At 70.3% G+C, this 44,488-nt stretch carries 36 protein-coding genes and 2 tRNA genes; 5 read left to right on the top strand and 33 right to left on the bottom strand.

What is annotated here, in order from left to right:
* Positions 1–141 precede the first annotated feature (141 nt).
* Positions 142–1,128 (bottom strand): DNA polymerase III subunit delta, encoded by a 987-nt coding sequence (gene holA / locus EES42_RS09900; protein WP_124717765.1) that lies wholly within the window; start codon positions 1,126–1,128, stop codon positions 142–144.
* 104 nt (positions 1,129–1,232) lie between these two features.
* Here holA and EES42_RS09895 point away from each other — a divergent pair, with 104 nt between their 5' ends.
* Entirely contained in the window at positions 1,233–1,478 is a 246-nt protein-coding gene (locus EES42_RS09895) for a hypothetical protein (protein ID WP_199883160.1), read from the top strand.
* 15 nt (positions 1,479–1,493) lie between these two features.
* On the opposite strand, the gene EES42_RS09890 is transcribed toward EES42_RS09895, so the two are convergent.
* The 9 genes from EES42_RS09890 to EES42_RS09840 all read right to left on the bottom strand — a co-directional run bounded on the left by EES42_RS09890 (position 1,494) and on the right by EES42_RS09840 (position 14,024).
* Positions 1,494–2,378, bottom strand: coding sequence for a YceI family protein (locus tag EES42_RS09890; protein WP_124717764.1), 885 nt, complete (start codon positions 2,376–2,378; stop codon positions 1,494–1,496).
* Between the two features lie 298 nt (positions 2,379–2,676).
* A complete protein-coding gene (locus EES42_RS09885; RefSeq protein WP_124717763.1) occupies positions 2,677–5,322 on the bottom strand; it encodes a ComEC/Rec2 family competence protein in 2,646 nt (881 codons plus the stop codon).
* Complete coding sequence (locus EES42_RS47570; RefSeq protein ID WP_346775389.1) at positions 5,319–5,744, bottom strand: ComEA family DNA-binding protein; 426 nt, start codon at positions 5,742–5,744, stop codon at positions 5,319–5,321. Before EES42_RS47570 ends, EES42_RS09885 begins: the two co-directional genes overlap by 4 nt.
* A gap of 1,006 nt (positions 5,745–6,750) precedes the next feature.
* A complete protein-coding gene (locus EES42_RS09875; RefSeq protein ID WP_124717761.1) occupies positions 6,751–7,596 on the bottom strand; it encodes a DegV family protein in 846 nt (281 codons plus the stop codon).
* A gap of 123 nt (positions 7,597–7,719) precedes the next feature.
* Positions 7,720–8,505: a hypothetical protein gene (locus EES42_RS09870; RefSeq protein ID WP_124717760.1), complete on the bottom strand. Its 786-nt coding sequence runs from the start codon at positions 8,503–8,505 to the stop codon at positions 7,720–7,722.
* Between the two features lie 163 nt (positions 8,506–8,668).
* Positions 8,669–11,542 carry a leucine--tRNA ligase gene (gene leuS, locus EES42_RS09865; RefSeq protein ID WP_124717759.1) on the bottom strand — a complete coding sequence of 958 codons (2,874 nt, stop codon included), beginning with the start codon at positions 11,540–11,542 and terminating at the stop codon, positions 8,669–8,671.
* Between the two features lie 373 nt (positions 11,543–11,915).
* Positions 11,916–11,988, bottom strand: a tRNA-Ala gene (locus tag EES42_RS09855).
* Positions 11,989–12,126: 138 nt separating this feature from the next.
* The gene (locus tag EES42_RS09850; protein WP_093897076.1) at positions 12,127–12,360 is read right to left on the bottom strand and encodes a hypothetical protein; all 234 of its coding nucleotides are present in this window, start codon (positions 12,358–12,360) and stop codon (positions 12,127–12,129) included.
* A 212-nt stretch (positions 12,361–12,572) separates the two neighbouring features.
* On the bottom strand, positions 12,573–14,024 hold the full coding sequence (locus EES42_RS09840; protein WP_124717757.1) for an MFS transporter: 1,452 nt from the start codon (positions 14,022–14,024) through the stop codon (positions 12,573–12,575).
* A 201-nt stretch (positions 14,025–14,225) separates the two neighbouring features.
* Between EES42_RS09840 and EES42_RS09835 the strand changes: the two genes are divergently transcribed.
* Positions 14,226–15,026 (top strand): helix-turn-helix transcriptional regulator, encoded by an 801-nt coding sequence (locus tag EES42_RS09835; protein WP_124718475.1) that lies wholly within the window; start codon positions 14,226–14,228, stop codon positions 15,024–15,026.
* 81 nt (positions 15,027–15,107) lie between these two features.
* Here EES42_RS09835 and EES42_RS09830 read toward each other — a convergent pair.
* The 7 genes from EES42_RS09830 to EES42_RS44655 form a co-directional block, all read right to left on the bottom strand.
* Positions 15,108–15,180, bottom strand: a tRNA-Ala gene (locus tag EES42_RS09830).
* Positions 15,181–15,285: 105 nt separating this feature from the next.
* The gene (locus tag EES42_RS09825) at positions 15,286–15,939 is read right to left on the bottom strand and encodes a histidine phosphatase family protein (RefSeq protein WP_124717756.1); all 654 of its coding nucleotides are present in this window, start codon (positions 15,937–15,939) and stop codon (positions 15,286–15,288) included.
* Positions 15,936–16,367 carry a ribosome silencing factor gene (gene rsfS / locus EES42_RS09820; protein ID WP_124717755.1) on the bottom strand — a complete coding sequence of 144 codons (432 nt, stop codon included), beginning with the start codon at positions 16,365–16,367 and terminating at the stop codon, positions 15,936–15,938. The genes EES42_RS09825 and rsfS overlap by 4 nt, the downstream gene beginning before the upstream one ends.
* A gap of 114 nt (positions 16,368–16,481) precedes the next feature.
* The gene (locus EES42_RS09815) at positions 16,482–18,257 is read right to left on the bottom strand and encodes an LCP family protein (protein ID WP_124717754.1); all 1,776 of its coding nucleotides are present in this window, start codon (positions 18,255–18,257) and stop codon (positions 16,482–16,484) included.
* A 19-nt stretch (positions 18,258–18,276) separates the two neighbouring features.
* Positions 18,277–18,894, bottom strand: a complete 618-nt coding sequence (gene nadD, locus EES42_RS09810) for a nicotinate-nucleotide adenylyltransferase (protein ID WP_124717753.1) — start codon at positions 18,892–18,894, stop codon at positions 18,277–18,279.
* A 38-nt stretch (positions 18,895–18,932) separates the two neighbouring features.
* Complete coding sequence (locus EES42_RS44660; protein WP_164495212.1) at positions 18,933–19,097, bottom strand: hypothetical protein; 165 nt, start codon at positions 19,095–19,097, stop codon at positions 18,933–18,935.
* Between the two features lie 84 nt (positions 19,098–19,181).
* A complete protein-coding gene (locus EES42_RS44655) occupies positions 19,182–19,334 on the bottom strand; it encodes a hypothetical protein (RefSeq protein WP_164495211.1) in 153 nt (50 codons plus the stop codon).
* A 110-nt stretch (positions 19,335–19,444) separates the two neighbouring features.
* Here EES42_RS44655 and EES42_RS09805 point away from each other — a divergent pair, with 110 nt between their 5' ends.
* A complete protein-coding gene (locus EES42_RS09805) occupies positions 19,445–20,587 on the top strand; it encodes a M48 family metallopeptidase (protein ID WP_124717752.1) in 1,143 nt (380 codons plus the stop codon).
* On the opposite strand, the gene EES42_RS09800 is transcribed toward EES42_RS09805, so the two are convergent.
* The 5 genes from EES42_RS09800 to proB form a co-directional block, all read right to left on the bottom strand.
* The gene (locus EES42_RS09800) at positions 20,499–21,641 is read right to left on the bottom strand and encodes an SCO2583 family membrane protein (protein WP_124717751.1); all 1,143 of its coding nucleotides are present in this window, start codon (positions 21,639–21,641) and stop codon (positions 20,499–20,501) included. The two genes, EES42_RS09805 and EES42_RS09800, sit on opposite strands and share 89 nt — an antisense overlap.
* A gap of 345 nt (positions 21,642–21,986) precedes the next feature.
* On the bottom strand, positions 21,987–22,589 hold the full coding sequence (locus tag EES42_RS09795; protein WP_124717750.1) for an SCO2584 family spore wall biosynthesis protein: 603 nt from the start codon (positions 22,587–22,589) through the stop codon (positions 21,987–21,989).
* 67 nt (positions 22,590–22,656) lie between these two features.
* Positions 22,657–23,940 carry a glutamate-5-semialdehyde dehydrogenase gene (locus EES42_RS09790; RefSeq protein ID WP_124717749.1) on the bottom strand — a complete coding sequence of 428 codons (1,284 nt, stop codon included), beginning with the start codon at positions 23,938–23,940 and terminating at the stop codon, positions 22,657–22,659.
* Between the two features lie 185 nt (positions 23,941–24,125).
* Positions 24,126–24,626 (bottom strand): hypothetical protein, encoded by a 501-nt coding sequence (locus EES42_RS09785; RefSeq protein ID WP_124717748.1) that lies wholly within the window; start codon positions 24,624–24,626, stop codon positions 24,126–24,128.
* Between the two features lie 143 nt (positions 24,627–24,769).
* Positions 24,770–25,855: a glutamate 5-kinase gene (proB, locus tag EES42_RS09780; protein ID WP_241196373.1), complete on the bottom strand. Its 1,086-nt coding sequence runs from the start codon at positions 25,853–25,855 to the stop codon at positions 24,770–24,772.
* A 308-nt stretch (positions 25,856–26,163) separates the two neighbouring features.
* Between proB and EES42_RS09775 the strand changes: the two genes are divergently transcribed.
* Both EES42_RS09775 and rfbC read left to right on the top strand, forming a co-directional pair.
* Positions 26,164–28,200: a glycosyltransferase family 2 protein gene (locus EES42_RS09775; protein WP_124717746.1), complete on the top strand. Its 2,037-nt coding sequence runs from the start codon at positions 26,164–26,166 to the stop codon at positions 28,198–28,200.
* Between the two features lie 84 nt (positions 28,201–28,284).
* Entirely contained in the window at positions 28,285–28,884 is a 600-nt protein-coding gene (gene rfbC, locus EES42_RS09770) for a dTDP-4-dehydrorhamnose 3,5-epimerase (protein WP_124717745.1), read from the top strand.
* A gap of 73 nt (positions 28,885–28,957) precedes the next feature.
* Here the strand turns inward: rfbC and EES42_RS09765 are convergent, their stop codons facing one another.
* The 11 genes from EES42_RS09765 to EES42_RS09715 form a co-directional block, all read right to left on the bottom strand.
* Positions 28,958–29,752 carry an O-methyltransferase gene (locus tag EES42_RS09765; protein ID WP_124717744.1) on the bottom strand — a complete coding sequence of 265 codons (795 nt, stop codon included), beginning with the start codon at positions 29,750–29,752 and terminating at the stop codon, positions 28,958–28,960.
* A 157-nt stretch (positions 29,753–29,909) separates the two neighbouring features.
* On the bottom strand, positions 29,910–30,794 hold the full coding sequence (rfbD, locus tag EES42_RS09760; RefSeq protein ID WP_124717743.1) for a dTDP-4-dehydrorhamnose reductase: 885 nt from the start codon (positions 30,792–30,794) through the stop codon (positions 29,910–29,912).
* Positions 30,791–31,777, bottom strand: a complete 987-nt coding sequence (rfbB, locus tag EES42_RS09755) for a dTDP-glucose 4,6-dehydratase (protein ID WP_124717742.1) — start codon at positions 31,775–31,777, stop codon at positions 30,791–30,793. The genes rfbD and rfbB overlap by 4 nt, the downstream gene beginning before the upstream one ends.
* The gene (locus EES42_RS09750; protein WP_124717741.1) at positions 31,774–32,844 is read right to left on the bottom strand and encodes a glucose-1-phosphate thymidylyltransferase; all 1,071 of its coding nucleotides are present in this window, start codon (positions 32,842–32,844) and stop codon (positions 31,774–31,776) included. Before EES42_RS09750 ends, rfbB begins: the two co-directional genes overlap by 4 nt.
* 137 nt (positions 32,845–32,981) lie before the next feature.
* Positions 32,982–34,193: a glycosyltransferase family 2 protein gene (locus tag EES42_RS09745; protein WP_266500300.1), complete on the bottom strand. Its 1,212-nt coding sequence runs from the start codon at positions 34,191–34,193 to the stop codon at positions 32,982–32,984.
* A 157-nt stretch (positions 34,194–34,350) separates the two neighbouring features.
* Positions 34,351–36,381 carry a hypothetical protein gene (locus tag EES42_RS09740; protein ID WP_241196340.1) on the bottom strand — a complete coding sequence of 677 codons (2,031 nt, stop codon included), beginning with the start codon at positions 36,379–36,381 and terminating at the stop codon, positions 34,351–34,353.
* Positions 36,382–36,529: 148 nt separating this feature from the next.
* Positions 36,530–38,029: a bifunctional cytidylyltransferase/SDR family oxidoreductase gene (locus EES42_RS09735; protein WP_124717738.1), complete on the bottom strand. Its 1,500-nt coding sequence runs from the start codon at positions 38,027–38,029 to the stop codon at positions 36,530–36,532.
* 333 nt (positions 38,030–38,362) lie between these two features.
* On the bottom strand, positions 38,363–39,799 hold the full coding sequence (obgE, locus tag EES42_RS09730) for a GTPase ObgE (protein WP_124717737.1): 1,437 nt from the start codon (positions 39,797–39,799) through the stop codon (positions 38,363–38,365).
* Between the two features lie 162 nt (positions 39,800–39,961).
* On the bottom strand, positions 39,962–40,219 hold the full coding sequence (gene rpmA / locus EES42_RS09725) for a 50S ribosomal protein L27 (RefSeq protein WP_018103204.1): 258 nt from the start codon (positions 40,217–40,219) through the stop codon (positions 39,962–39,964).
* A 14-nt stretch (positions 40,220–40,233) separates the two neighbouring features.
* Positions 40,234–40,554 carry a 50S ribosomal protein L21 gene (gene rplU, locus EES42_RS09720; RefSeq protein WP_030921216.1) on the bottom strand — a complete coding sequence of 107 codons (321 nt, stop codon included), beginning with the start codon at positions 40,552–40,554 and terminating at the stop codon, positions 40,234–40,236.
* Positions 40,555–41,003: 449 nt separating this feature from the next.
* A partial coding sequence (locus EES42_RS09715; RefSeq protein ID WP_164495210.1) for an Rne/Rng family ribonuclease occupies positions 41,004–44,488 on the bottom strand: 3,485 nt, incomplete at its 5' end.

Genomic DNA, 44,488 nt, shown 5'->3' with positions numbered 1-44,488 from the left:
TTCGGGGGGATCCCGGCGTACGTGGTCGGGCGCGGGAACGAGGCTGCACGGCGCGGGAACGGGGTTCGGCGACGGGGCCCGGGGACTGGGCGCGAGGTTCGGAGGCAGGGCGAGCACCGGTCGCCCCGCCCCGTCCCGCGTTTACCGTCCCGACCGCGCTGCCCGTGCCACCGCGACCACGGCCTTCTCCAGGGCGTACTCCGGGTCGTCGCCACCGCCCTTGACCCCCGCGTCCGCCTCCGCGACCGCCCGCAGCGCGACGGCCACCCCGTCCGGCGTCCAGCCACGCATCTGCTGCCGCACCCGGTCGATCTTCCACGGCGGCATGCCCAGCTCACGGGCAAGATCGGCGGGCCGTCCGCCACGGGCCGAGGACAGCTTGCCGATCGCCCGTACGCCCTGCGCCAGCGCACTCGTGATCAGCACCGGCGCCACCCCGGTCGACAGCGACCAGCGCAGCGCCTCCAGCGCCTCCGCCGCCCGGCCCTCCACCGCACGGTCGGCGACCGTGAAGCTCGACGCCTCGGCCCGGCCCGTGTAGTAACGGGCGACCACCGCCTCGTCGATGGTGCCCTCGACATCCGCGACGAGCTGCGAGACCGCGCTCGCCAGCTCCCGCAGATCGCTGCCGATGGAGTCGACCAGCGCCTGGCACGCCTCGGGCGTCGCCGAACGCCCCAGCGCCCGGAATTCGGACCGTACGAATGAGAGCCGCTCGGCCGGCTTGGTGGTCTTCGGGCAGGCGACCTCCCGCGCACCCGCCTTGCGCGCCGCGTCCAGCAGTCCCTTGCCCTTGGCGCCGCCCGCGTGCAGGAGGACGAGGGTGATCTCCTCGACCGGGTCGCCGAGATACGCCTTGACGTCCTTGACCGTGTCGGCGGAGAGGTCCTGCGCATTGCGCACGATCACCACCTTGCGCTCGGCGAAGAGCGACGGGCTCGTCAGCTCGGCGAGGGTGCCGGGCTGGAGCTGGTCGGAGGTAAGGTCGCGGACGTCCGTGTCGGGGTCGGAGGCCCGGGCCGCCGCCACCACCTGCTGCACGGCGCGGTCGAGGAGCAGGTCCTCCTGGCCCACGGCGAGCGTGAGGGGGGCGAGCGGGTCGTCGGTGGAATTCCTTCTGGTGGCCATCGCCGTCCAGCATCCCATGCACCGCTGACAGCCCCCGATCACATCCCCGGCCGCCCTGTTTACCGGGCCGGGGCCCGGGCGCCGCCGTGCGGGAGAATGGGCCGGTGAGTGATGTGAGACATGTGCTGGTGCTGCCCGACCGTGATGCCGCGGAGGAGGTGGCCGGGGAGCTCGCCGACCGGTTCGGGGTCGCCGAGGAGCCCCAGCTCGTACGCGACGCGCTGGCCGGCGAGGACGACGCCGAGGATGCCCAGTGGCTGGTGGTCGTGGAGGACCCGTCCGGGCGGCTGGACTCCTCGGCACTGGATGCCTTCGCCGCGGAGTACGAGGGGTGGCTCGAAGCGCCCTGAAGGGGCGCCCGCGGCTCAGGTCTTGGGGACGATCTGGATGTCCATGTCGATGGAGATGCTGGAGCCCACGGCCGCGATGCCGCGGGCGAGCATGGTCTGCCAGGTGAGGGTGAAGTCCTCACGGTGCAATTCCGTGGTGGCCCGGCAGGCGGCACGGGTCTCGCCCTCAAGGCCGTTGCCCAGGCCGAGGTACTGGGTGTCCAGGGTGACCGTGCGGCTGACGCCGTGCAGGGTGAGCGCACCGGTCACGCCCCAGCGGGTGCCGCCCCGGTGGACGAAGCGCTCGCTGTAGAACTCCATCGTCGGATAGCGCCCGACGTCGAGGAAGTCGCTGGAGCGCAGATGGTCGTCCCGCATCTGGACATTCGTGTCGATCGACGCGGCGTCGATGATCACGTGCATGGCCGAGTCCTCCATGCGGTCGGCGATCCGCACGGCCCCCGCGAAGTTGTTGAACCGGCCGTGGATGCGCGCCAGACCGATGTGCCGGGCCGTGAAGCCGATCTGCGAGTGCATCGGCTCGACCTCCCACTCCCCCGGCGCGGGAAGCTGCGGAGGCGCGGACAACTGCAGGGTCACGTCGCCCAGGCTCGCGTGACCGCCCTCGACGACCGTGGCCGACGCGTGGAACGGAGTGAAGCCCTCGGCCGTGACGGCAAGCCGGTACTCACCGGCCGGGACAGTGGCGAGGACGTTACCGAACGGGTCGGTCTCACCACCGAAGACTTTGCGGCCCGCACTGTCCATGACCACGAACTCGGCCAGCGGCACGACCTCGTTGACCGGGTCGAGCACCCGGCAACTGAGCAATCCGGCAGTGCGCGGCACCTCCAGCCCGGCCAGGGCATTGCCCTGCGCCGAACCCGCCGCTCGCCTGCCGTTCAGCCAACGACCGAACATGTTCCACCTTCCCCCGGGGACGATTCACCTTGGGGCCCGGCGGCTGGACGTCTCTGTCGGAGCAGCGGCCCACCGACGAGCATGCATTCGATCACCATTGTGCCGTTCGAGGCAAACAGCGCAGCTCGGAGGGGCTTGAAGTGTCTTGGGTGGAGGTGTTACCGAAGGTCCGAATTGGTATCACCATCACCGCCGGGGCGGTGGCCATGGGGCTGGCGGGGGCGGTGCGGTCGTGGAACTGGCGGAGGCCGTGCGGTCGTGGAGCTGGCGGAGGCCGTGCGGTCGTCGGGCTGGGTAGTCACGACCGGCGCACTGCCCGCAGCCCCGGCCCGGCACCCGTCACGGCGATCGCACCATCGGTGTCCGTACGCAGCACCACGGCCCCGCCCGCTCTGAGCGCATCGACGGTACGCGGCGCCGGATGGCCGTACGGGTTGTCCCTCCCCACACTCACCAGGGCGAACCTCGGGTGCGCGCTGCGCAGCAGCGCCGGGTCCTGATGGGCCGAGCCGTGATGCGCGACCTTGAGCACATCCACCCTCGGCAGCGCGGGATATCTGCGCAGCACCCCCTGCTGGGCCTGCGGTTCGAGGTCCCCCAGGAGCAACAGGGTCAGCCCGCCGGCCCGGACGTGCAGGGTGACACTGGCATCGTTCGGCTCCAGCGGTACGGGACCGGCACCCGGGCCCGCCGGTATTCCGCCGGGCCCGGTGGCGCTCGCCGGCCAGAGGACCCGCCAGTCGAGCGCCCCGATCCGGCGGCGCTCCCCCGGGACGGCCCGGACCAGGGAGACGTGCGATTCGGCCGCCGTTCTCCGTACGAACGCGACCTGGTCCGGAGGTTCGTCCAGGCTCGTCGTCTCGATCGCACCCACCGCCCTGCCCCTCAACACCCCGGGCAGGCCCCGCACATGGTCGGCGTGAAAGTGCGTGAGGACCAGGAACGGCACCTCGGTGATGCCCAGGTCACGAAGGCACCGGTCGACGAGTGAAGGATCGGGACCGGCATCGACGACCACCCCCGCACCGTCCCCCGCCGCCAGCACCAGGGCGTCCCCCTGCCCCACGTCGCACATCGCGAACGCCCAGCCCGGCGGCGGCCATCCGGTCAGCACCCGGGTGAGCGGCACCGGACGCAGCACCGCGAGAACCAACAGCAGCGAGGCGGCCGAGCAGACCCAGGGATGGCGCACGATCCGGCGGGCGAAGAGCATTACCAGAGCGGTCAGCGCGGTGAGCAGCACCGCGCCCTTCCAGCCGTCGGGCCAGTCGATCTCCGCCCCGGGCAGGTCCGCCCCGGTGCGGGCCACCGAGGCGATCCAACCGGCGGGCCACCCCGCGATCCGGGCGAGCAACTCCGCCACCGGCATGGCCACCGGCGCCAGGGCGAGCGCGGCGAACCCGAGGACCGTGGCCGGCGGCACTGCCGCCTCGGCCAGCAGATTGCACGGGATCGCCACCAGGCTGACCCGCGAGGCGAGCAGTACGACCACCGGCGCGCACACCGCCTGCGCGGCGGCCGCCGCGGCCAGCGCCTCGGCGAGCCTGGCCGGAACCCTGCGCCGTTGCAGCGCATCGCTCCATTTCGGGGCGATGGTCAGCAGGGCGCCGGTGGCCAGCACGGAGAGGATGAAACCGTAACTGCGCGCCATCCATGGGTCGTAAAGGACCAACAACATGACTGCGGCCGCCAGCGCCGGGATCAGCGATCTCCGCCGCCCCGTACCAATGGCCAGCAGGGTGATCAGCCCGCACGCCGCCGCCCGCAGAACGCTCGGTTCGGGTCGGCAGACGATGACGAAGGCCAGCGTGAGCCCGCCGCCGAGCAGCGCCGTGAGCCGCAGCGAGATACCCAACCGGGGCGCCAGCCCGCGACGTTCGGCACGGAGCGCCATCCCTGGCGGTCCGATGAGGAGGACGAGCAGGATCGCCAGGTTGGATCCGGAGACGGCCATCAAGTGGGTGAGATCGGCGGCCTTGAACGCCTCGTGCAGCTCGGGGGTGATCCGTGAGGTGTCGCCGACCACCAGGCCCGGCAGCAGGGCCCTCGCATCGGGATCGAGCCGCTCGGTCGCCTGCCGCAGCCCGCCGCGCAGCGCGCCTGCCGTGCGCTGGAGGACGGAGGGAGGCCCGATGATTCGAGGCGGCCCCTTGCCCTGGGGGCGCAGAACGGCGGCACTGCGCTCCCCGTCGTGCAGTGGCGGTGACAGCCGGCCGCCGACGCGCAGGTGTGTGGAGGGGAGCAACTGCTGCCACGGTCCGGTCGATCCGCCGGGCGAGACGATCAGCAGCACTGGTGTACTCAGCCCGGTGACCGCACCGTCGGGCCCGGTCAGCCGGGTGATCTCGGCATCCATGAGGAGGGCGACGGGTGTGCTGTGGTCGCCCCGCACCCGAGGCGTGGTCCGCCGGGCATCGGATGTCACCGTGACCTCCGCCTCGACCGTCGAGAACCGCTCGGCCAGCTCGTGGACCGGCCCCTGCCGTACATCGGCACTGTGCAATCCGGCCGCCGCGGCCCCGGCCGCCGCGCAGAGCAACGCCGCAGCGGTGGCGGTAGCCGTGGCCCGCGACCACCACCGCCCGTCTGCCGCCGCCCTGTCCGCGGTGTCGGCGTCCGCACCGGCACCGATGCCGCCATCGGCATCGGCATCGGCATCGGCATCGGCATCGGAGGAAGGTCTGCCTGCCGAGGCACCGGCCGCCCCTCTGCGCCGTACACGGGTTGCGGCCGCCCCCGACATGGCCAGGAGCACCATGGCCGCACCCACGCAGAGGATCACACCCACCGTGGTCCACCGCCCTGGCGCGCTCAGCGCCAGTGCCGCTCCGGCCCAGGCCGCCATGGCAGGCGGGACCAGGCGGAGATCGGCCGGACCCTCCTGCCGCGGTTCGGAGGCGCCGAGCCGGCTGCCGGACGCCGCATGGACGTCCAGGTGGCTCATGGCCCCACCAATGGTTGGAGGTCGGCGAACCTGCGGTCACCGATCCCGTTCACCTCACGCAGTTCATCGATGGACCGGAAACCGCCGTGCTGTGTGCGGTAGTCGACGATGTGCTGGGCCAGAACCGGGCCGACACCCGGCAGCGTGTCCAACTGTTCGACGGTCGCGGTGTTGAGGCTGACCGGGCCGGTCGCAGCGCTCCCGCCGCCGCTGCCCATCGCGACACCTGCCGCCCCACCGGCAGTCGAAGGTCCTGGCGGGGTGCCCACCACGATCTGCTCTCCGTCCATGAGCACCCGTGCCCGGTTGAGCCCGGTGAGGTCCGCTCCGTCCCGGACTCCGCCCGCCGCACGTAACGCATCGGCGACCCTTGCTCCGGAAGGCAGTTGACGGATACCAGGCCTTCGCACCTTGCCGCTCACATCAACGACAATGTGTCCGCCCGTCCCTGTCCCGGGTGGCGGTCCCGGCGACGGCTCCGGTTCCCCGGCACCGACCGGCGCCGGGGGCGACGTCCGGGCGTGCGCAGCCTCCTCGACCGGCTCGGGCGCACGCACGGAGTGCGGGCGCGCGGACCAGAGGTGCACTGCGGCAAAGACTCCGGCCGCGACCAGCACAACGGCCAACGCTGCAAGGGTCTTCGGCTCCAGACCGCATCTGAGCTGCAGCCATACCGGGAGCCGCTCCCGCAACGCGGGAACCACCCTCTCCCGCCAGCGCCCCGCCCCTCCGGAAACCGGAACGGTGACCGAGGCCGAAGACGAACCCCGCGCAGAGATGGAAGCACCAGCCGCGCCCCCAACTGGACTTGGACTTGGGTCCGTGACCGGAGACGAGGCCGGCGCCGAGATCGGAGTCGGGACAACCCCCAGCGCAGGCCGCGCGACCCGCCCTCCGTACGCACCCGTCATCAGCGCGTCCGCCCGACGGCGCGACGCCGCGGCCACCGTGTCCGCACCCTGGCGCGACGTCCGTCGCCGACCGGGCCCGAGGCCCGGCCCCAAGCCTGGTCCGGCGCCGACACCTGGTCCGGTACCGGGGCCGCTGCGGACACGGCCGTCCGAGGCCGGGGCCCGACCGGGGCCACTGCCGCTTCCGCTGGTTGCACGATGTGATCGGGGTGCCATGCCTCACGACGGTAGGCACATCCGCCCGAAGCCGCTCAGCAGGTCCAATTCCGGTGGACAACCGACCAGTTGTGGATAACTCGACCACTCATCGGAGTGACACCCACGGCACCCACGGCACTCACGGCACGCACGGCACGCAGGACACGCAGGACACGCAGAGCACGCAGAGCACCCACGGCATGCATGGCACACACGACGCTCAGGACACCCGGAACACGCAAGACGTCACGAGGCCCGACCGACCGCCCAACCTGCCAGCCGACCGACCACCTGCCCGACCGCCCCGCAGGCCGGCCGCTCAGCGCGGCGAGACCACTGCCCCCAGCAGGCCGGGACCGGTGTGCGCACCGATCACCGCACCCACCTCGCTCACATGCAGATCGACCAGCCCCGGTACCCGCTCACGCAGTCGCTCCGCGAGCCGCTCCGCCCGTTCGGGGGCGGCGAGGTGGTGCACGGCGATGTCCACGCGGCCGCTGCCCGCCCGTTCCGCGACGATCTCCTCCAGGCGCGCGATCGCCTTCGAAGCCGTCCGCACCTTCTCCAGCAGTTCGATGCGGCCGCCGTCGAGCTGGAGCAGCGGCTTCACCGCGAGAGCCGATCCCAGCAGAGCCTGCGCGGCACCGATGCGGCCGCCGCGCCGCAGGTAGTCCAGCGTGTCGACGTAGAAGTACGCCGAGGTGCCCGCGGCCCGCTTCTCCGCGGCCGCGACCGCCTCGTCCAGGCTTCCGCCCGCCTCCGCCGTCTCCGCGGATGCCAGGGCGCAGAATCCGAGGGCCATGGCGACCATCCCGGTGTCCACCACACGGACCGGAACCGGCGCCTCCTTCGCCGCGAGCACGGCGGCGTCGTACGTGCCCGAGATCTCGGCCGAGAGGTGCAGCGAGACGATGCCGGTGGCCCCCGCCTCGGCCGCCGCCCGGTAAGCGGCGGCGAACACCTCGGGACTCGGCCGGGACGTGGTCACGGGACGACGCTTCTGGAGCGCCACCGCAAGGGAACGGGCCGAGATCTCGGTACCGTCCTCCAGAGCCTGATCTCCGAGAACGACGGTCAGCGGCACCGCGGTGATGCCGTGCCGCTCCATCGTCTCGGGCGGCAGGTAGGCCGTGGAATCGGTGACGATCGCGACATGGCGGGACATGAGCGGGAGGTTACCTGGCGAGTCCGCGTCCTGGCAGTCCGACCCCGACCGAATGATCTCTCCTGCATCTCTTCGGATGTATCTCTTCGGACCGCATCCGGTCACCGCCGGTCGTCGAATGTGTCAGTTCGTCGTCTCGGGCCGGGGCGCCTTCTGCCACGGGTATCCGGCCTGGCGTCGCGGGTCGGAAGCCGTGATCGCCCGGGCCGCACCCTCATCCGACCCACTCCCCTGCCCCGGTCCCGGCCGCTGCTCCTGCTCCTGCCCCGGGTCCTGGCTTCGGGGGCCCCGGCTCTGGCTCTGACTCCGGCCGCTCGTGTCGCTCTGCGGCCCGCCGCCCTGCCCCTGGACCGGTGCGTCCGGCTCCACCGTCCAGTGCCGGAGCGCCCCCGCCTCCACGTCGATCTGTGCGTTCAGCGCGTCCAGCGAGTCGTCGGAGAACTGCCGTGCCCGGTCACGCGCGGCCCACCGCAGCGAATCCGCGGAGTGTGTGATCCGCTCCGTACGCTGCTTCAGGCTCGGCAGCAGCGAGGCGACGGTCGTCCGGTCGGGCTCGCGCTCCAGTTTCTTCAGCTCGTCGTCCAGCTCACGTCCGTGCACGCTCAGCCGCTGGAAGAGGCCCAGCGACTCCGCGAGCGAGGCGTCCTCGGCAGCTCCGGCCTGCAACGCCTCCTGCGTGGCCCGCATGGATGTCCGCAGTGCCAGCCGCAGCTGCGCCAGCTCTCCGCCCACGCCCGTCTGCCCGTAGCTCTTCGCCCGCAGCGTGGTCTCCTCGACCGTGCGGCGCGCCTGGCTGATCGTTCGGTCCACACCGCGCTTCGCCGCGCCCACGGCTTTGACGCCCGCGTACACCCCCAGGGCCACGAACGCGAAGAAGAGCAACCCCAGAATCAGGATCACGGATTCCATGAGCGCCCCTCGGATGTCGTTTCGGCTGCCGGGTGCCGGCCCCTCCACCGTAAACGGAAAGGGCAGGTTGAGGGTTCCATCGGAACCCTCAACCTGCCCGTAGGGGAACACCCCCACACCGCCGCGTGTGCGCGCTCAGCGCCTCACGAGGAACGCCACGCCATCACGCCGGGACGATGTTGACCAGCTTCGGCGCCCGCACGATCACCTTGCGGATGCCCGCACCGTCCAGCGCCGCCAGCACGGCCGGGTCGGCCAGGGCCAGTGCCTCCAGCTCCTCGTCCGTGATCGACGGGGAGATCTCCAGGCGTGCCTTGACCTTGCCCTTGACCTGCACGACGCAGGTCACGGTCTCGTCCACGACGTACGCCGGGTCGGCGACCGGGAAGTCCTGGTGCACGACCGACTCGGTGTGGCCCAGCCGGCGCCACAGCTCCTCGGCGATGTGCGGTGCCAGCGGCGCCACCAGCAGCACCAGCGACTCGGCGACGGACCGGGACAGCGGCCCGCCCGCCTTGGTCAGGTGGTTGTTCAGCTCGGTGACCTTGGCGATCGCCGTGTTGAAGCGCATCCCGGCCATGTCCTGGCCGACCCCGTCGATCGCCTTGTGCAGGGCACGCAGCGTCTCCTCGCCCGGCTCCGTGTCGACGACGGTGACCTCACCGGTCTCCTCGTCGACGACATTGCGCCACAGCCGCTGCAGCAGCCGGTACTGGCCGACGACGGCGCGTGTGTCCCACGGCCGCGACACGTCCAGCGGGCCCATCGCCATCTCGTACAGACGCAGCGTGTCCGCCCCGTACTCGGTGCAGATCTCGTCCGGCGTGACGGCGTTCTTCAGGGACTTGCCCATCTTGCCCAGGACGCGGCTGACCTTCTCGCCCTGGTAGTAGAACTGTCCGTCGCGCTCCTCGACCTCGGCCGCCGGGACCGCGATGCCGCGGCTGTCCCGGTAGACGAACGCCTGGATCATGCCCTGGTTGTACAGCTTGTGGAACGGCTCGACGGACGAGATGTGCCCCAGGTCGTGCAGGACCTTGGACCAGAAGCGTGCGTACAGCAGGTGCAGTACGGCGTGCTCGGCGCCGCCGACGTACAGGTCGACGCCACCGGTCGGCTGCCCCTCGCGCGGGCCCATCCAGTACTGCTCGATCGCCGGGTCGACCAGCTTCTGGTCGTTGTTCGGGTCCAGGTAGCGCAGCTCGTACCAGCAGGAGCCCGCCCAGTTGGGCATGGTGTTGGTCTCGCGGCGGTACTTCTTGGGACCGTTGCCGTCGCCCAGGTCCAGGGTGACGTTGACCCAGTCGGCGTTCCGGGACAGCGGGGTCTCGGGCTGGGTGTCGGCGTCCTCGGGGTCGAAGGTGCGCGGCGAGTAGTCGTCGACCTCCGGCAGCTCCAGGGGCAGCATCGACTCGGGCAGCGGGTGGGCGATGCCGTCCTCGTCGTAGACGATCGGGAAGGGCTCGCCCCAGTAGCGCTGGCGGCTGAACAGCCAGTCACGCAGCCGGAAGTTGACGGTGCCCTCGCCGACGCCGTGAGCCTTCAGCCACTCGGTGATCCGCGCCTTGGCGTCGACGACGCCCAGGCCGTCCAGCGAGATCTCGTCGTTGGCGGAGTTGACCAGCTTCGCGTCGTACGAGCCGAAGGCGTCCTCCCACGTCGAGGGGTCCGTGCCGCGGTCGTCCGACGGCTCGACGACACAGCGCATCGGCAGCTCGAAGGCGCGCGCGAAGGCGAAGTCGCGGGCGTCGTGCGCCGGTACGGCCATGATCGCGCCGGTGCCATAGCCCATCAGTACGTAGTCGGCGATGAAGACGGGTACCTTCTCGCCGCTGACCGGGTTGGTCGCGTACGCGCCGGTGAAGACACCGGTCTTGTCCTTGGCCTCGGCCTGCCGCTCCACGTCGGACTTGGCGGCGGCCAGCTTGCGGTAGGCGGCGACGGCCTCGGCCGGGGACGCGTACCCGCCGGTCCACACCGTGTGGGTGCCCTCGGGCCAGGCGGCCGGAATGATCCGTTCGACCAGCTCGTGCTCGGGTGCCAGCACCATGTAGGTGGCACCGAACAGGGTGTCCTGGCGGGTGGTGAAGACGGTGATGCTGTCGGAGCCGTCGACCGGGAAGTCGACGCGCGCGCCTTCGGAGCGCCCGATCCAGTTGCGCTGCTGCAGCTTGATCGCCTCGGGCCAGTCCAGCCCGTCCAGGTCGTTCAGCAGCCGGTCGGCGTAGGCCGTGATGCGCATGTTCCACTGGCGCAGCTTGGCCTTGAAGACGGGGAAGTTGCCGCGCTCGGAACGGCCGTCGGCCGTCACCTCTTCGTTGGCCAGCACGGTGCCCAGGCCGGGCGACCAGTTGACGGGGGCGTCGGAGGCGTACGCCAGGCGGTACTCGCCCAGGATGTCCGCGCGCTCGGCGGCGCTCAGCGCGCTCCAGTCACGCCCGTCCGGGGTGGGGCGCGCACCGCTCTCGAACTGCTCGACCAGCTCGGCGATCGGTCGGGCCCGGTCGGCCTCGGTGTCGTACCAGGAGTTGAAGATCTGCAGGAAGATCCACTGGGTCCACTTGTAGTACTCCGACTCGATCGTGGCGAACGAGCGGCGCTTGTCGTGGCCCAGGCCCAGCCGGCGCAGCTGAGCGGTCATGTTCTCGATGTTGGCCTCGGTGGAGACCCGCGGGTGCGTGCCGGTCTGCACCGCGTACTGCTCCGCGGGCAGACCGAAGGCGTCGAAGCCCAGGGTGTGCAGCACGTTGTGCCCGGTCATCCGCTGGTGGCGGGCGAAGACATCGGTGGCGATGTAGCCCAGCGGGTGACCGACGTGCAGGCCCGCACCCGAGGGGTACGGGAACATGTCCATGATGAACTTCTTCGGCCTGGCGGCCAGCTCCGGATCGCCGGCCAGGTCGCCGGTCGGATTCGGCGCCTCGTACGTGCCCTCGGCGTCCCAGAAGTCCTGCCAGCGTGCCTCGATGTCGGCGGCCATCGCCGCCGTGTAGCGGTGCGGCGCAGCCGTCTCGGCTGCGGAAGTCGTCTCGCTCATGATCCTCAAAGCTCCATCGATCGTCATCTGCCGGGCGCCCGTGTCTACGGACACGCGTCTGCGGAAACGAAAAATCCCCTCGCACAGGAGGGGACGCCGCGCCGATTCCGACCAGGCATTCTCACCGGTCGGGACTGATCAGCGCGGCTCGCTAAGCAGAAGGCGTACGGCACGCATGGCGTCAGGGTACCGCACGGCCCCGGAGCCGGGCCGGGCGCGACCGCACCATGGACAGGGCGGCGTGAGCGGCCGTACGACGGAACTCCGGCTCTCCGGCATCGGCATACGACGGACAGTCGGGCAGGACGGGCAGGTAGACGGACGAGAGAAGCGGGCCACCCTGTGTGGGTGACCCGCTTCTCGTTCTTCACTGTGGAGCTAAGGAGAATTGAACTCCTGACCTCCTGCATGCCATGCAGGCGCTCTACCAACTGAGCTATAGCCCCGTGCCGCGTTCTGCCCGGTTTCCCTGGCGACATCGAGAACATTACCGGTGACCCCGCCAGTCCACCAAATCGATTCCGGGCCGTATCGATTTGACCCGTTCTGCGCCACCTGGGCCGAGGCCGGCGGAGCCGGAGGGGTCAGGCCGTGGCGAAGGAGTAGAAGCGTTTGAGCGTGCAGTGCTCCTCCAACAGCCGACCGTAGATCGGCTCCCCCTCCAGCTCCCGATAGGTCTCGATCGGGTCGCCTTTTATGACCAGCGCCCGCGCGCACTCCTCGCACCAGTACTGGTACTCAGGATTGATCGGGTCCATGTCCCTGACGATGGGCGTACCGCTGCCGCACCAGTCACATTTCCGCCTGTGTGCACCCATGGGTCAGCTCCGGCTTTGGCCGCGGGCGGAGCACATGAAGAAGGTCCCGCCGTTCTCGGGGGCTGCGCGGAAGCCGGGGACAAGGAGCAGGTCCGGGACCTCGTGGCGGCTCGCAGGCATCGCGCTCCCTCCCGTTCGGTCCGTCGCCCCCTCCGGCGCTCCGATTCTGCCATGAGCCCGCAAGAGGGGCAGCCCGCCGGAGAACCAGCCATTCACCGACGTCGTACGAGCCCCGCCGCCGCACCTGCCACAGCGGCCACGGAGAGCGCGAGGGCACACACCCACAACGCCTGCCCCGACCCCTGGACCCCTTGCGCATCAAGGCGGTTGAGATAGAGCGTGCCGAACGCGGCGACCCCGGTCAGCTGTCCGAGCTGGGTGACCGTCACCAGTACGCCACTCGCGTCGGCCGCGTCCTTGGGACGCACGTCCGCCAGCGCCCTGGTAAGGGTGGGGCTGAAGCCCAGTGCCAGGCCGACACCCATCACCGCGAAGGCCGCGTACAGCACGGGCCCGCCGTCGCCGCCGCCACGCATCAGGAGTCCGACGGCCACGGAGGCGACCGCCACGAGTACGAACCCGCCGGGCACCAGGGCCCCTTGGAGTCCGGCGGGCCACCGCCGCCAGGTCAGTCCGGCCACGCCGAACACCAGCGCCGTCGGCGCGAACATCAGCCCCGCCCGCAGCGGCGAACAGCCCAGACCTCCCTGGACGTGCAGCGTCATGGCAAAAAGGAAGCCGCCGTTGATCGCCATCACCAGGAGAATACGCAGCGCCGCCCGGGCCATACCGGGAACGCGCAGGACCCTGGGGGCGATCAGGGGCGCACCACCGCGCGCGGCCAGCCGCGACTCGTATGCCGCGAAAACGGCGAAGAGCCCCACGGAGGCGGCCATGCAGAACCCGGACCAGACCGGCCAGTCCAGCTCCTGCCCGAGCACCAGGGGAACGGTGAGCAGTGTGACGGCGGCGGCGAGCAGTACCAGCCCCGGCAGATCGAGGCCGCGGGCCCGGGCCTGGACCCTGCCGGGCGCGGTGCGCGGCTCGCGCGGCAGCACACGGCTGCCGAGCACCAGCAGAACGAGCCCGATGGGCACGTTGACCAGGAAGACCGGCCGCCAGCCCGCACCGAAAAGATCGGCGCTGACCAGTACCCCGCCGAGCACCTGCCCGGCGGCCGCCCCGGTGGCGAGCACCGCGCTGTAGGCGCCGAGCGCCCGGATCCGTGCCTCGCCGGTGAAGTGGCGCTGGATGAGGCTGAGCACCTGCGGAATCATCACCGCCGCGGCCGCGCCCTGCACCAGCCGGAAGGCGATCAGCTGCCCGGTTCCCGCGGCGAGTCCGCAGGCCAGCGAGGCCGCGGTGAAGACGCCGAGCCCGGTCAGATGGGCCCGGCCGTGTCCGAGCAGGTCGCCGAGCCTGGCGCCGGTGATGAGCAGCACCGCGTACGTGATGGTGTAGCCGGCCACGACGAGCTGCAACCCGGCGCCGGAGGCGTGGAGTTCGCTGCGGATCGTCGGGGCGGCGACGTTGATGATGAAGATGTCGAGCAGCGCCATGAACTGGGCCGCGAGCACCAGGGCGAGCACTCTCCCGGAGCTGTTGTCAGTGGTGGAGTCTTTACTGGTTGCGGAACGTGGAGTTGCTTCGGATGCCGTCGTCATGACATCGAGCCTGGCCCCGGCCGAATACGGGTAACGAGAGCCCGCTGATGCTGGTACCGACAGCACCTGGCAACTCCCTTGCCGGTCACCGAACATGGGGGTGTGGCAACGGTGACGACACATCAAGCGGCGGACCGGACGGGCGAACGGACGACGTCCAGGACGAGCCGGCACCGGCGGCGCCCGGAGCTCGCGGCGTTTCTGCGCAATCGCCGGGCGCGGGTGACACCCGCCGATGTGGGCATGGCCCCCGGGCTGCGCCGCCGCACCCCCGGCCTGCGTCGCGAGGAGGTCGCGCAGCTCTCCGGCGTCGGCGTCACCTGGTACACCTGGCTGGAACAGGGCCGCCCCATCAACGCGTCACCGCAGGTGCTGGACGCCGTGGCGCGCACGCTCCGGCTGGACGCGTCGGAGCGCGAACACCTCTACCACCTGGCGGAGGTGGCCTGCGTGCCCGGCAGGCAGTCCGACGTCTTCGAGGTGGGGGCGGAGATCCAGGGGATCATCGACGCGCTCGATCCGCATCCCGCCGTGGTCTACAACACGAGATACGACATTCTGGCCACCAACCCCGCCTATCGCGATCTGTTCGCCGTCCCGGAGATCGTGGGAACGGGGATACGCAACGTGCTGTGGACGCTGTTCACGGCGTCCGAGGACGCCTGTCCCGTCGTCCACCGGTCGCAGGAGCTGCCGATCATGGTGGCCACGCTGCGGGGCGCGTACGGGCGCCACGCGGGCGAGCCCGCCTGGGAGTCGTTCGTCGAACGGCTCTCGGCCGCCAGTCCGTACTTCGCCGAGCTGTGGCGCAGTGGGAACGTCGCCCCGCCCGGACCGCGGGTGAAGACCTTCCGGCACTGGGCATTGCCCGGGGAGATCCGGATGACCTCGGTGTCGTTGTCCGTCAATGGGCTGCCGGAGTGCCGGATCGTGGCGTACACCCCGGCCGACGAGGAGAGCGGGGAACGGGTCGCCGCGTTGCGGCGGAACCGGGAGAGATGAGGAGCCGCAGGGAAGCCGCAGGGAAGCCGCAGGGGCAGAATGCAAAGATCCCGCCCCCTGTCGGGGACGGGATCCTGATTGTGGAGCTAAGGAGAATTGAACTCCTGACCTCCTGCATGCCATGCAGGCGCTCTACCAACTGAGCTATAGCCCCGCTGTTCGTGTGTTTCTCTGCGTTTCCGCGCCGCGAACAAGAAGAACTTTAGCCTGTGACCTGCCGGAAAGTGAAATCCGGCCGCCGGGGGCTGCGGGGCAGTCCTCAGGTGTCGTCGCCGAGCACCGGCTCGGGCAGCGTGCCGGCGTTGTGCTCCAGCAGGCGCCACCCGCGCGCGCCCTCGCCCAGCACCGACCAGCAGCAGTTGGAGAGCCCGCCGAGCCCTTCCCAGTGGTGCGCCTCCAGGCCCAGCAGCCGGCCGATGGTGGTGCGGATGGTGCCGCCGTGGCTGACCACGACCAGCGTGCCGTTCTCGGGCAGCTTGTCGGCGTGTCCGAGGACGACCGGGGCGGCCCGGTCGGCGACCTCGGTCTCCAGCTCACCGCCGCCGCGGCGCACGGGCTCGCCGCGCTTCCAGGCGGCGTACTGCTCGCCGTACTGCCCGACGATCTCCTCATGGGTGAGGCCCTGCCAGGCACCCGCGTAGGTCTCGCGCAGCCCCGCGTCGTGCGCGACTTCGAGACCGGTGATCGCGGCGAGCTCGGCGGCGGTGGCCGCCGCCCGCTGCAGATCGGAGGCGACGATCGCGTCCGGCTTCAGCGAGGCCAGCAGCCGGGCGGCCCGCTGGGCCTGCCCGACTCCGGCGTCGGTGAGCGCGATGTCCGTGGAGCCCTGGAACCTGCGCTCCAGATTCCATGCCGTCTGGCCGTGGCGCCAGAGGACGATCCTGCGGCCCCTGCCGCTTCCGCCGCGGTTCAGCTCTGCTCACCTTCCGTGCTGCCGGTGAGCCGGGCGTGCTCCTCGGCCTTCCCGCGGGTCTTGACGGCGTCCTCGGGAAGCGCGATCTCCGGGCAGTCCTTCCAGAGGCGCTCCAGCGCGTAGAAGACCCGCTCCTCGCTGTGCTGGACGTGGATGACGATGTCGACGTAGTCGAGCAGGATCCAGCGGGCGTCGCGGTCGCCCTCGCGGCGTACCGGCTTGGCCCCGAGCTCCTTCTGGAGCCGCTCCTCGATCTCGTCGACGATCGACTTGACCTGGCGGTCGTTGGGGGCCGAGGCCAGCAGGAAGGCGTCCGTGATCGACAGCACGTCGCTGACGTCGTACGCAATGATGTCGTGCGCGAGCCGGTCGGCGGCCGCCTGAGCGGCGGCGTTGATGAGCTCGATGGAGCGGTCCGTGGCGGTCACAAGCAGGCTTTCGTCGGCGGTCAGGTCAACCTCTAGGGTCTCACGGACCGCCGACAGCCCACGCAGCGATTGTTCGCGGATCGGATCGACATCATCCGAGCGGCCGGATGCCGACTATTTGATCTTGTAGTCCTGGCCGAGCACGACGGACACATCCGCGTTCGCGGCGGGCTTGCCCTGCTTCACCACGTCCACCGGCAGGCCCAGGGTCTTGGCGACCTGCGTCGCCTTCCCCTTGTCCGTCGCTGCCTTGTAGACGACCTCGGACGTCGCCGCCGTCCCGGCCGTTCCGCCGCCGACGAAGGTGTAGCCGCCGTTGATCAGCCTGATCCGCGCGGACTCGGTGCCGTCCGTGTTCCCGGTGCCGTTCTTGACACCGACCCGGACCGCCGCGTCCGCGGCCGGAGCCTTGACCGTGCCGCCCAGGATGTCCTTGACGACGCTCTCGGTGGCCGCGTCGGTGAGTGATCCGTCGTCCTGGACGGGCAGCATCGCCGTCTTGTAGTCGCCGACCTTGGCGTGCTCGGCGAGTTTCGCCAGGGAGGCCGCCAGGTCCTTCTCGGGGAGCGACGGGTCGAGGATCTGCCCCAGCGTCTGCACGGTGACCGTGGCGGCCTTCGGGTCGTCCGAGAGCTTCCGCAGAACGCCCCGCATGACCTCCCCGAACCGCATGAGCTGCTTCGTCTCGGCCTCGCCCGGCCCCCGGTAGGTGGCGTACGCGACGGCCATCTGCCCGCTCAGGGTCTGCGCCTCGCCCTTCTTCACCAGGGGGGCGGCACCCTTCTTCGCGTCCGGCACCTCCGTGTCGGTGTCGACCTCGATGTTGCCGACCAGGTCGACCAGGGTCTCCAGGTACGGGGTGTCGAGCCGCCACGTACCGCTGATCCGGGTGCCGAGCAGGGTGTCGATGGACTCGCGGGTGCCGGTGGTGCCGTCGTCGTCGACGGACTTGCCGAGGGTGGTCGTGGCTCCGCCGTCGTCGGCTACCGCCAGAGAGTTGGGGAGCAGGACCGTGGTGCCCTGCTTGGTCGTCACATTGTCGACGAGCAGCGCCGTGGAGGTGCCGCCCTTCTTGGTGTTGTGCAGATGGACCACGATGACGTCCCGCTGCTGCGGGCCCGCCGATGCCGTGTTGTCCTTCTCCGAGCCGGACAGGCCCGGAATCTTTCCGGCGGACCAGAGGTAGCCGACACCGCCGACCACGATCAGGGCCACCACGACTATCAGCGCGACCATGCGGTTGCGGCCGCGACGCCGTGCCTCCTCGCGCCGCTCGCTGCGGCTCTCGGTGAACTTCAGCCAGTCGATGACGTCTTCGGAGTCCTCGTCGGGCTCCTCGATGAAGGAGAACTGCTCGGTCCGGTAGTCCCGGTCGGCGCGGCGCTGCCCTGGGACGGCGGCGTCCGGATCGTCGCCGGTGCCGGGCTCGGGGGCGGACTCCGGCGAGGTCGGGGCGGCAGGCGCCGGCGGGGCGGGCTGCGGGGCCGTCTGCTGCGGGATGTTCCACTGCTGGGTGGTGTCGGCCGCGGCAGGCTGCTGGCCGGTGTCGTAGCCGTAGCCGTCATAGCCGCCGTACGCCTGCTGCTGCGGCTGCTGGGGCTGGTGCGGGTGCTGCTGTTGGGGTGGCTGCTGCGACTGGGGAGCGTACGGGTCGTACGACTGCGGCTGCGCATGCTGCTGCGACTGCTGCTGCGGCTGGGCGTACGGGTCGTATCCGTACCCCTGGTCGGCCTGTTGCGGCTGTTGCGACTGCTGCTGGGACGCGTACGGGTCGTACGGCTGCTGCGGAACCTGCTGCGGCTGCTGGTACACCGGCTGGCCGTACTCGTCGTAGCCGATGATCTGCGGCTGCTGGTAGTACGGGTCGTACGCGTTCTGTCGGTCGTTCACCGGTGCCCCTCTGCGTCGCTCATTCGCCGCGGTACAGCTGGCGCTTGTCGATGTAGCGGACCACACCGTCCGGCACCAGGTACCAGACCGGATCCCCCTGCGCGACCCTCTCACGGCAGTCCGTGGACGAGATAGCGAGCGCGGGAACCTCCACGAGGGAGACCCCGCCCTCCGGCAGTCCGGCGTCCGTGAGCACATGCCCCGGCCGCGTCACGCCGATGAAGTGGGAGAGCGAGAACAGCTCGTCCGCGTCCCGCCAGGTGAGGATCTGGGAGAGCGCGTCGGCACCGGTGATGAAGAAGAGGTCCGCGTCGCCGTGGATCGCGCGCAGGTCCCGCAGCGTATCGATGGTGTACGTGGGACCGCTGCGGTCGATGTCGCTCCGGCTGACCGAGAACTGCGGGTTGGACGCCGTCGCGATGACCGTCATCAGATAACGGTCCTCGGCCGGGGAGACGTGCTTGTGGCTCTTCTGCCACGGCTGCCCGGTCGGTACGAAGATCACCTCGTCGAGGTGGAACTGGGCGGCCACTTCGCTGGCCGCCACCAGGTGTCCATGATGAATCGGGTCAAACGTCCCGCCCATCACGCCGAGTCGGCGCTTTCCGCGGCCGGTAGGCACTTCCTGCTCTCCCATGCGTGCAGAGCCTACTGGCACAGCTGTTCGCCTTCGCTTCAGCGGTCGCGGTTGAAGCGGGTGGTGATCCACAGCAGGAGCAGCAGCGCGATGAACGCACCGCCACCGGTCACGTACGGGCTGAGGCTTTCGTGGTTGCCACCGTGCTCGCCGCCCTCGGAGGCGAGAGTGACCAGCTGGTGTGCGGTGCTCGTGAGGCTCATCTTCGGCAGGACCTATCGATCGGGAGTCGGAAGGAAGACGTCGCGCACATCGTATGCGTGCCCCCCGGGCACGCTCACGCCGACTCAGTCGTTGTCGTCGTCGTTGCGGTATCCGCGGAGCAGGAACCAGCCGAGCAGCACGGCTCCGACGAGCGAGGCGAGCAGCACGATACGGAGCGTGTTGCCGGGCCCCTGGTCCCCGGATGCGGCGGCGAGCAGAGCAACGGTTTGCGGCATGTCGGGCGTCTCCTCAGTTATCCACAGCCCCCCGCACACCGTAGCCCCAGCACCTACGCTGGGATTTGTCAGGGGGCGAGCGACATCTCGTACGAACAGGGGGCCCATTCATGACCGAACACAGCCACGAGAGCCACGAGAACGTGCCGAGCAGGCAGCGCAGGCGCTTCGCAGGAATCTCGTCCCGGGCCTACGAACACCCGGCGGACCGCTCGGCCCTGGTGGCCCTGCGCAAGCTGAGCGGTTTCGACACCGTGTTCAAGACGCTGAGCGGCCTGCTGCCCGAGCGCAGTCTGCGACTGCTCTTCCTCTCCGACTCCGTCCGGGTGAGCGACGCGCAGTTCGCCCATCTCAACGACATGCTTCGCGATGCCTGTTACATCCTGGACCTGGAGAAGGTCCCGCCGATGTACGTCACCCAGGACCCGCAGCCCAATGCCATGTGTATCGGCCTCGACGAGCCGATCATCGTGGTGACGACGGGGCTGGTGGAGCTGCTCGACGAGGAGGAGATGCGGGCCGTCGTCGGCCACGAGGTGGGGCACGCGCTCTCCGGCCACGCGGTGTACCGCACGATTCTTCTCTTCCTCACCAATATCGCGCTGAAGGTCGCCTGGATCCCGCTCGGCAATGTCGCGATCATGGCGATCGTGACGGCACTGCGCGAGTGGTTCCGAAAGTCCGAGCTGTCGGCCGACCGGGCCGGACTGCTCGTCGGCCAGGATCTGCGGGCCTCGATGCGCGGTCTGATGAAGATCGCGGGCGGCAACCATCTGCACGAGATGAACGTGGACGCCTTCCTCGCCCAGGCCGACGAGTACGAGAAGGGCGGCGATCTGCGGGACTCGGTGCTCAAGATCCTCAACCTGCTGCCCCGCTCGCACCCGTTCACCACGGTGCGCGCGGCCGAGTTGAAGAAGTGGTCCGAGACCCGTGACTACCAGCGGATCATGGACGGTCACTACCCGCGGCGCGACGAGGACAAGGACACCTCGGTGACCGACTCCTTCCGGGAGTCCGCGGCCCACTACGCGGACACGGTGCGCACCAGCAAGGATCCGCTGATGAAGCTGGTGGGCGACATAGCGGGCGGCGCCGGGGACCTGGGCGGCAAGCTTCGCGACAAGTTCACCGGCCAGGGCGGCTCGGCGGGCAAGGGCGGCGCTACGAACGGCTCGGCGGACTCTGCGGGGCCGGAGGAGCCCCGGAATCCTGATGGGCCGGGGACCGGGTCGGGGCCTGCGGGGAGCTGACCGTCAGGGTTCCGCACAGCGCCGCCGTGGGCCGGCCCGTCGCGTACGGGTCGGTGCCCGCGGGGCCGCGGGCGACGGCGTGCTGCCCGGCGAGCAGCGGGCGCAGCGCACCAGTGGTGTCGGCCGGGCACGACTGCGGTCCGGCCTGGACGTAGCTGCTGCGCAGCTCCAGCCGGTGCAGCCGCAGGTCCTCCCGATCGAAGCGGAAGTGCAGCTCGCGCCGTACGGTGAAGAGCGAGGCGCCGTCCTTCGGTTGGGACCCTGGGACGGCCGGGCGGAGCGTGTAGGTGAAGGTGTGGTCCGACACCACCTCCAGTGTGTCGGAGCCCTCCTCGGTGTAGCTCAGAGTTCCACGGACCCGGATGTCCGGGGAGGCCAGGGCCACCTTCGCCGGGTCGAACCGCACCAGCCATCCGGTGGCGGCGTGCTGCCCGTCGTCCTGCGGCCTGTTCATGCTGCGCTCGAACTGGGCCGTCTGATCCGGGTCGAGCAGCATCTCCACCGGGCGGGCCGCGGTGCCGTTGAGCACGTCGGAGTCGAGCGAGGAGGCCACCAGATAGTCCTTGACGGTGGTCAGGGCCGTCGCCACCTGGCTGTCGGAGAAGTTGTCGGTCCGCCTGACCGCCGGCAGATTGATGCCTTCGGCACCTGTTCCGAAGTGGGCGGCGGGGCTCTTGGCGAGGAGGGCGGCAGCGGTGCCGCCCGGTACGGCGCCCTGTGGTGCCAGGGGCACGACGGTCGATCTCAGCGGTTCGGCCCGTCTGCCGACGGGTGCCTCGTAGGGGTGGCGGAGGCCCATGTACACGGCCATTCCGAAGGCCAGGGCGATCAGGAGGACCAGGGCGATGGCGGCCCGGGGGCCGGTGCGCAGGCGTCGGGCCGGCAGGCTGCGTACGGCGGGGGCGTGGTCCTCCATGCGCTCCTGGGCGGAGAATTCCTGCAGCCGGGCAGCACGCACGAAGGACTCGTCGAAGACGAGCGACCTGTACTCGTCCTCACCGCCGCCCGTGGGACTCTCGGGCGGACCTTCTGGTGGTTCTCCGCGGCCTGCCATGACTTCTCCCGACTCCACGTCACCGACCGGGGCCGGAACGCTTCGCTCTGCTTCGGCCGAATGGCTTCGGACAGGGCCTGCCCGTCATGAGTTCGTATGACGTCGCACGACTGCGCATGTACGGACGAGTGAGAAGCCCCCTCGGCGAGAGGGGTCACACCTTCAGGGTAGGTCGATTGCGACCGCGATAAACGCCCAGCCGCGAGCGAACCACGGGAGAGACAGGAGAATCGGCCGGGAGCTCCACCGGGGCCCTGCGGGCACACCGTGTCGGCGCGTGCCGCACCCCGCGCGTGCCTCGGCCGGTGCACTCCCCGGCCGGTGGCTCCCCGGCCGGCGCGTGCCTCAGTCCGTGCGGGGGATCGCGGACACGGTGGGACGCAGATAGCCCGTGGGGGCCGGTGGGGTGGCGTCGGGGGCAGAGCCCGGAGCGCTGTCCACGCCGGTCGTGGCGGGCGGCGGGGCTGGGTCCTGGCGGCTGCCGGAGGTGTTGCGGTAGACGGCGCTGAAGGCCAGCGCGACCATACCGATGCCCATCAGCACGGCGAGCAGCCAGGCCACCGGCCGGTGCCAGCGCGCCGCGCCCCGGTAGGGCCGCAGAGCGCCGCCGTGGCGCCCGTAGGGGCCGCCGCTGCCGTACGCGTCGTCATCGGGGTCCAGTGGGTCGTCGTAGGCGCCCTCGCGGCTGTACTCGCCGGGGCCGTACCCGTCGTCGTAGAGCTCGTCATCCATCGGGCCGCCGCCCGCCCTCGCCCGGGAGGCCTCGGCCTCGGCGCGCGCCTGGGCGGCCGCCAGCAGCCGCTCCACGGCGGTCGGCTCATGAATCTCGGCGGCCCGTACGAAGTCCTCGTCGAACACCACGGAGGCGAAGTCCTCGTCCGCGCCCCCGCGGTCGTCGTCGGGCTCCCAGCCGTCCGGGAACGGCCTGCCCCCCACGTCGTCCGGCACCGCTCCAGACTAGCCCCGCCGGGACGTTCTGGGCAGGGAGCCCGCAACATTCACCGGCCCTGGAAAGTCACCGGACATGGCCGTCGCCCGTGACGATGTACTTCGTCGAGGTGAGCTCCGGCAGGCCCATCGGGCCCCTGGCGTGCAGCTTCTGCGTGGAGATGCCGATCTCGGCGCCGAAACCGAACTGACTGCCGTCGGTGAAGCGGGTGGACGCGTTGACGGCCACCGTCGTGGAGTCCACCAGCTGGGTGAAGCGGCGGGCCGCGGCCTGCGAGGTGGTCACGATCGCCTCGGTGTGGCCGGAGGACCACAGCCGGATGTGTGCGACGGCCGCGTCCAGCGACTCCACGACGGCCGCGGCGATGTCGTAGGAGAGGTACTCCGTCTCCCAGTCCTCCGCCGTCGCCTCGACCACGGTGGCCTTGGACCCCGCGGCGTATTCGAGGACCCGCTCGTCGCCGTGGACGGTCACGCCCGCGTCGGCCAGTGCGTCCAGGGCGCGCGGCAGGAACCGCGCGGCGACGTCCTTGTGGACCAGGAGCGTCTCGGCGGCGTTGCAGACGCTCGGGCGCTGCGCCTTGGAGTTGATCAGGATGTCCACGGCCATGTCGAGGTCGGTCTGCGCGTCCACGTACACATGGCAGTTGCCGGTGCCGGTCTCGATGACCGGCACGGTGGATTCCTCGACCACCGTGCGGATCAGCGAGGCGCCGCCGCGCGGGATGAGGACGTCGACCAGGCCGCGGGCCCGCATCAGTTCCCGTACCGAGTCACGGTTCTCGCCCGGGACCAGTTGCACCGCGTCGGCCGGGAGCCCGGAGCCGCCGACGGCGTCGCGCAGCACCCGTACCAGCGCGACGTTGGAGGAGTACGCGGAGGACGAGCCGCGCAGCAGCACGGCGTTGCCGGACTTCAGGCAGAGGGCCGCGGCGTCGACCGTCACATTGGGCCGGGCCTCGTAGATGATCCCGACCACGCCGAGCGGCACCCGGACCTGTCGCAGGTCGATGCCGTTGGGCAGGGTCGAGCCGCGGACGACCTCGCCCACCGGGTCGGGCAGCGCCGCCACGTCCCGCACATCGGCGGCGATCGCGCGGATCCGTTCCGGGGTGAGGGTGAGCCGGTCGATGATCGACTCGCTGGTACCGGCCTCCCGGGCGCGGGCGACGTCCTCGGCGTTGGCCGTGACAATCTCGGCCGTCCGCACTTCGAGCGCGTCCGCGATGGCCAGCAGCGCGTCGTCCTTCGCGGCGCGCGGCAGCGGCGCGATGTCGGCGGCGGCGGAACGTGCCCGGTAGGCGGCCTGGGCGACCGGGGACATGTTGTCGTACGGCGAGAGCGTGGTCATGCCCGCAGGGTAGTGCGCACACTACGGGCATCCGGCACGTATCCCGTGATGCGAGACAGCTCCCCAATGACAGCTTCCCGCCGACAGCTCCCCGCCGCCGGCTCCCCGGTCGCGGCTCCCCGACGCCGGCCCACCGGTGGCGGCACCCCGGCACCCCGGGGCCGCCGCCACGGAGGCCACCGGGCTCAGTACGGGTGCACCCCCACCGGGGCGGCCGGAGGCGGCCCGTACCCCTCGGCGATGCGCTGGTGGTACGTCTCCCGGTCGATGACCTCCAGACCGACGATCTCCCAGGGCGGAAGCTTGGCCGTGGAACGGTGCTCGCCCCACAGCCGCAGCGCGACGGCCGCCGCGTCGTGCAGATCGCGGGCCTCTTCCCAGTAGCGGATCTCCGCGTGGTCGTCGGCGTACCTGCTGGTCAGCAGGAAGGGATGGTCGTGCGCGAGCTGTTCGAGTCCGCGTCTGATCTCCGCCAGCGGGGTGGCGGTTCCCGAGACGCTGAGCGTGATGTGCCACAGCCTCGACGGGGTGCGTTCCTCCTTCACCACCGTCTGCTCGGACCCGGCGGTCCGGTCGTCCCCTCGCTCCTTGATCCGGCTCCCGTCGAAGCCTGTACCGGCCCCGACGCTGGTCAGGGCCCGGCCACCCGTTCCTCGGGGCGGCGCCCCCGGGCGCGCTCGTCTCACCGGCGGCCTCCTGTGAATGCGTTCGCTGTGCTGTACCCCGCTGTTTCCCCGTTACAAAGTTGACCAGCCCGCGGCCGGGGATGGGGCGGTTTTCGTGAAGGTCTCTGCCCCGAGGCTGGACTTTCAGTCGTTTCAGGGGTTTGTCAGCCGTGCAGTACGACCAGATCGTCCCTGTGTACGACCTCGCGCTCGTACGCCGGGCCGAGTTCCCGTGCCAGGTCGCGGGTGGAGCGGCCGAGCAGTTGCGGGATCTCCTTGGCGTCGAAATTGACGAGTCCGCGGGCCACCGGCCGGCCTTCGAGATCGCGCAGCTCCACCGGGTCACCGGCGGTGAAATCCCCTTCGACCGAGGCGATTCCGGCGGGCAGCAGCGAGCTGTGGCGTTCGACGACCGCCTGCACGGCCCCGTCGTCCAGGGTCAGCGAACCCTGCGGGGTGGAAGCGTGGGCGAGCCAGAGCAGCCGGTCCGCCGAGCGGCGTCCGGTGCGGTGGAAGTACGTGCCGGTGTCACGGCCGGCCAGGGCGTCGGCGGCCCGGCTCGCCGAGGTGAGGACGACGGGGACTCCGGCCGCGGTGGCGATCCTGGCCGCCTCGACCTTGGTGACCATGCCGCCGGTGCCGACGCCCGCCTTCCCGGCACTGCCGATGGTGACGCCCGCGAGGTCCTCGGGACCGGTCACTTCGGCGACCCGCGAGGTGCCCGGGGTGCTGGGGTCGCCGTCGTAGAGGCCGTCCACGTCGGAGAGCAGGACCAGCAGATCCGCGCGGACGAGGTGGGCGACCAGGGCTGCGAGCCGGTCGTTGTCGCCGAACCGGATCTCGTCGGTGGCGACGGTGTCGTTCTCGTTGACGACCGGGAGCGCGCCCATGTCCAGGAGCTGGTCGAGGGTGCGGCAGGCGTTGCGGTAGTGGGCGCGGCGGCTGGTGTCGTCGCTGGTCAGCAGCACCTGGCCGACGCGTACGCCGTACCGTGCGAAGGAGGCGGTGTAGCGGGCGACGAGCAGTCCCTGGCCGACGCTGGCGGCGGCCTGCTGCCTCGCCAGGTCCTTGGGCCGGCGCAGCAGTCCGAGCGGGGCGAGCCCGGCCGCGATGGCGCCGCTGGAGACGAGCACGATCTCGCGCTCCCCTCCGCTGCGCACCTTGGCCAGTACGTCGACGAGTGCGTCGACGCGGTCCGCGTCGAGGCCGCCGGCCGCGGTGGTGAGGGAGGAGGAACCGACCTTGACCACGATCCTGCGGGCCTCTGTGACGCCCTGCCTTGCCCCTGACACGTGCATCCCCAATGATTCGGCCTCGCCCAGCCCCCGCAATCTACGCGAGCGGCGAATACGGCGCCCGTGTGTTCCGCCCTCTGGACCCTTCCGTCCGCGCACTGTCGGCAGGATCGCGTAGGGCCCGCGCAGGCAACCGTTGAGGCATCTGAGTCATCTAACAGCCGATAGGGTGAACGGCGGGTGGCTTCCTATGCCATTTTCAGCAGCAGGCCTCGCATCCGCCGCCGGCCAGAGGGACTTCTCACAGACATGGGACAGCAGCAATGCCAGTCAAAGTAAGTGTCGTCATTCCTGTATACAACCCGGGCAAGTACATCGACCCCTGCATCGACTCGCTGCTGCGACAGACCCTCCCGGCAGGGGAATTCGAAGTCCTCTTCGTCAACGATGGCTCGACGGACGACACTCGTGAGCGGCTTGAGAAGCTGGCCGGGGAACACCCGCATTTCCGTGTGATCACCATCCCGAACTCCGGATGGCCCGGAAAGCCCCGCAACATCGGTGTGGACGAGGCGAAGGGCGAGTACGTCCAGTTCGTCGACCAGGACGACTACCTCGCCTCCGGCGCCCTGCAGCGGCTGTACGACATGGGCCACCGCAACGGCTCGGACATCGTCATCGGCAAGGTGGCGAGCAACTTCCGCGGCGTCCCGCACGGCGTGTTCAAGAAGAACCGCGAGAAGTGCACCCTGCACGACGCACCCCTGTACGACAGCCTCACGCCGCACAAGATGTTCCGTACGGAGTTCCTCCGCGAGAACGGCATCGCCTACCCCGAGGGCAAGCGCCGGCTCGAGGACCAGCTCTACATGATGCAGGCGTACTTCCCCGCCAAGGTCGTCTCGATCCTCGGCAACTACACCTGCTACTACTACTCCCGCCGGGACGACGGCCAGAACGCCGGATCGGCGAAGATCATCCCGTCCGGCTACTACGGCAACCTCCGTGAGGTCCTCGACGTCGTCGTGGACAACACCGAGCCCGGCGAGTTCCGGGACATGCTGCTGCGCCGCTTCTACCGCGTCGAGATGCTCGGCCGGCTCAGCGAGCCCGCCGTCCTCAAGTACGACCCCGAGTACCTGGACGAGATGTGCGACGCCGTCCAGGGCCTGGCCACCGACTTCATGGACGACGGGGTGCACGACGGGCTCGGCCCGGTGCTCCGGCTGCGCTCCACGCTGCTGCGCAACAACGACCGCCAGGGCCTGGTGCGGATCTCCCGGTTCGCCGCGTCGGTCAAGGCGGCGGCCCGCCTTGAGGGCTTCGCCTGGCGGCCGGACGGCCGGATCGACCTCACCATCAGCGGCCGCCTGGTCCACGGCGAGGACCAGAAGCCGCTGACGCTGCTGCGCCGCGACGGGCGTTACTTCCTGCACCCCGACATCACCGAGGGCCTGCTGCCGGACGGCGAACTCCTGGACGTCACCGACGACATGGCCGGATTCTCCGCCGAGCTGTCGCTGCGCAACCGTGAGACCGCCGTCGAGTGGTCCTGCCCCGCGAGCTTCACCGCCCGGGTCGAGGAGCTCGGCGACGACGTCTGCGAGGTCGTCCTGCACGGCAGCGGCCAGATCGGCTCGGAGGCGGTCAAGGGCCGCGGCCGGGTGTCGCGCGGCTTCTGGGACGTGTGGGTGCCGCTGCGCGGCCTCGGCCTGGTCCGCAAGGCCCGGCTCGGCGCCGACCGCGCCCCGGAGGTCGACGCGGCCTGCCTGCCCGCCTCGCTGGGTTCGCCGGCCCGCGCCGTCATCCCGTACTTCACCGACCCGCACGGCAACATCACCCTCGATGTGGCCCGGCGCGCCAAGAAGCTGGCCGAATACCTCGAAGGGCGTCCGCTCCAGCGGTCCCCCGGCGGCTCCGAGCTCCGGCTGGACCTCTTCACCACCGACGGCACCGGCACGTCCCCGACCACCCTGGTCCTGAGCCCGGCGGACGGGGCTGGCGGCTCCTCGCACCAGCTCCGCACCACCCTGCGGCCCACCGACGGCCGGGCCCACCTCACGGTGCCCGACCGCGCGCCGGGCGTCCCGGCCGGTACGTGGAAGCTCGCGGTCCGGCTGGACGGCGACAAGAACCCCCCGTTCCACCTCTGCGACGTCACCGTCGCCAAGAACGGCCGGATCACCCTGCCCGCGAGCCTCCCGCCGATCGACGCCGGGATCATGCTCGGCATCACCAGCAGGCGCCGGAAGGCGAAGCTGCGCCGCGCGCTGCGCGCCGTCGGCGGTCCCATCGTGCGCAGGCTCCCGGCCAAGAGCCGCAAGCGGGCGCGCCGCCTGGCCGCCCGGTTCACCGGCTGACCCGCGCCCGTACCCCCGTACGTTTCCCACCAGAACACCGGCCGAACGCATCGGCCACGAGCAACAGAACAAGGACGTGATCGCATGCGGCAGCTCTCCATCGAAGGGGCCTGGGTGCATGAGCCCAAGGTCTTCCCGGACAGCCGCGGCAGCTTCCACGAGTGGTTCAAGGCCTCGGAGCTGAGCGAGGCCGTGGGCCACACGCTGCGTCTGGCGCAGGCCAACTTCTCCGTCTCCAGCCGGGGGACGCTGCGCGGGGTGCACTTCGCCGACGTGCCGCCGAGCCAGGCGAAGTACGTCAAGTGCGTGCGCGGCGCGGTGCTCGACGTCATCGTGGACATCCGGGTCGGCTCCCCCACGTACAAGCGGTGGGAGGCCGTCCGGCTCGACGACGTCGACCACCACGCCGTCTACCTCGCCGAGGGTCTCGGCCACGCCTTCATGGCGCTGACGGACGACGCCTCGGTCAGCTACCTGTGCTCCGAGGGCTACGCGCCCGGCCGCGAGCACGGCATCAACCCGCTCGACCCGGAGCTGGGCATCGAGTGGCCCGAGGGCATCCCCCCGCTGCTGTCCGACAAGGACGCCGCGGCGCCCTCGCTGGCCGAGGCCGAGGAGCAGGGCCTGCTGCCCTCGTACGAGGCGTGCCAGGCGTACTACGCGCAGCTGCGCGCCCGCGGCTGAGCCGCCCGCGCCGATACGCCGAAGCCCCCGTGGTCCGTACGGATCACGGGGGCTTCGCGTCGTCCGGGTGGGGTCAGCCCGTCACTGCCTTGATGCGCGAGCGCAGCGGCGCGAAGGCCGAGCGGGAGCGGTGCAGGTTGCGGGCGCGGGCCAGGGCCGGCCAGAAGTCGGCGCGCAGCAGCGTCTCGGGCCGGACCGCGTTCTTGCGGACGAGTACCTCTTCGGGCACGTCCTGCGGGTCGGGTACGACGAACTCCTCGATGATCTTGTCGTACTCGTTCTTCAGGACGTTGTTCTCCGGGTCGGCGCCGAACACGGCGACCACTCCGGTCGGTTCGGTGTCCACCTCGACGACCACCAGGTCGGGGCGGTAGCGGCGGAGCACCTGCACCACCTTGTACACGTCACCGGTCCAGTACTTGGTGTGCCGGTCGCGGGCCGCCTCGTCGACGTCGCGCGGCAGCATGTCGTCGAGAACGATCACGCTCGACCAGCGGGAGTGCTTCTCGACGTTCATGAAGTCGCGCAGGGCGTACTCGAAGAGGTGCATGCCGTCGATGAAGGACAGCTCCAGCTTCGGGTCCCCGCCCAGGACGTTGAGCGGATCGCGGCGGGCCAGCGCCCGGAACGGGTTCCGGCCGTTGCGCAGGTGCAGCAGCGGATCCTTGCGGGCGAAGAAGTCGTCACTCGTCGCCCTGACCAGGTGGACGTCACAGCTGATGTCCGTCACGACCCGGAAGGCGGGGTCGACGGCGACCGAAGGTACCCGTGAGAGGGCCAGGCTTCTGCCGTCGTTGACCCCGATCTCCAGATAGTTCCGGGGGCGGTATACGCGGTGCAGATGACGCAGGAAGTCGTGGCGGTTCACGTGGAGCAGCCCTTCGCAGGAAACCAACTGGTCTGGTTCCCGGCGAAGTTACCTCATGACCGCACCGTGATGTAAGCGTTCTCCCCTATGTAAACCTTCGGCGTAAACATCTTTGAAATTCGACGAGATTTGACCGCTTGTGCGATCAATCAAATGATCATGGCCGCTCTGCTGCGAGAAGCGCGGGAAACGCTTCCTCCAGCCGCGCCCGCCAGTCCCGGACCGGTTCGATCCCGGCCGCGGCCCAGCGGTCGTGGCCCAGCACGCTGAACGCGGGCCGGGGGGCCGGCCGCACGAAGGCCTCGCTGGTCGTGGGACGGACCCGCTCGGGGTCGGTGCCGAGCAGCCGGAAGATCTCCCGGGTGAAGCCGAACCAGGTCGTCTCGCCGCCGCTGGTGCCGTGGTAGACGCCCGCCGGAGCGGTGCCCGCGAGGGCGGCCTGCCCGAGCCGGACCAGCCGGTCGGCCAGATCGACGGTCCAGGTGGGCTGACCACGCTGGTCGTCCACCACGTCGAGGGTGTCCTTGACGCCCTCCAGCTTGATCATCGTACGGACGAAGTTGCCGCCGCCCGCGCCGTACAGCCAGGCCGTGCGGACCACGTAACCGGTCTCCGGCAGAGTGCTCAGCACGGCCTGCTCGCCGGCCAGCTTGGTGCGTCCGTAGGCGCTGCGCGGCCCGGTCGGGTCGTCCTCGGCGTACGGCTTGACGCCGTCACCGGCGAAGACGTAGTCGGTGGAGACCTGGAGGAGCACGGCGCCGTGCTCCCGGCAGGCCTCGGCGAGAACAGCGGGGCCGGTGCCGTTGACCCGCAGCGCGGCGTCCTCCTGGGACTCCGCGTCGTCGACCGCGGTCCAGGCGGCGCAGTTCACCACGACGGCCGGGCGGTGCTTCCCGAAGGCCGCGCGTACCGACTCCGGGTCGGCGACGTCCAGTGCCGCCCGGTCCGCGGCGACCGCGGTGACGTCCTCACCGGCGAGCCGGGCCAGGACGTCCTGGCCCAGCATCCCGGCGGCTCCGGTGACCAGCCAGACGGCGCTCACAGGGCGGCCCGGTCCTTCAGCGGCTCCCACCAGGCGCGGTTGTCGCGGTACCACTGCACGGTCTCGGCGAGGCCGGTGCGGAAGTCCTTGCGGGGCTCGTAGCCGAGCTCCTCGCGGATCTTGGTGCAGTCGACCGAGTAGCGGCGGTCGTGGCCCTTGCGGTCCTCGACGTAGGTGACGCTGGTGTCCCAGTCGGCGCCGCAGGCGTCCAGCAGCAGGCCGGTGAGCTCCTTGTTGGACAGCTCGGTGCCGCCGCCGATGTTGTAGACCTCGCCGGCCCGGCCCTTGGTGCGGACCAGCTCGATGCCCTGGACGTGGTCGTCGATGTGCAGCCAGTCGCGGACGTTGGCGCCGTCGCCGTAGAGCGGGACCGTCTTGCCGTCCAGCAAGTTGGTGACGAAGAGCGGGATGACCTTCTCGGGGAAGTGGTGGTGCCCGTAGTTGTTGGAGCAGCGGGTCACCCGCACGTCGAGGCCGTGGGTGCGGTGGTACGAGAGCGCGATCAGGTCGCTGGACGCCTTGGCCGCGGAGTACGGCGAGTTGGGCGCGAGCGGGTGGGTCTCGGGCCAGGAGCCCTCGTCGATCGAGCCGTAGACCTCGTCGGTGGAGATGTGCACGAAGGTCTTGATGCCCGCCAGGTGCGCGGCGTGGATCAGCGTGTGGGTGCCCACCACGTTGGTACGGACGAACTCGGCGCCGCCGTCGATGGACCGGTCCACGTGGGACTCGGCGGCGAAGTGCACCACCTGGTCGTGCTCGGCCATCAGCTTGGCGACCAGCTCCGGGTCGCAGATGTCACCCTGCACGAACCGGAAACCGGGGTGGTCGCGCACCTCGTCGAGGTTGGCCGGGTTGCCCGCGTAGGTGAGCTTGTCGAGGACGGTGACAGCGATGTCGCCGGGGCCCTCGGGGCCGAGCACCGTACGGACGTAGTGCGAGCCGATGAAGCCGGCGCCGCCGGTCACCAGGATGTTGGTGGTCATGAAGAGATCTGCACCTTGCTGTGGTCGCCGAGCACGAGTCGGTGGGCGGACGGGGAACGGGGGGCGGGGGTCACTTCGACGTCACGGCCGATGAGCGACGCCTCGACGCGGCGGACACCGGCGATGGAGGCGCCCCGCAGAACGATGGAGTACTCGATCTCGCTGTCCTCGATGCGGACGTCCTCCGAGACCGAGGTGAACGGGCCCACGTACGCGCCGCTGATCACCGAACGGGCACCGATGATCACCGGTCCGACGATGCGGCTGCCGCTGACCTTGGCACCCGGCTCGATCCTGACCCGGCCGATGATCTCGCTGTCCGCGTCGACGTCGGCACCCTCCTGGAACGGCTCGACGGCCTCCAGGACGGTCCGGTTGACCTCCAGCATGTCGGTGACGTTGCCGGTGTCCTTCCAGTAGCCGCGGATCGTGGTGGAGCGCACGTCGCGCTTCTGGTCGATCAGCCACTGGATGGCGTGGGTGATCTCCAGCTCGCCGCGCCAGGACGGCTCGATCGAGCGGACCGCCTCGTGGATGGCCGGGGTGAAGAGGTAGACGCCGACGAGCGCCAGATCGCTCTTGGGCTCCTTCGGCTTCTCCTCCAGCGATGCCACCCGGCCGTCGGCGTCGAGCTCCGCGACACCGAAGGAGGTCGGGTTGGGCACCTGCGTCAGCAGGATCTGCGCATCGGGCTTGTCCGCGCGGAACTCGTCCACCAGACCGGTGATCCCGCCGACGATGAAGTTGTCGCCGAGGTACATGACGAAGTCGTCGTCGCCCAGGAAGTCGCGGGCGATCAGCACCGCGTGGGCGAGGCCGAGCGGCTCGTCCTGCGGGATGTAGGTGACCTCGATGCCGAGCGCGGAGCCGTCGCCGACCGCCTCGCGGATCTCGGGGGCGGTGTCGCCCACGATGATGCCGACCTCGGTGATACCCGCTTCCGCGATGGCTTCCAGGCCGTAGAAGAGCACGGGCTTGTTCGCCACGGGCACCAGCTGCTTGGCCGAGGTGTGTGTGATGGGACGCAGGCGGGTGCCGGCCCCTCCGGATAGTACGAGAGCCTTCACGTGTCCAGTCCCCATGGTGTTCTGTCGGTCCTGCCGCGGGCGCGACGTCCGAACGATTTTACTGAGCTTCCGTGTGTGGTACTCCGCGAATCCGTCCGATGGGCGCACTCGGGATCCGACCGGCGGACGAGCGGCCGTCACGCCGCGTTCAGCCGTTCCTTCCAGCGCCGCATGTCACGGCGCATCCTGCGGGCCACCCGCCGGGACAGCGAGGCCCGGCGGGCGGCGACCTTCGGCTGGTCGATGCGCTTGCCGTCGTGCCAGTCCGGCACGGTGACCTCGTAGTTGGAATCGGCCAGACCGGCCGACTTGTCTCGGAAGTGCGGGTACGCGAGGTAGAGCGTGTCACCTTTGCGTGAACTGACCACATCCGGGACCGTCTTCGCCCGGAGGTACCGCACCACCTCGATGAGCAGGTCCATCCTGCCCCGCGCCACACAGGCGAGACGCAGCCGCTCGGACACCTTGATCAGCCGGGCCACACCATCGTCCCAGTACTTTTCCATCAGCGGAGCCGCGAGTTCCATTTTGCGCCGGCGGACTTCCTCCGAATCCTTCAGCACCACGGGGCCGAACTGCTGGAGCATCCCCACCGTGAAGGGCCGGACCATGAGGAAATCCCTTTTCGGGCCCGCGGGCTCGATCCGGTGAATGAGCGCCATCATGGCGCGCATCGAGTCGAAGCGCCATTCATAGGTGCCGCTCTTGGTGACGTGCTTCCCGTCGTCGCGGCCCACCAGGTAATAGCAGACGTAATTGGAGATCACCGAGACACCGGCGCCGCGCAGATATGCCTCCATCGTGAAGAGGGCGTCCTCACCGGTCCTGAGATTCTCGTCGAACCTCAGGGAGAGCCGCTCCAGGAGTTCACGCCGGAAGAGCTTCTGGGCACTCAGGGTGTAAATGACCTTTGAGTTGTAGACGTCGACCCGCTCCTTGGTGGCCCGCCACATCGACTGCGGCGCCCCCCGGTTCACACCGACCACCTTGCCCAGCACCACATCGGTCCCGGCCCGGTCGGCCATGGCCACCATCCGCTCCAGGGCCTCGTCACCGAAGTAATCGTCCGCGTCCAGGAAGAACACATAGCGGCCGCGGGCCAGACCGAGGCCCACATTTCGCGGGCCACTGGGGCCGCCGGAGTTCTTCTGCCTGATCACCCGGGTCGGAACCTGCGATCTCGCCGCGAATTCTTCCAGGTACTCGCCCGTGCCATCGGTGGAACCGTCGTCGACCGCGACGATTTCGATCCGCTCGGCACCGATGGTCTGCGCCTCCACCGATTCGAGACAGCGGATGAGGTAGGGCATCGCCTCATATGCGCCGACAACCACGGTCACGTCAGGAATTTGCGTCTCGTTCACACAAACAGAAGACAGTCAGCCCGGGCCGTTGGTTGTCTTACGCCACACCGTCAAAAGGTGACACTCATCACAAAGGCCCGGCACAACCCTCTCGGGGGTATGCCGGGCCTTGCTCAATCAGGTAAAGCAAACGGCTGACTTCTCAACCGCCCACGGGCTCACCCAGGCTCTTCGCCACCCCGGTGTTCCGCGCGTCGGACTTGGCCGCGAGCGCCGTCACGGCCGTGTCGAACTGCACGATCGAGGTGGGCTCGTCCGGGCCCAGGAGGTACTGCTTCAGCTCGCGCCGGTCATCCGCCAGGGTGTCCGCGGCCGGGTCCTTCACCGCGGCGAGCAGCGCCTTCAGCTCGGCCGCCGAGTTGGACAGGATCACCGCGGCGCGCACCGCGGTGTTCTGCCGGCGGAACTCCTCCTCGCCCAGTTCGGCCGAGTCCGTGACCGCGTACGGCTTGCCGCTCGCGATGAAGTCGGAGACCACGCTGGAGATGTCCGAGACCATGGCGTCCGACTCGTTGAAGCAGTCGTAGAGCCGCATCTGGGCACCGGTGATGACCCGGTGCTCCCACCAGCCCTGCGCACGCCAGGACGCCGCGTTCCACTCGTCCTTGAGCTTCGCCGTCTCTGCCTCGCGCGCCGGGTCGGCCAGCGAGTCGCGGGACAGCTCCGCCTCGTCCCGGGCGGTGCGGCCGCCGCCGGCCAGCTCGGCCAGCCGCGCCTCGATACGGACCATCTCGGCCCGCGCCTCGGCCTGCTCGCCCTGCAGCGCGGCCGACTCCTGCGCCCAGCGGGGGTCGGTGGCGCGCTGGGCCGCGGCCTGCTCGATCATCGCGGTGATGCGCAGGTGCACGGCCTTGGCCTTGGCGCTGCGGGTACCGGTGAAGGGGTGCGGCTTGTACAGCAGCCGGACCGGCTCCTCGGCCTCCAGCAGCCGCCTGACGATGTTCTCGCCGGCCAGCAGCAGCGAGGTGTTGCCCGGGTTGTCGTCCCAGCCCTCCCAGGTGGGGGCGTACAGCACGGTCGGGATCGGGTTCCCCGGCGTACCGGACCAGGACCGGATGGCGGCCAGCTGCGGGCGGCCCACCTCCACGATGTCCTCGTCGCGCACCCCGACATCGGCCAGCGCGTAGCGGTCGCGGCCGGCCCGGCCCGCGGTCCACACCTCGTCGTAGACCTTGCTGTACGGGTTGACGCTGGCGATCTTGTCGCTGTCGCCGTGACCGATGAAGACATGCTTCATCGTCGGCACCCGGAGCAGGTGGATGTTCTTGCCGACGTTGGCCGCGTAGAGCGCGACCCGCACCGACGAGAGGTCCAGGTTCATCAGGTGCACGCCACCGGGCACACAGAGCACCGGCACCGAGGTCGTGGCGAGCTGCGGCACGATGTTGCGCTCACGCAGCAGGATCATCGGCCGGCCGCCGAGCTGGGCCATGGTCTCCAGCCACATGTTGACCTGGTAGGCGGAGTCCTTGGAGCCGGAGAAGTACAGCATCACGGTCGGCCGGTACTCGGCGAGCCAGTCGCCCACCGCGTTGAGGACCTTGGTCTCCGGCGGTACGAGCCGGCTCGGCCGGACGTACGGCAGCAGCGCCACCAGGTAGCAGACCGCGAGAACGAGCGTCAGGCCGAGGCCGGCGTACGCGATGGCCTCCTTGCCGGTCTCGACGGCGACCAGCACGCCCACGATCGCGAAGACGTCCAGGTGCAGCATCTTCTCCGCGGGCCGGTTCATCAGGCTCTGCGGCGGGGCATCCGCTATCCGCACCGACGACAGGTCGATGTTGCGGGTGACCACCGGAAGCTTGCGGCGGAGCCGGATCAGGGTGACCATCGCGCTCTGCGGTGCCTGGAGCCCGTAGAACGCCAGGAGGCAGGCGACCGTCACGTAGAAGAGCGTCTCCTCGCCGTATCCCATGCGGGAGAGCAGCAGGATGAGCAGCAGTTGACGGACCAGGAAGCGGATCGAGAGCCCGGCCCGGACGGCGGCGAGCCGGTTGATCAGATAGCTGCCGCAGTGGTGCAGATACCGGTCCGCGAGATAGGTGACCGCGGTGGCCGCGGCGAAGAACCAGAGATTGGGGATTATTGCCGCGAGCATTATGCACGGGAACCCCAGAGCCACCAGGAGCGCGGCGGCCAGCTCCGAGCCGCTGCCCACCCGAGCCAAACGCATGGCTTTCGAAATCACGAAGTACCGCTCCCGAGGGTGCCGACTTGTTTACCTTACGAGGGGAATGTGAAGACAGAGCTTCACGAATTCGGACCCCTGCAGTTCGCGCTCGGCGACTGCAGGGGTCCGAATAGTCGATTGTCAAGCAGTATTACACATCGACCTGTCGGTCCAGGACAGCGGCAAGCGCCTGCTCGAAGCCGGATGCCTCGGAGGCGCCCCGCGTCGGGTCCTGCTGGCGTACGTCGATGACATGGCCGGTCATCTCCGAGAGCAGGACGTCGAGCGAGGTCCGGGCGACCGCCTCGGAGGACAGCAGCGTGCCCGCGGGCTCGTCGCCGAACGCCTTGGTGCGCATCGGGGTGGCGGTGCGCTCGGGGTTCACGCAGTTCACCCGCACGCCGTCGGCCGCCCACTCGTCCGAGAGCGCCTGGGTGAGGTTCACCATGGCGGCCTTGGTCGACGAGTAGAGGCTGTACTCCGCGCGGCCCCGGGTGTAGCTGCTGGAGGTGTAGAGCAGCAGCTGGCCCTTGGTCTCGGCGAGGTACTTGTACGAGGCGCGGGCGATCTGCACGGGTGCCAGGTAGTTGACGTTCAGCGCTTCCTGGATGGTCGCGCTGTCCGTCTCGGCCAGCTTGCCGATACGGAGCACGCCGGCGGTGTTGATCACGTAGTCGACGCGGCCGGTGTCGGCGTACGCCTTGGTGAGCGCCTCGTCGATGTGCTCGGGGTTCTCCACGTGCGTACCGGTGGTGGAGCGGCCCAGGGCGTAGACGGTGGCGCCGTAGGACTCGGCGAGCGTCGCGATGTCCGCGCCGATGCCGTACGAGCCGCCGAAGACGACGAGGGTCTTGCCGGTGAGCAGTTCGCGGTAGGCGGCGTCGTCGGTCGGCTGCGGAACGGCCGTGGAGGCCAGCTGGAAGAGCTTGTCCGCGATGAAGACGTCGACCGGCTGGGTGACCTTCATGTTGTACTCGTCGCCCGCCACGACGTAGATCGGTACGTCGGGGAGGTACTTGAGCACGACCGAGCAGTCGTCGGTGGCCTGGAAGTTCGGGTCACCGGCGGCCACCTCGTAGGCCCGGCGGATCGTGGAGAGCTTGAAGGCCTGCGGCGTCTGGCCCCGGCGCAGCCGGGAACGGTCGGGCACGTCGGTGATGAACTCGCCGTCGCCGCCGTGGGTGCGGGTCACGATGATCGTGTCCGCGGACGGGATGGCGACGTCGACCGCCTGGTAGCGGTCCAGCGCGTCGACGCAGTCCTTGATGACGCGCTGCGAGAGCAGCGGGCGCACGGCATCGTGGAAGAGGACGTTGCGGTCCTCGCCCTCGGCCAGGCCCTCGCCGAGCGCCGCGATGGCACGCTCGGTGGTCTCGTTGCGCGTGGAGCCGCCCTCGATCACCTTGGTGACCTTGGTGAGCCCGGCCTTGGCGACGATCTTCTCGACGTCGGGCACGTAGCCCGGAGCCATCAGCACGATGACGTCGTCGATGGAGTCGGCCTGCTGGAAGATCGACAGCGTGTGCTCGATGACAGCCTTGCCTGCGATCTTCAGCAGCTGCTTGGGAATGGACAGACCCACGCGCTGGCCGGTACCGCCGGCGAGCACGACTGCTGTGGTTCGGGCTTTGGCTATGTGCTGAGCAGACACAGACGACCTACCTTGCGAGGGCTGGGAGATACAGCGATGGTTGCACTCTCCGTTACCGTCTCGCAAGGTGGACGTCGGCCGCCGCATGCCGTATCGAAACCTTTTGTTGCCCTGCGATCAGGGCGAATACCGGAATCGGGGCTTCCCTGCCAGGTGATCGACGCCACACGAGTGAGCGGCATGATTCACCCCTGAGCGGGTTCGGTTCCCCCGTACGTATGACGCGGAGAGTGCGCGTGGCCGCCGGACGGGCCTGCGGAACAGGGCCTTCCGGCGGCCGGCGACCGTTCCGGAACGAGCCGCGCTCGTCCCGGAACGGTCGCCGGGCCCGTCCTAGAACGGGTTGAAGTCGTCGAACTCGCGCTGGGCCTCGTCGCGTTCCGACTCGCGCTCGCGGCGGCGCTGCGCCGCCGGGCGCGGTGCTTCGAGCCGGTGGTCCTCGCCACGACGGCCGAGCATCTCGGCGCCCGCCGCCAGGGTCGGCTCCCAGTCGAAGACGACCGCGTTGTCCTCGGCGCCGATGGCGACGCCGTCACCCGCGCGGGCACCGGCCTTCACCAGTGCGTCCTCGACACCGAGGCGGTTGAGCCGGTCGGCCAGGTAGCCGACGGCCTCGTCGTTGTTGAAGTCGGTCTGGCGCACCCAGCGCTCCGGCTTCTCGCCGCGCACCCGGTAGATGCCGTCCTCCTCCAGCGTCACGGTGAAGCCCGCGTCGTCGACGGCCTTCGGGCGGATGACGATCCGGGTCGCCACCTCCACCGGCTTGGCCGCACGCGCCTCGGCGATGATGCCCGCGAGCGCGAAGGACAGCTCCTTGAGGCCGGTACGGGCGACCGCGGACACCTCGAAGACGCGGTAGCCGCGCTCCTCCAGGTCCGGGCGGATCATGTCGGCGAGGTCCTGGCCGTCCGGGATGTCGATCTTGTTGAGGACGACGATGCGGGGCCGGTCCTCCAGGCCGCCGTACTGCTTCAGCTCCTCCTCGATGATGTCGAGGTCGGAGACCGGGTCGCGGTCGGACTCCAGCGTCGCGGTGTCCAGTACATGCACCAGCACCGAGCAGCGCTCCACGTGCCGCAGGAATTCCAGGCCGAGGCCGCGGCCCTGGCTGGCGCCCGGGATGAGGCCCGGGACGTCGGCGACGGTGTAGACGGTGCTGCCCGCGGTGACCACGCCGAGGTTCGGGACCAGGGTCGTGAAGGGGTAGTCCGCGATCTTCGGCTTGGCCGCCGACAGCACGGAGATCAGCGAGGACTTGCCGGCGCTCGGGTAGCCGACCAGTGCGACGTCGGCGACGGTCTTGAGCTCCAGGACGATGTCCCGGGCCTCACCGGGCTCGCCGAGCAGCGCGAAGCCGGGGGCCTTGCGCCGGGCGGAGGCCAGCGCGGCGTTGCCGAGGCCGCCGCGGCCGCCCTGACCGGCGACGAACGTGGTGCCCTGGCCGACCAGGTCGGCGAGCACATTGCCGTCCCGGTCGAGCACGACCGTGCCGTCCGGCACCGGCAGGACCAGGTCCTGACCATCCTTGCCGGAACGGTTGTCGCCCGCGCCGGGCTGGCCGTTGGTGGCCTTGCGGTGGGGGTGGTGGTGGTAGTCGAGGAGCGTGGTGATCGCCTGGTCGACGACCAGGGTCACATCGCCGCCGCGGCCGCCGTTGCCGCCGTCCGGACCGCCGAGCGGCTTGAACTTCTCACGGTGTACGGAGGCACAGCCGTGGCCCCCGTTACCCGCGGCGACGTGCAGCTCGACGCGGTCCACGAAGGTGGTCATGGTTGAAACCTCCAGTTACATACATGCAGAAATGTCTCACTCGTGCTGTCCCCACGGAGGAGAAAGCCGTCTCTCATGGGAGAAACACGCGAAAGGCGGACCCGCTTCCCGTACGGGAAGTGAGGTCCGCCTCCGCAGAAACCGCTCGACGAGCGCCGAAAATCAGCCGGCGATCGGAACGATGTTCACGACCTTGCGGCCACGGTGCGTGCCGAACTCGACCGCACCGGCGGCGAGCGCGAACAGCGTGTCGTCGCCGCCACGGCCGACGCCCGTGCCCGGGTGGAAGTGGGTACCGCGCTGGCGGACCAGGATCTCACCGGCGTTGACGGCCTGACCGCCGAAGCGCTTCACGCCGAGCCGCTGAGCATTGGAATCGCGCCCGTTCCGGGTGGACGATGCGCCCTTCTTGTGTGCCATGTCTCCTCAGTCCCTTACTTCGCAGCCGCGGGGATACCGGTGACCTTGATCGCCGTGTACTGCTGACGGTGACCCTGGCGACGGCGGTAGCCGGTCTTGTTCTTGTAGCGAAGGATGTCGATCTTCGCGCCCTTGTGGTGGTCCACGACCTCGGCCTGGACCTTGATCCCGGCCAGCACCCACGGGTCGCTGGTCACGGCGTCGCCGTCGACCACGAGCAGGGTCGAGAGCTCGACCGTGTCGCCAACCTGGGCAGTGGAAATCTTGTCAACCTCAACGATGTCACCGACAGCAACCTTGTGCTGGCGGCCACCGCTGCGCACGATGGCGTACACGCGGATCTCACTCTCGCTCGGAACGGGGCCCCTGATGCCAGCCGCTCACACGGGCCGGGGCCCGAGGTGATCCGAATGGACGAGCGGCCTCTCACCTGTGAAGGGAGGGGGTTGCTCAGGGACAGGCGCATGGAAACACGCCGAAGGGCAAGGTTACGGGCCGTCGTCCGGAGGGTCAAACCGGGCCCTGTGTCCTTCCCCGCCGCTCCCCCGTTCATTCCCTCTCCCTTACCGCTCTTCTGCTCTTCTGCCGCCGGACCGCCGTCGCGCGGCGTACCGGGGCAGGCCCCTGAAACCCTGCGAAGGCCTTCTGGCGCCCTTCTGGAGCCTTTCTGACGGCCTCCTGGCGGCCTGCTGAGGGCATCCTGGCCGAACAACGGGAAAGGCCGGTGGGCCACACCCCGTCGGAGTGTGGCCCACCGGCCGTGCGACCGCTCTGCGGCTCGCGCCTACGCCTCTGCGTCGGCCGAGACGGCGGGCTTCGGCGACTTCTCCGCGGCGACCGTCTTCTTGGTGGCCGCCTTCTTGGCCGTCGTCTTCTTCGCGGCGGTCTTCTTGGCAGCCGTCTTCTTGGTGGCCGCCTTCTTCGCCGTGGCCTTCTTGGCGGTCTTGCGGGCCGCCTTCTTGGCCGGGGCCTCCGCCTCGACGGTCTCGGCGTCCGGCGCCGGCTCCGCCTCGGGCTTCGGCTCGGCCGAACCGGTCACCACGACGACCTCCGCACCGTCCGTACCGGCGGGCGAGCCCGCCGGGGCGGTGACCTTGCGGGTCACCCGGCGACGCGCACGCGGCGGGGCGGCCTCGGGGGCCACCTCCTCGGGTGCGGCCTCGGGCTGCACGGCCTCGACGACCGGCGCCGGCTGCTCGACCGGGGCGGCAACCGGCTCGGCGGCCGGCACCTCGGCGGCCGGCTCGACCGGGGCGGGCGAGCCCGCCGGGGCGGTCGCCTTCCGGGTCGCCCGACGGCGCGTACGGCCCTGGGGGGCCTCGGCCGCGGGGGCCTCCTCGACCACCGGGGCCGGAACCTCGGCGGCCGGCTCCGGCTCCACGACCGGCTCGGGCTCCACGACCACGACCGGCTCCGGCTCGACGACGGCCGGGGCCGCCGCTGCCGCGGCCTTCGGGGCGCCGGCCGGGGCCGTCGCCTTACGCGTCGCGCGGCGACGGCCGCGGCCGCGCGTGGCGGCCGCCTCGGCCTCGGCCGGGCTGCTGTACAGCTCCTCGTCCGGTACGAACTCCGGCTCGGGCAGCGCCACCGGGGCCGCCACCTCGGCAGCGAGCTCGGCCTCGGTCTCGACCTCGGTACCGGCCTCGGCCTCCACCGCGTGCTCGTGGTCCGCGCCGCCCCGGCCGCGCTTCTTCGAGCGCTTGCCGTTGCCGCCGCCACCGACCGAGGCCGGCTGCTCCATGTGCACGATGACACCGCGTCCGTTGCAGTGGACGCACGTCTCGGAGAAGGACTCCAGCAGACCCTGGCCCACCCGCTTGCGGGTCATCTGGACCAGACCCAGCGAGGTGACCTCGGCGACCTGGTGCTTCGTACGGTCGCGTCCCAGGCACTCCAGCAGGCGCCGCAGCACCAGGTCCCGGTTGGACTCCAGCACCATGTCGATGAAGTCGACGACGACGATGCCGCCGAGGTCGCGCAGCCGCAGCTGGCGCACGATCTCCTCGGCCGCCTCCAGGTTGTTCTTGGTGACGGTCTCTTCCAGGTTGCCGCCCTGGCCGGTGAACTTGCCGGTGTTGACGTCGACGACGACCATCGCCTCGGTCTTGTCGATCACCAGCGAGCCGCCGCTCGGCAGGTAGACCTTGCGGTCCAGTGCCTTCATCAGCTGCTCGTCGATCCGGTACGTCGCGAAGATGTCGACCTCGGAGGTCCACCGCGACAGGCGGTCCGTCAGGTCGGGCGCCACCTGCGAGACGTATCCGTAGATCGTCTCCCACGCGTCGTCGCCGCTGACGATGACCTTGGAGAAGTCCTCGTTGAAGATGTCGCGGACGACCCGGACGGTCATGTCCGGCTCGCCGTAGAGCAGGGTCGGCGCGTTGGAGCTGCCGGTGCTCTTCGACTTCTTCTGGATGTCCTCCCACTGCTGCTGGAGCCGCTCGACGTCGCGGCGCAGCTCGTCCTCGCTCGCGCCCTCCGCGGCGGTGCGGACGATGACGCCCGCGTCCTCGGGGACGATCTTCTTGAGGATGGTCTTCAGCCGGGACCGCTCGGTGTCGGGCAGCTTGCGGCTGATGCCGGTCATCGAGCCCTCGGGCACATAGACCAGGTAACGGCCGGGCAGCGAGACCTGGCTGGTCAGGCGGGCGCCCTTGTGGCCGATCGGGTCCTTGGTCACCTGGACGAGGACGGACTGGCCGGACTTGAGCGCGGTCTCGATGCGGCGCGGCCCGTGGGCCATGCCGAGCGCCTCGAAGTTGACCTCACCGGCGTAGAGCACGGCGTTGCGGCCCTTGCCGATGTCGACGAAGGCGGCCTCCATGGACGGCAGTACGTTCTGCACCTTGCCCAGGTAGACGTTGCCGACGTAGCTGGTGGCCTGCTCCTTGTTGACGTAGTGCTCGACGAGCACGTTGTCCTCAAGGACGCCGATCTGGGTGCGCTCGCCGTTCTGGCGGACGACCATGACCCGCTCCACGGCCTCGCGGCGGGCCAGGAACTCGGCCTCGGTGATGATCGGGACGCGGCGGCGGCCCTGCTCACGGCCCTCGCGGCGGCGCTGCTTCTTGGCCTCCATACGGGTCGAGCCCTTGATGGACTGGACCTCGTCGAAGCCGGTACCGGGCTCCCGCTCCTCCTTCTTGCGGGGCTCGCGGACCTTGACGACCGTGCGCTCCGGGTCGTCCGTGCCGTTGTCGGCGTCGGCGGAGACGTCCCCGCTGCGACGGCGGCGGCGACGACGGCGACGGCTGCTGCTCGATCCGGAGGCGGACGCCTCGTGGTCCTCGTCCTCCTCCTCGGACTCCTGGGCGCTTTCCTGGTCGTCCTCGGCGTGGTCGGCGGCGGCCTCGTCGCCGTGCTGCTCGGCGGCCTCGTCACCCTCGGCTGCCTCGCCACGACGACGGCGACGGCCACCACGACGGCGCCGGCGCGAAGGCCGGTCCCCGTACTCGTCCGTCTCCTCGCCCTCGCCCTCGGCCTCGTGCTCGGCTTCGGCCTCGGTCTCCGGCTCCTCCTCGACCGGCTCCTCCACGGGAGCCACGGCCTGCTCGGGCTCGGCGGCCTCACCGCGACGGCGGCGACGGCGACGCGAACCGCCCTGCGGGGCGGCCTCGGCGGCCGGGGCCTCGACGACGGCCGCCGGCTCCTCGACCGTCTCGACCTCTTCCTCGGCCTCGACCTCGACCTCTTCGTAGCGCGAAGCCGCCGCGGCGGCGGCCGCGGTCTCCGGGGTCTGGAACATCGGCTCGGCGAAGACCGGCGCCTGGAACACGGCCACGGCGGGGCGTGCGGCGCGACGGCTCTTGCGTACCGGCTCCTCGGCCTTGCCGGTGAACTCCGGGCGGCCGGCGGCGGCGGTGGCCCGGCGGCGCTGACGGCCGCGCGGAGCGGCGTCCTCGGCCTCGGCGGGCTCGGCGGGCTTCTCGGCGGCGGGCTTCTCCGCGGCGGCCGGTGCCTCCTCGACGGTCTCCACGGCTTCGGCGGCCTGCGGCGCACCCGCCGGAGCGGTCGCCTTACGGGTCGCCCGACGACGGCCGCGCGGGGCCTCGACGGGCTCGGCGGGCTCTTCCGCCGGAGCGGTCTCCGCGACCGGCTCGGCGGCCTGCGGGGCACCGGCCGGGGCCGACGCCCTGCGCCGGGTGCGGCCGCGCGGCGCGGCGGGCTCCGGCTCGGCGATCTCGGCAGCCGGCTCGGGCTCGGCGACGGCCGGAGCCTCCTCGACGATCTCCACGGCTTCGGCGGCCTGCGGCGCACCCGCCGGAGCGG

The sequence above is a fragment of the Streptomyces sp. ADI95-17 genome (genome assembly GCF_003846175.1).
Taxonomy (GTDB): domain Bacteria; phylum Actinomycetota; class Actinomycetes; order Streptomycetales; family Streptomycetaceae; genus Streptomyces; species Streptomyces sanglieri.
This window is presented reverse-complemented; position numbering and strand designations above follow the sequence as displayed.

Coding starts and splice junctions, on each gene's coding strand:
- holA (WP_124717765.1), bottom strand. CDS start 1,128: ATGGCCACCAGAAGGAATTCCACCGACGACCCGCTCGCCCCCCTCACG.
- EES42_RS09890 (WP_124717764.1), bottom strand. CDS start 2,378: ATGTTCGGTCGTTGGCTGAACGGCAGGCGAGCGGCGGGTTCGGCGCAG.
- EES42_RS09885 (WP_124717763.1), bottom strand. CDS start 5,322: ATGAGCCACCTGGACGTCCATGCGGCGTCCGGCAGCCGGCTCGGCGCC.
- EES42_RS09875 (WP_124717761.1), bottom strand. CDS start 7,596: ATGTCCCGCCATGTCGCGATCGTCACCGATTCCACGGCCTACCTGCCG.
- EES42_RS09870 (WP_124717760.1), bottom strand. CDS start 8,505: ATGGAATCCGTGATCCTGATTCTGGGGTTGCTCTTCTTCGCGTTCGTG.
- leuS (WP_124717759.1), bottom strand. CDS start 11,542: ATGAGCGAGACGACTTCCGCAGCCGAGACGGCTGCGCCGCACCGCTAC.
- EES42_RS09850 (WP_093897076.1), bottom strand. CDS start 12,360: ATGGGTGCACACAGGCGGAAATGTGACTGGTGCGGCAGCGGTACGCCC.
- EES42_RS09840 (WP_124717757.1), bottom strand. CDS start 14,024: ATGACGACGGCATCCGAAGCAACTCCACGTTCCGCAACCAGTAAAGAC.
- nadD (WP_124717753.1), bottom strand. CDS start 18,894: ATGGGAGAGCAGGAAGTGCCTACCGGCCGCGGAAAGCGCCGACTCGGC.
- EES42_RS44660 (WP_164495212.1), bottom strand. CDS start 19,097: ATGAGCCTCACGAGCACCGCACACCAGCTGGTCACTCTCGCCTCCGAG.
- EES42_RS44655 (WP_164495211.1), bottom strand. CDS start 19,334: ATGCCGCAAACCGTTGCTCTGCTCGCCGCCGCATCCGGGGACCAGGGG.
- EES42_RS09805 (WP_124717752.1), top strand. CDS start 19,445: ATGACCGAACACAGCCACGAGAGCCACGAGAACGTGCCGAGCAGGCAG.
- EES42_RS09800 (WP_124717751.1), bottom strand. CDS start 21,641: ATGGCAGGCCGCGGAGAACCACCAGAAGGTCCGCCCGAGAGTCCCACG.
- EES42_RS09790 (WP_124717749.1), bottom strand. CDS start 23,940: ATGACCACGCTCTCGCCGTACGACAACATGTCCCCGGTCGCCCAGGCC.
- EES42_RS09775 (WP_124717746.1), top strand. CDS start 26,164: ATGCCAGTCAAAGTAAGTGTCGTCATTCCTGTATACAACCCGGGCAAG.
- rfbC (WP_124717745.1), top strand. CDS start 28,285: ATGCGGCAGCTCTCCATCGAAGGGGCCTGGGTGCATGAGCCCAAGGTC.
- rfbB (WP_124717742.1), bottom strand. CDS start 31,777: ATGACCACCAACATCCTGGTGACCGGCGGCGCCGGCTTCATCGGCTCG.
- EES42_RS09740 (WP_241196340.1), bottom strand. CDS start 36,381: ATGCGTTTGGCTCGGGTGGGCAGCGGCTCGGAGCTGGCCGCCGCGCTC.
- obgE (WP_124717737.1), bottom strand. CDS start 39,799: ATGACCACCTTCGTGGACCGCGTCGAGCTGCACGTCGCCGCGGGTAAC.
- rpmA (WP_018103204.1), bottom strand. CDS start 40,219: ATGGCACACAAGAAGGGCGCATCGTCCACCCGGAACGGGCGCGATTCC.